Below are 57,671 nucleotides of genomic sequence, written 5' to 3'. Positions count from 1 at the left end.
ATCAGGTAAGTCAAATTTTCGATGAGTTAAATGCTGTGCCATACGGTAGTCGTTGGGTGGTGTATGAAGTGGATAACACCCTTCAGCAATACACCAAACTGACAAAAACATCTGGCATGACACCCGGTAAAGCGTATTGGATACTAACCCTTAACGGTGCTGTCAATGTGACCATGCAAGGGACGCCTGTCAGTGTCAACGAAGTTTGCCGCGTTGATGTGCCGCTGCACGTCACTGGTTATCGCAATGGGGAAAATGCAGTGAGCAACCCGTTTGCTCAAGCCATCGAGTGGGTGGATATTCTGATCAAAAGCGGCAGTGTTTACCGTACACCGGCTGCTGCGGAAACGGCTAGTGTGTTGTACGGAACATTTATCCGGGGGCCTAATGGTTCTGGTGTCAGTAATTATGTTTACGGGACACCGTTGAGCAGTGGTTCTATTCAGCCATGGGAAGCCATTTGGGTCAAAACCAAATCAAGCTTCGCTAATGGTACAACCTTGTCCATTGCAAATCCTTAACGCTTGTTCTTGAAAACCCTATTTCATCTTGATGGGATAGGGCGAGGTATTGTTATGATGAAATACAGTGTTTTATTTGCGTTGGCATTTCTGGCTGGTTTGGTTTGGATGTTCAGCGATGCTGTGACCCCAACGACGCAAGAACAACCCGTAGTCGCCACTGTTCCAGTTGTGGAACAGCAGCCATTCAGTTCACCAGTTTCACCGCTCAGCACTGAGCGCAACGTTGAGGAGCAACTTACCGAGGGTAATGTTTCGCCAGCGGTTGGGCAAGTAGCCGCAGCTAGACAGCAAGACCAAGGTGTCGCCGAACCATTTACTGCGGACATTCCTTACTTGCCGCCAGAGCAACGTAGCGAAGGTAATTTAGGGGGGCCACCGCCGCGCGGCATGATGTTGACTGCTCCCCAAGAAGCTTATTAACCCTTGTTTTTATACCAGTAGGATATTAGTTATGATCGAAGAAAATACGCAACATCCCGTGGGGCAGCCATCTGCACCTAACGAGTCGGAGCGCCGTGAGTTTCTCAAAAAGTTAGGTAAATACTCTGCGTTTGCATCAGTGACCACAGTAACGCTGATGACGGCAAGCAAACGTAGTGCTGCTTCAGAGATTGGTGAGCCACCTCCTGGACCTGGTGGTAGTGGTGGTGGCTGGCCTTAATCTTGATTACGAATATTTATTCACACAATGTCTGTTCAAGTATTAGATTACTCAGGGACACAACTCATCTTTCGTCAGGAAGATGGGTTGCTGCACGTGCCTGATACCGAAGCGCTGCTAGTGTGGCAGGCATTACGTTCGGGTATTAGTGTGGTGGACATTTGCACGCAAATCGCCGCGCAGCATGAACAGGCTGAGTGCTTAGCCAAGCTCAACCAATTGCAAACTCAGTGGCAAGCACAGGGGTTGTTGGATCAGTTATCAGCTCCGCCTCATCCTACGGCCTGTTACTGCCAATGGATTCAGCCTGCCCAAGAGCCGGTAGCTGTTTATACTAATTATTTGGCAATCCATGAATATATTGCGTATGTGTATCGGGCTTGTTTGCTGGCAGAATCACATAATAGCGTGGCAGCCAGCCTAACTATCGTGTTTCAAGAACCTCAGAATACTTACCAACTGTTTGTAAACCAAACGTTGAAACATGAACATCTATCAAAAGACCAAGCACTGATTGTCTTATGTTATGAAATTGGTGAATTGGCCACTCATGAAGAACCACGTTTGTTGGTGTTTCACGCTGCCGCTGTTGCTTATCGAGAAAATACCTTACTTATGCCAGCTCAAGCGGGTAGGGGCAAAACCACATTGACCGCCACGTTGTTAGCGCATAATGCCCAGTTGATTAATGATGACATCGTACCGCTCAATCATGATGGTACTGTCACCGCCATTAATCAGCCATTGAAAATTAAGGCAGGTGCTTGGGATGTGGTCGGGTTGTTATATCCAGAGTTGGAGAGATTGCCTGCGGTGCAGCGTCCCGACGGGATATGGATGAAACACCTTTCTTTGCCTGCCGCACTGGTGTGTCAAGCGGGTTCGCGTTATTCCGTACAAGTCATGGTTGTGCCTGAGTTTAATCAGGATGCAGCCGTCCCAACGTTAGTGGCGCTCAACCCAGTGCAAACGTTACAACATCTGTTGGCGGCTGAGCCTTATTTCACTCACACGTTGACTAGACCTTATCTGCAACGTTTGTTGCAGTGGCTGGCACCGCTGCCGGGTTATAAAATTACTTACAGCAACAGTCAGGATGCCATGTTGTTACTGGATACTATTTGTCAAGAGTTACCTGCTCATGCTTGAAAAAACTGCGGTATCTACGCTTTTTCAGCCCATTTTGCGGGGCATCGAGTCACCCCACGACGGTTTTCACAATAATCTGGCGTTTGTGTTTTCAGCACTTAGCCCGGTTAGAACGCAGTTGCATTTAAAAGAAGATGTGGATTTGGTCGCTTGTTGCTGGGAACACATCTTCGCGATAGCCAGTAGTGGCTTAGTCGCGCCGCTATTGTATAGCCGTATTCGGCAGAAACAGCTTGAAGCCTATTGCCCCAGTGATTTTGTTGACGCATTACAGGTTATCCATCAGGCAAATGTCGAGAGAAATGCGGTTCATCGTGAGATTTTGTTGCAAGTGATCCGAGCTTTGAACCATGCGGGTATTACCCCTGTGTTGTTAAAAGGGGCTCATGCTTTAATGGGATTAATGCCGGATCACCAAGAGCGGATTATTAGCGATATTGATTTATTGATTTTGGATGGGCAGGTATTAAAAGCCAAGGAAATACTGTTGACTGCCGGATTTTTTCAGGCGGGTGCAGATCATACCGAAGCTGACGCAGAACTTGATCACCATCACCTCTCGCCCTTATACCATCCATCACTAAATGGGTATGTGGAATTGCATCGTTTTCCTAATTATGCCCCGTTCTACCCTCAACTTATCGCGGAATGCTTTGTTCCTGACAAGCTTCTACAGAGTGAACGTGATGACGAATGTTTCTATTACCAGCATCTGTGGCAAATCTTGTTATATAACCAGATCCATCATTACCATGCTTGCTTAGACAGTTCATTGCTGGATATGCGCCATTTAGCAGAACAAGCGGCTTTGGTGTCTGGTTTTGGCGCTTCAGTAGATTTAGAAGCTAAAGTGCTTGCGGTATTTGGCAAGCAAGCGGCACACGCACAGCTACAATTTTTGTTGCTTCAAGAATTATTTGGGCAGAGTTTGCCAGTGCCATTGCAGATGTCAACGCAGCGAATGCAGAGTCAGATCAAACAGGTTTTGGCCAAGATGTTGGCAAATCCGGCCGCGCTTGCAAAACAGCGGCGTACCGCAATATGGGCAATGTTTACTTATCTTCTGAAACAAATAAGTAATAAGAATTGGATAAAGCAGCGCCTGTTTAATTTGGCTTGGTATCAATCCAGACCAGAAATTATCAGGCAAATTCTTAGGTCAGGCAGAAAGCTAAAGTGCTAATTAAAAAAGCCCTGCAATCACTTGCAGGGCTTTCGTGTTGTGAACGCGCTAAACCGCTTTACTCAAAATAAAACTTCCCAAACAAGGCTTCCATTTCCTCTTTAGTAAGCAGCGAACCGCTCACGGGTTTTAATCCTGCTGGCGCTGAGGGTTTGGCCTCAGGTTCCGCCGGTAAACCCAGCAGTTCCACCGCCCGTTCATGCGCCACCATCGCGACGCTGCGGAACGGGTAGGTTTGCTGATGGAAGGAATAGCGCCCGCCCTGAATCGTCGTGAAGGCGATCAAGGCATCTTCCCCATGCAAGCGGCTGAAGGTGCAATGCGTTAAGCGCCCTTGTTCAAGAGCGAAGCGGCAAGACGCATTGTCGTGGGTCGCAATGAGCAAGGTGCCAGACAATTTCTGGACAACCGCATCCATTAACCCATTCCATAAGACGAGGTAAGGGTGGTAATCACGATTTGGCATGTAACACTCGTAAGTTCAAATTAACTGCGTACCAGCTTGCGCTTGCCAGCACCGGCTACCGTGGTTTTCAGGCTTTTTTCCAACTTGGTGGTGTAAGTGCTGGTTTTGACGCTGGAAACAAAGTACCAGTCCGCTTTGGCTTCGGTCGCATTCACGCTGAGCACCATGTAACCGCGTTGTGCAGTATCCGCGTAAGCCAGCGTGGGGATTAGTTGCTGTACGCCAGCCGCCAGTTCCGCTGGTTTGGTGTCGGGAATGTATTCTTCCAAACCGGGTGAGGAGACGGATGGTGTCGCAAATTCCACCCCGATGGCATTGCCACTCACGTCTTGCAAATCGCTCGCCCATGCATTGTGGGTATCACCGCTCAACACCACCACGTTTTTGTCCAACGCCCGTGCCGTACCGAACACCGTTTCGCGGGCTACAGCGTAGCCATCCCACGCATCCAGATTGTAAGGAATGCTGGGGGCGGCGATGATGGCTTGATTCACTGGGTCATTGACGATGGTAAGTTGTGCTGTTGTCATGCCCGCTGCCAGCAGGTTTTCTGGGGTAACAGGTGTGCCTGCCGCTGTCAGTCTGGCAACCAAGGTTTGGTAGGTGATAAACGCGACGGCAAGTACCCCATACTGGGCAAAGCTGACGGTAGGCTTTTGCGGGGTTGGGGTCAGCAACGGCGAGGGCAGGTACATTTTACCCATCAAGATTTGTTGCCCCAATACTTGCCATGTTGCGCCGGATGCTGCCAATTGGCTTTGCAACCACGTCATTTGTTCCGCACCCAGCAATTGGCGGGTCGGGTCTGCCATATCAGCGGCAAAAGTCGTGGCATTGAATGCGCCCGTGGTTGGGTCAATGTACGTGGCGTAATCGAGTTGCTTGTCGCGTCCACCGGCACGGGTGTCGAGCATGTGCAAACTCAGCAATGTACCGAAGTCGAACGAGCGGTAAGCCCGCAGTGGGTTGCTGGCATCTTGTTCGCGTACCGGCAACCATTCCTGCCAGGCTTTCAGGGCAGCGGCGCGGCGTAGGGCGAAATCGCCTTCGGTCGCAGTCGTGTGATTTTCTGCGCCATCTTTCCACGTATCGTTGGCAATTTCGTGGTCATCCCAGATGCAGATGAACGGCAGTTTGGCGTGAACCGCTTGCAAATCCTTATCGCTGCGGTATTGCGCGTAACGCTGGCGGTAATCGTCGATTTTCACCAATTCATTGGCGGGCAGGGAAACACGCCCCAATTTTGCGGCATCCGCCGACGCATACTGATCAGCCCCCGCCGGGTATTCGTAGATGTAGTCACCCAAGTGAATGGCGGCGAATAAATCCTCGCGCTTGGCAGCTTCGGCATAAACGTGGAAATAACCCGCTGGGTAATTGGCGCATGAAAACACCGCGAGCTTCACTTCATCCGGCGAGGCTTGCGGCAAGGTACGGGTTTTGCCGACGGGCGAGGTGCTGCCGTCAGCTTTGAAACGGTAGTAATACGTGTTGCCAGCAGTCAAGCCCGTGGCATCGACTTTAACAGTGTAATCACGGGCAGCGTCGGTTTTGGTTTCACCTTTGCTGACGACATTGGCGAAGGCGGCATCGCTGGCAACTTCCCACGTGACGCTGGTGCTGGTGGCGTTGGCACTGGGTAATACCCGCGTCCACAAGATCACCCGATCCGCTAAGGGATCACCGCTGGCAATGCCGTGCGTAAAGCTGGCAGCCGTAGCGGTGGTTGCGCTGTCATTGTCATCATTATTGCAACCCGTGAGTAAGCCACTGGCAAGCGCACTTGAACCAAAAATGGCGTGGCGAATAAAATTACGGCGATCAATAGGGGGCATGGCACTCTCCGGCTGGTTTCAAATGACGACCATGATAGAGGTGGGAATGTGTCAATGCGGTGAAAAGGGGATGATTTTTTCGTTATCCGCCCTGCACATCAGGTGTATCTGCCGCTATCTGTAACCGAAGTTGTTGAATCGTATCAACCGTCAGCCCCGTCATGCTGGCAATCTCTGCATCAGAAATCATATCAAGCCGCAGCAGATGACAGGCCACCTCCCGTGCCTTTTCAGCCATACCTTCTGCCTTGCCTTCCTGCCAACCTTCGTCGCGAGCCGTATCCGTCACATTTTTCAAATCACGGTAATACTTAAGGCTGTCTTCGTACACTTGCCGTTCAATGGGGCTGAATTGAGCAATGTTGGCAACCGCGAACAATTTCAGGAAAATGGCTTCCTGCAATTCTGGCGGGATTTCCTGCAACTCATGCAAGTGTCTGAAAATGTAAAACCATTTGTCTTGCAGGGTGCGGAGTTCCCCGCGTGTTTTTTGGAAATGCGGCAGGGTCAGGTAGATGAACGTCAGTTTGTCGTAAAATACGTGCCCATTCTGGTTTTTCAGTTGGATGAAGTGGACGACCTCGTGGTCATCTTCGCGCCGGTCTTCGTCAAACACAAAGTCGAGGATGCCGACCGTGTAAACTGCTGTGAGCTTGTAATCCCAATCACCGCGTTGCGCCTGTTCTTGAATTGGGAAGGTGGCGTAATAAAGGCTGCGATCTTTGAAATAATTCTGCTTGGCTTTTTGCAGTTCCACAATAAAGCGCTCGCCCGTGCTGCTGGTGCAGCTCAGGTCAAAAATTGCCTTGCGGTCGAGGGCGTTAGCGCCTTGGTATTCATTTTTGGTGAATTGCAGGTCTTGGATATGGTGTTTTTCAGGCAATAGCGTATTTAAGAAGCTGATCAGCAGGTCTTTGTTCGGCTCTTCACCAAACAGCTTTTTGAAACCGAAGTCAGTGAAAAGGTTAATGAATTTATCTTGCATGGCGCTCGCCTGTCAGGTAGCTGGATGAGGTAAGTTTAGCATAAATGAATTCACCAACAGTGATGATCCCGAACACACATCCTTATGCGTCCGGGTGTTGCGAGCGGGCTTACAAGCCTTTGCAGTTGGCGTAGTAAGTAACAGTGGCAGGCCAGTCAGAGAAAATGCCTTTGATGCCGACATCTTGTGCCAGTACATCGAGCATTTTCAGGGTGTCGCCATCGTTGTTGATGCCTTTGTTGACGGTTTGGTAGTACCAGCCACCGCCCGTGGTCATCGGGTAAGAACGTTCCAACGTCCACGCGATCAGGTTGATGCCAGCCGCTTGTGCAGCTTTGGCATAAGCCGATGGCACGATGTCGTTGTTGGCATCCAGTTCCACCAGCGTGAACATCGGGGGCGCAAGGTAGTTTACGCCTTGTGCTTTGAGGGATGGCATGGCGGCAATCTGCTTCTGGTAGTCAGCCGGAACGAGGTTTTCATCGGGGTCGTTTTTGTATACCTCATCATCCAGATACACGGCTTGTTCACCGAATTCTGATTCGTGTTTGACCCAGTACAGGATGTCATCCAGTTCAAACGATTGCGGAAATACGTCGCAAGCGGGTACACCAGCAGCTTTGTATTCGTCGATCATTTTCTGGGCGTATTGTTGCTGGGTGAAGCCATCAAACGGCATTTTGACGCTGGCAGACTTGAGTTCTGGCGTCATTTTTGTCCCCATTTTCTGGAATAAGGCAATACTTTCCTGATGCGTCATTAGCGTGCCAGGGGCGGTATACAGGTCGGTGCGGAAATTGGCGGTGCCTTTGAGGTAATCCGCAGCGGTAGTCGCGTTGGGGTTGGAGGCATCCATTTTGCCTTTCAACGTCTTGAATTCCGCCAAGGTAATGTCGCTGGTGCAGCATTCGGCTGACGCAGGTTTCACCACTTTGCCACTGGCATCGAGTTGTGCTGGGGTGAAGGGTTTAGAACATTTGTTCGCCAACGGGGTGGCAACAATATTGGTGGTGGTATGCAGGTCGCACTGGGAATGGCGGCACACCAGTTCCTTATCCTTGGTGAAGGTGACGTCGCATTCGATAATGCCAGCACCCATGCGGGCAGCGGCTTGGTAAGATTCCTTGGTGTGTTCAGGAAATTGCAGCGCCGCGCCGCGATGACCGATGGAAAAATCGGTTTTGCGGAACGGTTGATTGCCACAATGTTGCAATTCCTCTTTCAGTTGACCGGCATCCATATCCTCAACCAGATAATAAGGGCGCGGGCCGACTTGAATATTGTCAGCAGGGTTCAGGTCAGTGGCGTGAGCGAGTGGCAGGGCGGTAACGAGAGCGAGTAGCGTGGTACTCAAATGAAAACGCATCAGTTCAGTGTGCATAGTAAGCCTCCTTGGCAAACGGGTTAGCGCATTTAGCCTAGCAGAGCCTTGTGTACAGAGGATGATTAAGGCTTGACAGAAATATGACAGTCAAGCCGTTGGGGATTCATACCGCTGCAACACAAAGCAGGTAGAATCCGCGTCGACATTGGAACGGGAGTAGTGCTGTGCAAACCTTTGGCTATAAAGTCGTCGAGAAAAACCGCGAAGAAATCGTGCCGGTGGTGAATGCTGCACTTAGCCAGCAACGCCCCTTGGAAATTGGCCTGTATTTTGGCAATCAAGCGGCATGGGATTTTATCCGCAGCAGTTTGCAGGAAGCGCCCAGCCGAATTCCGGTCAATACGCATCTGGATCATCAGCGCCTCAGCTTGTTCACGATTGCGGGCATGGAAGAGCAACTGCATCAGCAACTTACTTTGGCGCAGGAAATCGGCTCCAGTTATTCGATTACGCACCTGCACAATACGCCCACCAGCCAGCGTCCGGCACATCGCAAAGCGTTAGCAGAGCATTTAACCCGTCAATTACAGGTTTTGGAAGCGGTATGCGCTGAATACCAGCACCCCATTTACATTGAAAATACCTACCATAATCTGGAATTTTACCGCTGGTTTTTCGAGTTGGTCGAGCGGTTAGAGCTGGTGCATATCCACCATTGTTTTGACATTGGTCACGCCAAAATCTGGTCACAGGAAAAGTTGCCGCAGTGGGTGTTGTGGCTGCGCGAACTCAGCGACAAAGGTTTCCACATTCACTTTCATTTGCACGCGAATAACGGGTTGGCGGATCAACACCTGTCCTTCACAGAAACCGAGGTGTCGGGCATGAACCGTGCGGACAGTTACACCTTGAAGTGGGATTATTTTGAAGCAATGTCAGAATTGCGTGATCATTTCCCAACCAGTCGTAAAGTATTCGAGGTTCGACCTTGGTATGCGCTGGATAATATGGCGCTGGTGATGGAACGCTTAGGGCAGTAAGCAAGTGGTAAAATTTTCCGTATAATCTTGTGGGGATGCCATGAGTATGTAACATTACAAAAATAATATATTGAGCATAATTCACGAGAACAGGAGAATACCATGAGTAACTACCTACTCATCGGCTTAGGGGGAACAGGCGGCAAAGTTCTCAAAGCTTTCCGTAAAACGATTTATGAAGAATTCCGCTCCCTCAGGCCTGCTGAGGAAACCGGGGTACACATCAAAAGCCTTTACGTTGACTCCAGTCGTGCCGATCTTGCCGGTAGTGAATCCTGGCGTACCCAAGGCGATATTGGTGCAGACATCAGCCTTGACGAAGAAAGCCGCTTTTCCATTACCAGCAATAATTTGGCGCAACGCCTGCAAGACCCTGAACACAATCCCGTTACTCACCGTTACATTGGCAATCCCGCTTACTGGGGCGATATTTTCAGTTCCATGAACATCAGTGAAACCGCCGGTGGGCAAATGCGCCGCTTGGGTGTTGCGTTGTTCGAGCCACGTTCTGCCGGGTTTGTCGAACACGTCACCCGCATGACCAAAGGGTTGGAAGAAAAAAGCAATAAAGCCCAAGTCAGTTTTCATGTGTTTGCGGGTTTGGCGGGCGGGACAGGCAGCGGCTCATTCCTGCACGTCATCGCCCAACTGCGGGCGTTGTACCGTGACCCACAACAATACCCGATTTATTTGTACTTGCTGTTGCCAGAACCCAATTCGCCTTGGGCGCGAAACGGTGTCGCCAGCAATTATTACGCCAATGGCTACGCGGCTTTGGAAGAACTCAACGCTTATCTGGTTTCTGACAGCAAAGAAGGGCCGAACAAGGGTGGCCCTTTGTTTGCACCCATTGACCTGACCGGCAAAACCTTACGCTTTGAGAATCCGGCGCGGGGCGGTGAAACCCTGCTGAAAGATCGCTTGCAAGGGTGTTTTCTGGTTTCCACCATCAATGAACAGAATCGGGCATTGCCGGTACAGGAAATTCCTGAACTGATCGCGCAACTGGTTTACCAACGTATTTTCTTGATTGACCGTTCCATCCCGGACAAGCACCGGGCGTTACGTGACGCGATTTCGCTGGAAAATCTTGCTACCCCGGATGAGGCTAAAAAGAGCAATCCCAACGTCAAGTTGCGCAGTGTGCGCTTCCAGAGTTTTGGCATGAAGCGAGTGGTGATTCCTGAAGAGGAAATCCGTGAACATTTTTCTGCCCAGTTTTCCCGCCAAGCGGCGTTACAGATGCGCTACAACCACTGGCCTGAGCACATTGGAGCAGAGTATTTGGCGGAGCCGCGCAAAATCAGTTTCAAGGAATTTGTCCAGAAAGAAGATAACCGCCAGTTGTGGAAAATCAGTACCCCGCAAGTCAAGCTGGAGGCGGGGATACTGGATGATGAGGTCAAGTCCAAACGGGCATGGAAAAGCGTCCAGCAGGACTGGGAAGATGTGGTTGTCCACCTCAAAAAAGCCGCCTGGGAATTTCCGCACGAAAGCAGCAAAGATGTGCGGCTCGATGTATTGCAGGAGGAATTTCAGCGGCGCTATGCCGAAACTTTTCGGGGTTTGGGGGTCGAGACTTTTTACAACACCAAACTGGATGATCTGACCAAACCTGACCGGCATATCGCCGAAGTCCGTGACACCTTGGAACACTGGATGCTTCAGGAGTGGGAAGAAGGCCGCTTGTCCGCCACGGATTTGGAGGTGTTGCTGGATGACCTGCTGGAAGACGTGGAAAGCCGCTTGCGCAACATTCCGGCTATCCGCGAAAAATTGGCAGAAGGTGAGACGATCACCAATGAAAAAATTGCCGCCAATCGGGACATGTGGGGTCAAACCGGCTTGATCGCACGCACCTTGTTTGGCAAACGCGAGAAGATTTTTGAGGCGCAGGCAGAGTTGCTGCGTGAACTGTACGAGCGACGCAGCTTGCAAATGGCTTGGCGGTTTGCTGAAACGTTCTTGGGTCGTTTGCTGGCGGAATTGCGTGACAAGTTCAAGCCCGGTTTGGCGGAATTTCGCAACGGTTTGGATGATGCCGTGCGTTTCTTCGACAGCCGCATTGCACAAACGTGTCAAGTGGATGAGCAACACAGTGACTTGCAGGAGAACGTGATCAAGTTTTACGAGCCAGTCAAGGTACGCAAGTTTGTCCGTACCTTGTTGGAGCAGGAGAAAGACCAAAAAGCTTGGGCAGGTGAAGTACGGCGGCGCTTCCTTCAGGTCGTTACGGAAAATCAGCGCCAAAACAAGGGAAAAGAACGCTATTTCTCGGCAATGGTTGCCCACGGTATCCGCAATGGTGAACTCAAGCGGGTGCTGGAGGATGTGAGCCGCCGCAATTCTGAGGTTGCCCATACCAACCAAACCGGGGAGCAAGGCCGTTTGGTGGGGGTCAATATTGTGGCGAAAATGGCGGAACAGTTTTCCGATGATAAACGCCTGCAACAATACGTATTGGACTTGGTGCGCAGTGCGCAAACGTTCATGAAATATGACACCAACGAATTTGGTGGTGGGCGCGGGGCAGAAGCGGTGATGGCTGTGCTATTGCCTGAGTGCCCGGACAAGGCTGAGTTCCGCAAGCGTCTGGCAGAATTGTTCGTCAAGGCACAAGGCGATGGGGTTATCCCGCATGTGATTGATACCAATCTCAGAGGCAACGAGATTACGCTGATCAGTTTCAAATATGCGTATCCGTTACGCTTTTTGCAGCCGGTACATGACTTGAAGGAAAAATACGATTTTCGGCTGGCGCAAGGGATGCGGGAAAGGGCGTTGCTGGAAGTGCATGTTGAAGACCATAAGCCTGAACTGCCTTCCTTGTTGCGTCCCCCACCGGGGCAGCCGGGCAAGCAAATCTTGCCAGTGCTGCAACTCGCGGTGGCCTTGGGGCTGTTACGGCGTGACCAAAACCGCCAGTCCGGGCAGTGGGAGCGCATTCTGGAAGTGTTGGATGAGTACGGCATTCCACAAGAGCATGTCTATCGGGATGAGTTGGTAGCACTGCTGGAAAGCCCTAAACAGGTGGCGGCACTGGATGTTGGCAAAATTCAGGAATTACAGCGTGCCACCACTGAAGCACAGTTGGAAGTGTTGCAAGATGCGGTTGAAACAGAACTCAGCAAAGAAAAGTACCGCATAGCCAGCACACGGCAAGTCTTGGTGCAGTCCATCCAGCAACAAATTCTGGCGGTGCGCGATAACCGCGACGGTAATATTCACGACCCGATTTACCATGAATTCAGGGCATCTACCCAGACAGCCATTGAACGGGTCAATTCCATTTTTTAAGCGGGGTGAAGCATGGCAAGGAAATATGGCCGTTGTGCAAATTACGGCGAATGTTCATTAGCGGACAGCCACAAAGTTATTGATTCAACGGAAGATAATTTTGTGTGTACGGAATGCGGCAAACCGTTGCGTGTTGCGACGAGCGCAGGTGCAGCATCCGGGAGTGACGGGGGAACTGGTTTTCCCAAGTGGGCATTGTGGTTGCTGCCCTTGTTGCTCTTGCTGGCGGGCGGTGGTTTCGCGGGTTGGAAGTACCTGCAAGCGCCCGCTGCACCCATCGCGTCAAGCTCGCCGGTGCAGCCGGTGGTTAATCCAACGCCAGCGCCGCCACCTGTAACACCTCCCCCGGTTACGCCGCCAGCAGAACCTAAAGAACCCAGCCCCAATATCGTGTTGCGCATCCACGGTTCTAATACGATTGGGGCGACACTCGCGCCTGCTTTGGTGGAAGCTTTCATGCAGGAAAAAGGCTATACGGCTATTGAAAAAGTGCCGTTAGCCGACTTAGAAGTGTTAATCAAAGGTAAAAAGCCAGCTTCAGCGGAAGTGGATGCTGTTGAAATTAAGGCGCACGGTTCGAGTACCGCCTTTGACGAAACCGATAAAAACAAGCAGGTCGGCTTACTGGGTGGTCATGCGGACGTTGGTATGTCATCCAGCCCGGTTAAAAAGGAAATGGCAGAAAAGTTTCAAGCGCAGAATAAGGGTGATCCCGGTTCACGAGCGCAAGAACACGTCATTGCCTTGGATGGTTTGGCGGTCATTGTCAACCCCAGCAACAGCATCGACAAATTGAGCGTGGAAAAGATCAGGAAAATCTTCTTGGGTGAAGTGACTGATTGGGCGCAACTCGGTGGTAATTCCGGCGCAATCAAGCTGTATTCGCGTGACGAGCAATCCGGCACTTACGACACGTTTAAACATTTGGTGCTGTCCGGGCAAAAGCTGGAGTGCGACAAACAGGCTAATCTGATGTGTTTTGAAGACAGCAAAGAATTGGCTTCCAACGTGGCGAGTGACTTGAACGGGATTGGCTTCATCGGGCTGAATTACATTGGTACTTCTAAGGCATTGAAAGTGAGTATGGGCGAGGGCGTTAGTGCGCTGGCTCCCACACGTTTCACCGTCAAGACGGAGGATTATCCGTTAGGTCGCCGGTTGTTCTTATACCAGACCAATCAGCCTAAGCCATTGGCGGCTGAGTTTATCCAGTTCACTTTAAGCAATGCCGGGCAGAAGGTTGTTAATGATACGGGTTTGGTGGAAGTGGCCATTGCTGACCAAGAAGACCCAGAAGCCATGTCGGTCGTTGATGCTGACAAGCAACGTCTGCTGGATGATGCTAATGTTCCCAAGGCTTACAAGGATTTGATTCGTCAGGCCGATCGCAAAGACACACAGCTCAATTTCCGCTTTGCCTCAGGCGCTTCAGAACTGGATAACCGGGCTTTCCGCGATGTGGGACGTTTGTCCGAAAAACTGGGTAAACCTGAGTTTGAAGGGGCGAAGTTGATTCTGGTGGGTTTCGCTGACCCTAAAGGTGATGCCGCGAAAAACCTTGAGTTATCAAAGCAGCGTGCTGCCCAAGTGAAAGACGAGTTGATGACTGAAGGCATTCAGATTGAGACAGTGACTGGTTTTGGTGAAGAACCTTCTTTACTGCTTGACCCGCGTGAGGATGAGCCGGAAAGTTTGGCGAAAAACCGCCGGGTAGAAGTTTGGTTGCAACGCCCTACACCGGCCTCGCCTTAATTAAGTTGTCACACAATTGCTGTATATCAAAAACCACCAAACAACTCGGAGTCTTATAATGAAACTCAAGCATTCTTTCTTGTTCAGCCTGTGCATTTCCACCCTAGGGCTAATGAGCGGCTGTAACGACAATGACACCCCGGCAGTGACCCCAGCTAACACGGTACCTGCGACTAGCCTGCGCATTTTGCACATCAACGACCACCATTCACACTTGCAACCCAACAGCGCCACCCTGACGCTGGCGGGCAAAGCCACCGCTGTCAAAACCGGCGGTTTCCCGCGCGTTGTGGCTAAAATCGACGAATTGGCAGCCAGCGGTGGCAATGTATTGAAACTGCACGCGGGTGATGCGACCACCGGCGATTTGTATTTCACCCTGTTTAAAGGTAAAGCAGATGCAGAACTGATGAATCAAGTCTGCTTTGACGCCTTCACTTTGGGGAATCACGAATTCGATTCCGGTGATGCCGGTTTGAAAACTTTCCTCGATTTCCTCAACGGCAGTGCAGTGTGCAAAACCGATGTATTGTCGGCAAACGTACAACCCAAAGTCGGTACGTCACCACTGACCTTGACTTCTGCCACTGATTACATCAAGCCTTACGTTATTAAGGAAATCAACGGGCAGAAATTTGGCATTATCGGCCTGACTATTGCGGGCAAAACCAAAAACTCTTCCAGCCCGGATGCAACCACGCTGTTCGCGGATGAAGCTACTACCGCACAAAAATACATCGACGAATTGGCGGGTAAGGGTGTCAACAAAATCGTTTTGCTGACGCATCAGGGTTACACCAATGACCAAACAATTGCCAAAAAATTGAAGGGCGTTGACGTGATTGTTGGCGGCGACTCGCACACCTTGCTAGGCGACGGTTTCAAAACGTTTGGCCTGACACCAGAAGGCGCTTACCCCACCAAAACCACCGATGCAAACGGCAAGCAAGTGTGTATCGCACAAGCCTCGCAGTACAGCGACATCGTGGGCGAGTTGAGCATTGAATTCGACGCCAACGGTGACGTGAGTGCGTGTTCCGGTACACCGCACTTGTTGCTGAGCGACACCTTCAAAGTGAGCAATGTGGAACTGACGGGTGCGGAGCGTGATGCGGTGCTGAAAGTGGTAGCCGATGCGCCGGAACTTTCCATTGTTACCTCGGATGCCGCTGCACAAACCAATCTCGACAGCTATTCGCAGCAAGTCGACGTGTTGAAGCAAACCAAAATTGGCGTAGCCGCTGAAACGCTGTGCCATGAGCGCGTTCCTAATCAAGGTTTGAGCAAAACCGCAGGCTGTACTGCTGCCACCAAATCAAATGGCAGTGACATTGCCAATATCGTTTCCAAAGCGTTTTTGGAAATGAGCCTGACGTCTGACATTTGCTTGCAGAATGCTGGCGGTGTGCGCGTTGACGTACCCGCAGGCGATATTACCCTCGGCACGGCTTATACCTTACTGCCGTTTGCCAACACGTTGACTGAAATGGATATGACGGGGAAAGAAATTGTCGATTCCTTGGAAGACGGCATTGATTTCGCGCTGAATCCACAAGGTTCAACAGGTTCATACCCGTATGCAGCCGGTTTGCGTTGGGAAGCGGATTTGTCGCAAGCCAAAGGTGCGCGTGTCACCAATGTGCAAATTAACCCGCGTGTTAAAGGTACTTGGACAGCGATTGATCCCGTGAAAACTTACAAGGTTGTAACCAACAGCTTCCTCGCTACTGGCGGTGATGGTTACACCACGTTCAAGAATTTAGCGGCATCTAAAAAGCTGAACACTTACTTGGATTACGCGCAATCCTTTGCCGATTACGTGACCCGCGAAACTGCCGCCGGGCGTAGCGTGGTGAAATTGCCGTTAGAAGAGTACAGCACGCAGCGTTTCGTTGACAAAAGCGGCACGTTGCAATAACGAACTCGAACCTTTAGATGAGTACAATCCAATGGATTGTACTCATCAATGCCCTTTGAAAAACAGCTCATACAACGTCAGCCCAATTTCAACCACAATCAAAATGGTGATATACCATTCCACCCGATAACTTTGCTGAGTTTGCAGTAAATCTAACAAAGTTTCGGCAGTATTCGAGATCACTTGCAGCTTGCGTTCCAGCGCTAAATGGCGTTCGCGCAACTCGAATTCATCTTCTAGCCGCAGGTACAAACCTTCCAGTTCAGGGCGTTCCCACAACAAATCGGGTTTGTCAGCGACTTCGGCACGCCCGACCATGCGCTGCTGACTGAGCAGGGAATCGCCAATATAGGTCAGTAATACTTGCTTGCTTTGCCCGACACGGCCTTGTTTGCTGAGGTTTTGCGCCAACGGCTCGATCTTGTCAAAAGTTTTGGTCAGGCGGGCTTCGTCATCGGACAGGATTGAGCTACGTGCCAGCATTTCCGCCACCAGTTGCAAGCGTTGCACCGAAGTATCGTGCAACCATAAGCAGCCTTTAGCATCAACGCCTTCGAGCGTGTCGGCCTCAATGCGCAAGTTGAGTAATTCGTCATCAGGCCAAGTGCGCGGATCTTGGATCAACGGTAGCAAGCGTTCCATGAAAGCGCTTTCTTGCTCGGTACTCAGACCAAAAAATACCACAACGCCGTAGCGGAATAACATCGCGCAACCACCGCCGGGAATGGCGACAGTCAGCGGGTTAATGCCTAATGTTTCATCAGCGCGAAACGGTTTGGTGTCAATGCGGCTGCCGAGCAGGGCTTCGCGCACGCGGATGCTGCCATCGGCTTGGGTGTTGAGGGATAGGTTGTTCATGCTAGTCATCATATCGTTTTAAGTGTGATAGCAAGTGTACGGCATAAGTGTGAATATCTAAACACTCCCGATATTTAACAAAACCGCAACATAAGCTTAACGCTAACGTCAAGATATAAGGCTACATTGCAGCGCGTACACGCCCAAATTATCAATGGAGATAACCCAATGAAATATCTGAAAATCAGCTTGATGGCATTAGCAGTCGCTTCTGCGCTGGCTGGCTGTAACGATAATAATGACGCAAGCCCTGCCACAACGACTGGCACGACTTCTAGCTTCAAATCTATTGAATTTAGCAATATGCCAGCGCCTGCTGTGGCGGCTGATCTGGCTAAAACCTACTCCACTTCCGTTGCTAAGGTGACTTACGCTGACGGCACTAGCAAAGATTTCCCTTTAACTTACAACAAGCTGTTTGGCGTCAAAGACAAAGTGGGCGGCAATGCTAACCCAGCGGGTCAGTTGTACGACGCTAAAATGAAGCCAATCATGGACCCAATGGGCAAGCCAGTGATTGCTGAGACCCCGGATTCCAACAGCCTGTTGAAAGTGGGCAGCAACCTGTTCATGGTTTCCCACTTGGAATACGACTGGATTTTGTCTGACGGTGCTGAAGCTTACAAAGCGGCTAATTGGTATACCCGTATGCCAATGTCCATGATTCTGACTGGCATTACCCAGGGTACTGATGGCAAGCTGACGGTTAAATCCCAGCGTCCTATCGACTTTTCTAGCGTTGATGGTTTGTGGATTCCTTGTGCGGGTTCACAAACGCCTTGGAACACGCATTTGGGTTCTGAAGAAGATTACGATCTGCAATACAACCCACTCACAACCAGCACCACCACTACCACGGCTGGCTTAAAAGCGTTGACTGAAAAGTATTTCAACAACGAAAAAACCGCTAACCCTTACCACTACGGTTTCATTCCTGAAGTCACCGTGAAAGAAGACGGCACCACCAGCGTAGTCAAGCATTACGCCATGGGGCGCGGTACGTGGGAAATGGCTAAAGTCATGGCTGATGGCAAAACCGCTTACTTCGGTGACGACGGCACGAACGTTTTCGTGAACATGTTCGTGGCTGATAAAGCAGGTGACTTGTCTGCGGGTACATTGTATGCCGCTAAGTGGACGCAAACCTCAGCCGATGCAGGCGGCAAAGCCAACCTGACGTGGATCAAACTGGGCAGTGCTAACAGCAAAGAAGTTAAAGCACTGGCTGACACTGCAACGTTTGCAAGCATTTTTGATGCGGTTGCACCAACGGCGGGTGCTTGCCCGGCAGGTTATACCCGTGTCCGTGCTGGCTCCACTGCTGATGAATGCTTGACTGTGAAAGCCGGTCAGGAAAAAGCTGCCGCTTTCTTGGAAACACGCCGTTACGCTGCTATCAAGGGCGCAACTACCGAGTTCAACAAGATGGAAGGTATCGCGGTCAACGACAAAGACAAAAAGTTGTACATGGCAATGTCTTATGTTGACAAAGGCATGTTGGAAGATGCGAAAGGCCCAGCGGACGACATTAAGCTGAAAAAGCTGAATGCTGGCGCAACTTACACACTGGACATGAAGTCGGCTCAGAAAGACACAGCGGGTGCAGCAATCAACTCCGATTACGTTGCCACCAATATGTATGTTGAAACCGCATTGTTGGGTGAAGACATTGCAGTAGACGCCATGGGCAACACTGCTAACCCTAATAAAATCGCTAACACTGACAACATTTTCTTCTCTGAGAAAATGCGCACCTTGTTTGTGGGCGAAGACTCCGGTACACACGTCAACAACTTCGTCTGGGCATACAACGTCGATACGAAGGCGTTGAGCCGCATTCTGACGGCGCCAGTCGGTGCTGAGAACACAGGTTTGCAAGTCGTTGATGATATGAATGGCAACGCTTACATCATGAGCAACAGCCAGCACCACGGTGACTGGGCAACAGGTAAGAACGCTGAAGTCGACAAAGCTATCGCTGCTATCGACAAGTTCGACGCTAACGTCGGTTACATTGGCGGTCTGCCAGCTATCAAATAAGCTTTACGCAACGTAAAGTTCTAGTCTGAAGGCCGGTAAGTGCTGCTTATCGGCCTTCATTTGTGTGGAGCGAGGTATTATGAACAAATATTGGTTATCCGTTTGGGCATTATTGCTGGCGTTGACAGGTTGCGGCGATGAGGTGGCGAATACCACCGCAAGCCCTCTTGAGCCAACAGTTGCCGCCGCACCCGGCGTAGGTTTGCGGGGTGATCGTGCCAACCCGGTGCTGTTTGAAAACCCTTACGCGCACACGCCAGCGCAGTGTTACATCGAAACTTCCGGCGGCACCCAAAACGCCTGCCAATATTGCCACACCAATGCCGCTTATCAAGAAGGTTTGGGTAATAACAACCCACAAGCCGGTTTGGAAGACCGCATTGGCAATCTACAGCTTGAATACGCCTTTGCTGCGTATGACACCGTTGCGCCGCTCGCCACGGTGAACCGTTGGGAAAATACCCTAAAGCCTGAAAACTTACGCGCCGTGGTTGCCGCGATGGGCATTGATACCGCCGCGTGGGACATGCGCACGTATTTGCGCACTGACAATTGGAAGGCGGCTTATCAGCAACGCCCCGGTGATCCGAAACAATGGGATGCGGGAGTGCAAGCGCCGTTTCGGTTATTCCCCGGTCTTGATCCGGCGGATTTGCCTGCCAGCAGCGACGGTTTTGTGCGCAGTCAGCAGGAAAAAAATGGCTTCTTTCGTGATGCGCAAGGTTGGATCACCGGCTGGCGGGCGCTGAATTTCATGCCGTATGGCATTTTTACCCCAATGACGGGTTCGGTTTCGGGCATCTACGTGCGCTTGCCGGAAAGCTTTATGCAGCGTGAGGATGGCAGTTTTGACCTTGCCACTTACGCGCAAAATTTGGATGTATTGGAACGCGCCATTCAGGGGCGTTTGTTGCCCACGGATAGCACCATGTATCTGGGCAAAGCGAATACGGTCACGGTAGAGCGCGGTTTGTACCCCTTGGGAACCGAGTTTGCGCACCCGCTGCATTACGTGGATGTACGCGCTGACGGCACCGATGCCAGCATTAGCCCGTTCCCCGGCACGCGCAGTCGGCGGGTGAAAGAAGTGCGTTATATGTACAAAGCCCTGCATTGGCAGCCCGATCAATTCCGCCCTGCCGACAAAGCAGAAGGCACCAGCGTGTACGGCAATGATGAGCAAGGTTGGGTCGACAATGGCGCAGGCTGGTTATTATCGGGTTACATTGAAGACAAAAATGGCGCATTACGCCCGCAAACCCGCGAAGAAATGACGCAGTGCATCGGTTGTCACAGCGGCATTACCCGCACGGAATTCCCGACGTTTACCTCCGGTTCTGGCAATACAGTGGATAGCACCTGGGCTATGCCGCGCAAATTTGCCGGTGATTTGGGCTGGCAAGAAATGAATTACTTGCTGTATCAAGCCGATCAAAACAGTGCCGACACCGCCGTACCGGGCAAGGCGCGGCAAGGCGACCCGCTTAACCGCGATCTGGGTAAAGGCGAATTACGTTATTTCTTGGAAACCGTGGTGGGGGCGAGTTTGTACGGCGATATGCCTGCTGCGATTGAGGCGGTATTGGCCAGCACGATTCGTAAAGCCGCTGGCTACAGCGCGGATTGGCCTGCGTTGGATACCTCCAGTGCTGCGCGTTTCCAGCAAGTACAAGCCTTGCGCCAAAGCTTGATGCGCGAATTCACCGCAAAAGGCGGGCATTTGGCAGCGGATGGCACGATCAAAGGCGGTTTATTGTACCCGCCAGAGCGTGATGCGTTGGCGACGGCAGCCCGTTACCGCCAAGTGGTGGTCAGCCAACGCTACACCAAGGGCAAAGACGTGTTTGCGGAAACGCCGGTCACGTTCCGCCATTTCCGTTCCCCGGCTGAGCCGTTGACACGGGTGGATGGCACGCCTTACCAAACCGGCGAGATTATTACCGAACGCGCGGTGGAATTGGATAACCCGGCAAGCTTCACCTACCGCGCCGGTAACACCGCGACGCAAATTGACGACAGCAAACCTTACCCGGAAGGCAATTACAACCCGGCTTATTTGCCACTGCTGAAATTCCCGCTGCAATTTGAAACTGCGCCTGCGCCAGCAGCGCGTGCAGTGCAACAGCGCTCGGATTGGAATGCGATTCCGCTCACGGATTTGCCGTTGCGCTTGTCGGGGATGTTACGCTTACCCACCGGGCAAGGTTTCGCGGTGATTGAACACCAAGACGGGCAGTTTCTGGTGCAAAGCGGGCGCGAATTGCACACCCATCAAGGCGTGAAATTGGTGGAAGTCGGCGAACGTTACGCGCTGTTGCAACACGTTGACGACGGGCATTTGGAAAAATTGGAACTGGGCGTGCGTTCTCAGCCAGCAGCATTGGCAGCGATGCCGTTAAGTGTGTCTGCTGATGAATTAGCTTTTGTGGATTTGAAAGCATTCCGCGATAATGCGGCGCTTGACCCGTATCGCTTGTTTGATGCGGTGCAACCCGAAGCGGTGGTGGTTAGCGGTAAATTGTCCGGCTACCGTTTAAGCCCCGGCACTGACCCGGCATTATTCGTGAAAGCCGGATTGAAAACCGGGGATGTCTTGCTGGCGGTCAACGGGGTGCGCTTGGAAAGCGAGGAACAGGCCGTGAAGTTGTTGGAACAATATTCCGGCACCATTCAACTGAGCTTGACTTTGCAACGGGGTAAAGACGAAATTAATGTGCCGGTGAACTTCCAAGAGTTGGAGCTGGCATCCAACACGGCGGTTTCAGGTTAAATAAGAATGCACATATTAATGGTTTCCGACGTGTATTTTCCGCGCGTCAACGGGGTTTCCACGTCGATCCAAGCATTTCGGCAGGCATTGCAAGCGGCGGGGCATCGCGTCACGTTGATTGCCCCGGCTTACGCCGCTGCGACAGATACTGAAACCGACATTATCCGCATCAGTTCGCGCCATGTGATTGTAGACCCGGAAGATCGCATGATGCGCATTCGTGATATTCACCGCTTGACCGATACTTTGCGGGCGGGGGATTACGACATTGTGCACATTCACACCCCGTTCGTGGCGCATTACGCTGGGTTGAAACTGGCACGCAAACTGAAGTTGCCGGTGGTGGCGACGTACCACACGTTTTTTGAAGAATACTTGTATAACTACATCAAGTGGCTGCCAAAAGAATGGTTGCGCTACGCGGCGCGGCGCTTTTCGCGTACCCAATGCGCGGATTTGGATGCATTGGTGGTGCCTTCGACCGCAATGCAGCAAGTGCTGATCCATTACGGCATTACCACGCCGCTGACGGTGTTGCCAACGGGTTTGGACATGAACGTGTTTGCCAGCGGTGATGGCGTTGCGTTTCGTCAGCATTATGGAATTGCACCAAAGCGCCCCATGATTCTGTTCGTCGGGCGCGTGGCGTTTGAGAAAAACATTGGTTTTTTACTGGATGTGACCGCCAAGTTGCGTGAACGCATCCCGGATATTTTGTTGGTAATCGCCGGTGAAGGCCCGGCTGAGAAGGGTTTGCAAGCGCAAGTGGCTCGCTACAGTTTGCAACAGCAGGTGCGGTTTGTGGGTTATTTACCGCGTGATGGTGGTTTGCAGGCGTGTTACAAAGCGGCGGATGTGTTTGTATTTGCTTCACGTACCGAAACCCAAGGCTTGGTGTTACTAGAAGCCATGGCGTGCGGCACGCCCGTGGTGTCTACTGCTGTATTAGGCACCAAGGATATTATGCAAGGGGAGCAGGGCGGTTTGATTGCTCCAGAAGAACCCGCCGCGTTTGCTGCTCAAGTAGAGCGCTTGCTGAGCGACACGGCACTGCATGTGCACAAAGTTGAAGAGGCATTGGCTTACGCGGCTACCTGGTCGCATACGGCGCAAGCGGAAAAGTTACTGGGGTTTTATCAGCAGATTCCGGCGCCGCAAAACAGTTAGCATAACGTTGCATCCGCATTTCCAGCTTTTGTTTGACCATGCCCCATTCGGTATCGAGAATGCTGTACACGGCAGTATCGCGCACCAAACCATCCGGCATAATGGCACTGCGGCGCAACACACCTTCTTGCACCGCGCCGAGCTTTTCCAGCGATTGGCGCGAACGGGTGTTGCGGATGTCGGTTTTGAATTGCACCCGTAACGTGCCAAAGGTCTCGAAGGCGTGGCGCATCAACAGGTATTTGCATTCCAGATTGACGCCGCTGCGCTGGTATTCGCTGGCATACCAAGTACCACCGATTTCCAGCTTCATGTGTTTCAGGCAAATGTCGCGGAAACGGGTGCTGCCGATCGCGTTGCCCGTGGCGTTGTGGATGACGGCAAATGGCAGGTCAGTGCCCAGATCACGCAAGCGGATGGCGTTGCTGATGAAGGCTTCCATCGGTTCACGTTCTGCGAGATTGCCGTAGAACATGTATTGCCAGATGCGTTCATCGCGAGCGGCGTGCAATAAGTCGGGGATATGATTAGCGGTCAGGGGTTCAAGGCGTATTAAACGGCCTTCCAAGATGACAGGTTGCAATGTCATGGTGGTTACTCCTCATCACAATAAGCAAGACAACACGCAGAAGCTCCCTTGTGCCAAGCCCGCGCCCAAGAATGCGCCGATCAGCACGTCGCTAGGGTAATGCAACCCTAAAATTACCCGCGATAACGCCACTAGTACGGTGAATGGCACCACCAGTACGTACCATTCTGGGTAATAGTGCAGCAAAACCCAGCTAAACCCGACCGCGTGCAAGGTGTGCCCGGAGGGAAAGCTGAACTGATCAAGTGCCGCGACATTCTGGAAAATGGTGTCGTCGTGGTTGTAAGGGCGCACGCGTTCGGTGGACGTTTTCAGCCATTTGTAAATCAGCAACGCCGCCAAGCCGACCAGTGCCATGTGTGCCGACACGCTCAACGCTTCCAGCCCGTAAACCAGTGGCAATATCAGCATTAATGCATACCAAAATACCCCATTACCGAGGCGGCTGATGATTGCAAAAAAGAAACTGATGGGTTTGAGGTGATTAATTCGATTGAACAATAAGCACAATGGAATTTCACGGTCATTAAGTTGATGCAAGCGCTTCATGTTCATGATGTACCTCACGGAGTACGTTTTGAATGGTGTGATGCAGGCGTTCCACCACTTTTTCCCAGCTTAAGCCGAGTGCGGTTTGGTGGGCGGCTTTGCCTAAAACCTGGCGTAATGCGGGGTCTAGTGCCAGCGTAAGGCTTGCTTGGATAAAGGCGGCGTTGTCGTCGAGCGGTATGCCCATGCCATTGACGCCGCTGCGTAAATGTTCGCGGGCGGCGGCGTAATCAAACGTCACGACTGGCAAACCGCTTGCCATGGCTTCTAAGACCACATTGCCGAAGGTTTCGCTGGTACTAGGGTAAAGGAATACGTCGCCACTTGCATAGTGTTCTGCCAAAGCAATGCCGGTTTGCATCCCGACGAACAGGCAATCAGGGTGTGCATCTTGCAAGCGTTTGCGTTCGGGGCCATCGCCAACCAACAGGAAACGCGCATCGGGTACTTGTTTTTGGATGGCGCGAAACGCACTGAAGGCCAGATCAAGATTTTTTTCCGGCGACATGCGCGACACCAGTGTAACCAGTAATTGTTCTGGGCGAATGCCCAGTTGGGTACGCAAGGTTTCACTGCGGCGTTGTGGGTTGAAACGTTCCACGTCAATGCCGCGATCCAAAATGCCGAGTTTGGTATAACCATTCGCGCTGAGCTGTTGCTGCAATTCGCGGGTGGGCACCAGCGTGACCAGCGTTTGATTGTGGACGTGGCGCAAATAACGTTTTGCCAGATTGAAAAATCCACTCAAACGGTAATAGCGGCTGTATTGATCAAAATTGGTGTGAAAATCGCTGATGACCGGGATGCCAAGCTTTTTGGCAGCCCTCATCGCGGAATAACCCAGCGGGCCTTCGGTGACAATCTGTACGATGTCGGGGCGCTGTTTTTTCCACAGGCTTTTCAGCGCGTTGTATTGCGGGAAGCCCAAACGGACTTCCTTGTAAAAAGGCAGTGTCAGCCCATTAACGAGATGTTCATGAAACAGCGCTTCGCGTTGCGGTTTTTCATTTGCCATTTGGCGGGGGCGAACTAGCTGAATATTGTAGCCACCGCGCGTGCGCAAACCTGCCACCATGCGGCTAATGGAATGCGCCACCCCGTTGATTTCTGGCGGCCACGTTTCCGTGACGACGCTCAGGCGGGTGTGATTGCTAACAAGTTGAAGGCGGGCGTTTGACACAAAAATACACGTCTCATGGTAAATATTCCACTGATTTTGCAGGTTTAATGCTGCAAGACAGTGACGTTTTTGTGACGGTTGTATTTAACGTAATAAAATTTATGTCGCGGGTGAAAACCGATAGCCAGCCCCGCGCACGGTTTGGATGTAATGCTCAAAACCGTGCGTTGCCAGTGTTTTGCGCAAACGCAGGATGTGCACATCCACGGTACGTTCTTCCACGTACACATTGCGACCCCAGGCGTTATCCAGCAATTGTTCGCGGCTGTAAACGCGGTCAGGGTGTTGCATAAAGAATTTTAGCAAACGAAATTCGGTGGGGCCAAAGTCGAGTTCTTGACCGCTGGCGGTGACGCGATGGCTGAGTGGGTCAAGGGTCAGCCCGGCGAATTCGAGCATTTCTGCCGGTTGGGAATGGCGGGTGCGCCGCAATACGGCTTGAATTCGCACCACCAGTTCGGCGGGTGAAAACGGTTTGCTGATGTAATCGTCGATGCCCGCCTGAAAGCCGGAAATGCGGTCAGCCTCTTCATTGCGGGCGGTCAGCATAATGACCGGAATGTCTTGAGTATTGCCGTCGCGTTGCAGGCGTTTGACCAATTCTATGCCGCTCATGCCGGGCAGCATCCAGTCCATTAGGATCAATTCTGGGCGCTGACGGTGAATGGCGGTGTAGGCTTGTTCGGCGGATTCGGCTTCGTGCAGGGTGAATCCGGCACGCCCCAAAGCAAAGCCGACCATTTTGCGGATCGGCTGCTCGTCTTCAACGATTAAAATGTTGCTCATGTGAAACCTGTATGAATTTCCTTTTACAAGCACATTTAACCGTAGGTGTGTGTCAATTTTGTGACAAGGTACGCATTTTATTGGGTGTTCTTGACTCTTCGCGGGTAATTTCTAACGGGTAAGACACACTGGCGTAATCGTGATAGCCGCGCAAGCTTTGGTGATGGTCGTTGTCTTCGTCGAGAATCAGGTAGAGACGATGCTCTTGTTGCGCATCTTGCAAGTACAGGAACGGAGAGGTGGCGAGTTGCCCGTAAAAATATTCGGGGGTGGTGTCGGTGTAGGTTTTACCGTCAATGGTGAATTGCGCGGCCTGCGGCGTGATATTTAACGAGAAATCAGGGCTGTGCCATTCACCGGCATAAGCGTTTTTATCAGCGGCGAGTGCCAAGGGGGATAAGCTGGTGGTAAGCAAGCAAGCGCAGGTAAGCGCCACGGACGTGAGCCGTTGTTCCTTTTTCATCATGTTCTCCTAGCGATTTGGGTATTATTCGTTTAAAACTGTTTAACGTAAGTTTAGTCGATTTATACCGATAAAGGTAACAGGGAAGCACTAAAACATGACGATGATTACAACCACTCGCGAGCGTTGGGCTTGGGCCTTTTATGACTGGGCTAACTCGGCTTTTATCACCACGGTGATGGTGGCGTTTTTTCCGATTTTCTTTCGTAAGTATTGGGCAAATGGCTTGCCATCGGAGGATATTACGCTGCATTTGGGTTCGGCGAATGCGCTGGCCAGTCTGTCGATTATGTTGTTAGCCCCGTTTTTGGGGACAATTGCCGACCAAGGCGGGATTAAAAAGCCGATGATGGCGGGTTTTGTGACCTTGGGGGTGTGCGCGACCTTGGGGTTGACCTTGGTGGGGGAAAGCCAGTGGCAGTGGGCGATGTTTGCGTTTGTGCTGGCGGTGGTGGGTTTTCTGGGGGCGAATATTTTCTACGACGCATTGCTGGTGGATGTGGCGGAGGAAAAGGATTTTAACCGTGTGTCGGCACTGGGTTACGGCTTGGGGTATTTGGGAGGCGGCTTATTGTTTGCATTATGCGTATTGCTGACCTTGAAACCGGATTGGTTTGGGCTGGCGGATAAAATCACCGCCGTGCGTTGGGCGTTTGGGGTGACGGCGGTATGGTGGGCGCTGTTTTCGATTCCATTGTGGTGGTGGGTGCGGGAGCGTGCGCCTGCGCAAGCGGTGCGTCCGCCGCTATTCACCTTGTTGCGGCAGTCGGTGACGCAATTGTTGGAGACGTTTCGGCACATTCGGCAATTGCGGGTGGTGTGGCTGTTTTTGTTGGCGTATTGGTTTTACATCGACGGGGTGGATACGGTGATTCTGATGTCGGTGGATTACGGGAAGGCGCTGGGATTTGCGGATGACAGTTTGATTACGGCATTGTTGATTACGCAATTTATTGCGTTTCCAGCGGCGTTGGCGTTTGGGTGGCTTGGGAATCGGATTGGCGCGAAACGCGGTATTTTGGTGGGGCTGGCAGGTTATGTTGTGATTACGGTGATGGCGTCGCAGATGACGGCGGCGCGGGAATTTTATTTGCTGGCGGGCGCGGTTGGGTTGGTGCAGGGTGGGGTGCAGGCGTTGAGCCGTTCCTTGTACGCGAGTTTGATTCCGCAGGATCAGGCGGCGGAATTTTTCGGTTTCTACAATATGTTGGGTAAATTTGCGGCGATCTTGGGGCCGTTGTTGGTGGCTTGGGTCGGGGCATTGACGAATTCACCCCGCCTAGGTTTACTGGCAGTGTTGCTGCTGTTTGGGTTGGGCGCTTGGCTGTTGTGGAAAGTGCCGCGTCGGTAGCGGCACGTTCTCACTTAGGCGGCACAAGGTTGACGCTCAAGGTGCGCGGCGGGCTGTGGTCTGCCGACGCAGTGACCGCTTTCGTCGTAATGGTAGATGAGTGAACCCTTTTGGATGCTGACGGTATTGGCGGTGAAGCTCTTGAGACCGTCTTCCGGCCAGCGTCCGGGGGCGGATACTGAAGTGATTTGTTTGCCATTATGGTCGTAAATATAAATTAACGTACCTTTTTGAACAGCTTTGCCGATACTCATGTGTATTTCCTCGTCCTAGTCGTCATGTGTTTTTAATTATGGATATTGTGCTCAGGCTTTCACCTAGCAACTTATCATAACAGTGAACCGATGACGGTTGGAATCGGATAAACGTAGGGTTTCCCCTCAGGTGTCTACACGTTTTAATGGATGGGTGGCACTCTGCCTGCTTTTGCCATAAAATAAGATTATATAAATGAATTTTAATTAAAAAATAGTGGGCTTGTTTGTGTGTAATTATAATATTTCTGTTATTACGGTCGCAGGATGGTCGTGGTTAGGGACGTTAATCTTGTTCTTGTTGTTGGGCATTCCGCCGGTATTCGCGGCGGGTTCGGATTTATTGATTAGCAAGCAGGTGAGCACTACCACGCCAGGGGCGGGTGAAACGTTCACTTATACCTTGCGTTATCGGTGCGCGAGTATCACCGAGCTGTATTGTGCGACCCCGACGCTTACCGACAGCGTGCCTGCTCCCTTGAAAATAGTCAGTTATACGCCGATGGGAGGCAGTGTCGCGGCAGTTTCAATGGTCGATAAAACCGTAAGTTGGCGCTTAGCCACCCCGTTTGAAAGTTTGCCGGAAGGCGTGCCAGCCGATGGTTTAGCCGCCGGTTCGACGGGGATTCTCAAGGTGCAAGTGAAGTTTCCTACGTGTGGGAGTGCTGCACCACCAGCCGTTGTCAGCAATGTGGCAAGCGCGGTCAGTGGCGGTGTGACGAGCACGTCGATTGCCCCGGATGTTAGTGTGCCTGCGGGGATTGATGCGCCATGCCCAACGCCACCACCCGCACCCAGCCCCGGTTTTGCGAAAACGGGCAGCGCCGATTTTGTGCAACCGGGCGGTTTGGAACGTTGGAGCGTGAATTTGCCCACCAGTGAAACCGCTTACACGGTAGTGGAAACGTTGCCAGCGGGGACGCAGGTGGAACGGGCAACCGCGTCGAATACCCCTAAACTGATGAACTACCCGGAAGTGGATTGCAGTGCCACGGGTACGGGTGTATTTCACTCCTTGAATTTGCCAGTGTCGGATTGGGCGGAAGCGGAATTCGCCGCAGGTCGGGCGGGTGATTTGCACGATGCAGCGGGAAATCCAACCGGGTGTGTGGCAACGCGCTTGCCAGCGGGGATGCTGGTGACATCCATCAAGCGTTTGCGTTGGGCGGTGAGTGCGAATCTTGCCAAACAAACGTTGGATGTGCGCCTGGTGGTGGACGCGGATTATGTGGGCGATGGTTTGCGCAATTGCGTGGAATCGTCGTTGCATGGCACGAGTTGTGCGCCGCTGGTGCCGGTAGTGGGGCAGGGTGAGCCGATCTTGAGCCTTAGCAAAATCACCCCGACGGGCGGGGTGGTGTCACCGGATGGTTCGACGGTGGTGTATACCGTACCCGCTTGGCAACCAATTGTTGCGCCTGCACCCGCCAGCAATGATTACGTCTATCGCGTCTCGTTGGCGGTGGATGAGTTATCGGGAACGGGCACGCAATACCCGATTTTGGAAGATGTGTTGCCTGCGAGTTTGGATTATGTCACAGGGCAGACTGGCAATTGGTGGCGGGTTGCGGTGCCGAGTAATGCGGTAACGACTGAGCAAACAGCGTGTCAGATACCGCGTTTCAGCCGTACCGTGCAAGCGGATGGGCGGGTGAAATTGCGCTGGGAATTTCCCGGTTGTCAGTTGCCAGTGGGGTTGTCAGATAAGGGCATGGCGGTGTATTTCAGTGCCAGAATTCGCCCCGGTATCGTGGCGGGAACGGTTGTGACCAATGTGGCGCAATTTTCGACGGGCGATTACCCGCAAGTGACGTGCGCGAACGGTGCGGATGCGGGCAAGACTGCGCGGGCATTTTGCCGTTCCAGCAATCTGAGTTTCAATGTGCCGCAATTGACGACCTTGGACAGCGTGAAATGGGTGCAGGGGGAGCTGGACAGTACGTTGAGCCGTTTTCCGAATACGGGCAAGACGGGGTTGAGCGGGGTGGGAACGTATGTACTGGAAATTCGCAATACTGGCAATGTGACCAATACGGCGGTGGAGGTGCGCGATGTTTTGCCTGTCGTGGGTGATAGCGCCTTGGTGACGGGGGGAGCGCGTGGGTCGCAGTGGAGTTTGGTGTTGGCGGGTGAGATTGGTTTGCAACGGGTTGCCAGTGACGGTGCGGTGATGGCATTGACGGCGGGTGAAGTGCCTGCTGGGATGCAATACGCGGCAAATAATGCGGAATTTCAGTTTACGGCTGTGCCAAGCGGTGGGTTGCAGCCGGGAGAAAAGTTGCGCATCACTGTGCCGGTGCGTCAATTGGCGAGTGAATCAACACCCATAAGTGGCAGCATTGCGTGGAATAGCTTTGCCTATGCAGCGAGTTATTACGATACCGTTACCAAGACCACTGAAACCTTATTAACCACGGAGCCACCCAAAGTGGGCTTGGTGATGGTGGATACCGCAGCGGTGGCAGGCTTGAGCGGCACGGTGTGGTTTGATGACAACGGCGATAAGCAAAAAACAGCGGATGAAGCAGCAATCGAAGGTGTGACCGTGCGGGTGTATGACGGCGCAACGTTGGTGGCGGAAACGGTGACGGATGCTGCTGGGTATTACGCTATTTGGGGTTTGTCGCCTGATACGGTTTACCGCATTGCACTGGATAAGCCGGATGATTATTTGGCAGGTAATCCGCTGGCAGGAATAGCGTCGCAAGGCATTGCGGAAGCGGGTTCGGGCGCGGCGGGGAGTATGACGGCGGATTATGATTTGGGTGTTACGCTGCCTGCATCGTTGGGTGATAGGGTGTGGTTGGATGCCAACGGTGATGGGGTGCAGGATGCCGCTGAAACGGGAGTGGCGGGGGTAACGGTGGCGTTGCATTCTGCTGATGGGGCGTTGGTGGCGAGTACGCAGACGAATGCGGCGGGGCTGTATGTGTTTGAGTCCGTATTGCCCGGTGATTATTACTTGGTGTTTAGTGGGTTTCCTGCGGGATATGTGCCGACGGCTAGTGGCATGAGCGGCAATGCGCAAACCGATAGTGATGCGGATGCGGCGGGCAAAACGCCGGTGTTTGCGTTGGTGGCGGGCGCAAACGCGAATTCGTGGGATTTGGGTTTAACTTTGCCTCAGCAAACCGATTTGAGTTTGAGTAAAAGCATGGATAAGCCAGCGGTAAAGCGGGGTGAGGCGGTGGTGTATACGTTGGTGGTGAACAATACGGGGGCGCATGACGCAAATGGGGTGCAAATTCACGATTTGTTGCCTGCTGGTTTGGCGTTTCAAAGTGCGAGTCCGTTGGGGGAATACGATCCGCTGACGGGGGCGTGGAATGTGGGGTGGTTGGCGGCGAAGGATAGCAGGCAGTTGCAGATTACGGCGCAAGTGCGGTGATATACTGCGGCGATGCAACATTCATTTCTTGATCGGTTTTCCCCCTATTTACTGCTGGTACTGACGATTCTGTTCTGGGCAGGTAATTTTAATTTGGCGCGGGCTATCCATGCCGATGTGCCGCCGTTGGGCTTGTCGTTTTGGCGTTGGGCGGTGGCGGCGTTGATTTTGTTGCCGTTTGCGTGGTCGGCGATGCGCGGGGCGTTGCCATTAGCGCGAACGCACTGGCGGTTGGTGCTGGCGTTGGCAACGTTGGGTATCGCGGGTTTTAACAGTTTGGTGTATGTCGGTTTGCAAACGACGACGGCGACCAATGGGGTGTTGCTGCAATCGGTTACGCCGATCACGATGATTTTGCTGGCGGGCTTGGTGTTGCATGAGAAAAGTAACGTGTGGCAGTGGTTGGGTATCGGGGTATCGTTGGTGGGTGTGTTGGTGATTATTACCAAGGCCGATTGGCAGGTGGTGCAGCAGTTGGCATTTAATCGCGGTGATATGTGGATTGTGTTGGCGACGTTAGATTGGTCGTTGTACACCGTGTTGCTGCGTAAATTGCCCAATGGTTTGAAGGGGATGCCGATTTTGGGGTTTACGGTGAGTCTGGGTGCGTTGGTGATTTTGCCGCTGTATATGTATGAAAGCATGACGTTTCAGACCATGCCATTCACGACGTTGAGTGTGGCGAGTGTTGCGTATGTGGCGGTGTTTCCGTCGTTGTTGTCGTATATGTTTTGGAATCATGCCACGCAACGCTTGGGTGTGAACCGTACCGGGCAGTTTAGCCATTTGATGCCGGTGTTCGGAATTTTGTTGGCGACGCTGTTGTTGGGGGAACGCTTGCAGTTTTACCATGCAATCGGGATGATATTGGTAGCTGCTGGGATTTTGCTGGCAAACAAGAAAAGGATTTGATGTGGATAAGCAACGCATTGTGAAGATTTTTGCGGTATTGGGCGAACCCACCGATAACCGCCCTTGGCGCGATTATTCTGGTTACGGGCTGACGGCGGCGGATGCGCCGACGCTGGTGGAGTTGGTGGCGGATAACAGTTTTGTGGAAAGCGAGGGCGCGGATTATTGGGTGCCGTTGCATTCCTGGCGGGCGTTGCTGCATTTGATGCCTGCGGGCTTGCATGAGCTGATTGGCATTTTTGACGTGGTGGCGGAAGACGATTGGGCACTGGATGAAATTCCAATGGTCGTGGCGGCTGCTTGTGATGCGGCACTGGATCCGCTGTTGGATTATGTGTTGGATAAGCGTAACGATGAGTTTGCGATTCCGCTGGCGTTGCAGTGTTTGGTGGAAACCGGCAAGCGCCACAGCAAGTTGCGTAAGCCGGTGATTGAGCGGCTGGTGTATGCCTTGCAGCATTCGGCAGCGCGGGATTACGGTTTGCGCGGGCTGATCGTGGCGGAGTTGGTGGCGTTGCGAGCGGTGGAGGCGATGCCTGCGATTCGGGTGGCGTTTGCGGAAGATCAGGTGGATTGGACGGTCAGCGGTGACTTGGAAGACGTGGAGCTGGGCATGGGCTTGCGTACTAAACGCGATACGCCGCGCCCTAGCTATAAGGTGGAAGAGGACGACAATGATGATGATGAAGACGAGGATGATGCGCCGCTGGTGGAACAGGTGATTCGTGCCGAGCCGAAGATTGGACGGAACGAGCCGTGCCCGTGCGGGAGCGGCAAGAAGTATAAAAAGTGTTGTATGCAATAGGGGACTATAAGAATGGCTTACAGTGGTAACACCGGGCTTACTCGGATTATCAAAGCAGCGCAATATTCGTGGCAAGGTTTCTGTGCGGCTTATAAGCATGAAGAAGCATTCCGCCAAGAAGTGTGGGTTATGGCACTGGCTTTTCCATTGGCGTTATCGTTCGGTGAAAACGGGGTGGAAAAAGCTTTAATGATAGGCAGTGTTTTACTGCTATTAATTGTGGAATTGCTGAATTCTGCTGTGGAGGCGGTGGTCGATCGTACCGGCATGGAGCGTCATAAGCTCTCTGGGCGGGCGAAGGACATGGGGTCGGCGGCGGTAACGATTGCGATTTTCAATGTCATTATCACTTGGGGATTCATGCTTTCTTGATCTAAGTCAATTTGAGTGCATTAGGCGCACCATGCCCCGCTGAAGTGCGCGTTTTCACACAGTATCAACGTTTTCTTATCCCGTTTTTTACTGTATGCTTATATTACATTACAGTGTTTTTATTTTTTCAATCTTGTTAATACAGAGGGCAAACGATGGCTCATAGTGCTGCACTCTCTTCAGAGCAATACAACTATGATATCGTGAAGAAATTCGCGATAGCTTCAATTATCTGGGGTATCCTCGGCATGACTGCCGGTGTGTATATCGCGTCAGAACTGGCTTGGCCGTTTCTGAACTTCGATATTGCCCAGATCACTTTCGGGCGTTTACGTCCGCTACACACCAGCGGTGTTATCTTCGGTTTCGGTGGTAATGCGCTGTTTGCAACTTCTTACTACATCGTACAACGTACTTGTCAGGCGCGTCTGGCGGGTGGCACATTCTGGCCGAACTTCACCTTCTGGGGTTGGAATGTGTCGGTTTTGGTTGCCGGTTTGCTCTATTTGCAAGGTTTCACACAAGCCCGTGAATACGCTGAGCCTGTTTGGTTCGTTGACCTCGCGATCACCGTGGTTTGGGTGACTTACTTCTTGATTTACACTGTTACCCTGATGAAACGTAACCAACCACACATTTATGTGGCTAACTGGTTCTTTATGTCATTCATTCTGGCGACGGCGTTATTGCATATTTTCAATAACTTGGCAGTGCCCATCAGCTTGACTTCTCCGGTTTCTTACAGTTTGTTCTCCGGTGCGCAAGATGCTATGACACAGTGGTGGTACGGTCACAATGCGGTAGGCTTCTTCCTGACAGCAGCATTTTTGGGAATGATGTATTACTTCGTGCCTAAGCAAGCAGGTCGTCCGGTTTACTCCTACCGTTTGTCCATCATCCACTTTTGGGCGTTGAGCTTCATGTACATGTGGGTAGGTACTCACCATCTGCATTGGACCGCAATCCCTGACTGGACGTCTACGCTGGCTGCGACTTTCTCTATCATGCTGTTAATGCCATCTTGGGGCGGTATGATCAACGGTATCATGACCCTTTCTGGTGCATGGGACAAACTGCGTACTGACCCGATCATGATGTTCATGATTACCGCATTGTCTTTCTACGGCATGTCCACGTTTGAAGGTCCGATGATGTCATTGAAGAGCGTTAATGCGCTGTCACATTATACCGACTGGACAGTTGGTCACGTGCATTCCGGCGCGTTGGGTTGGGTAGCTATGATCACTTTTGCTTCGTTCTATCACATGGTACCGCGTCTGTGGAACACCACCTTGTACAGCGTGCAATTGGTTTATACGCATTTCTTCTTGGCAACCATTGGTACCATTCTGTACATCACTGCGCTGTGGGTATCCGGTATCGGTCAAGGTTTGATGTTGCGTGCTTTCGATGAATACGGCAATTTGGCGTATACCTTCGTTGAGACGGTAGCGTTCATGCATGGCCCGTATGTAGCGCGTGCAGTCGGCGGCTTGTTCTTCTTGTCGGGTATGTTGTTGATGGCTTACAACATGTATATGACCATTGCACGTGCGAAACAGGAAGAAGGTGTTCCTGCTACTGCTGCTGCTCAAGCATAATCGGGGAGAGTTGAGATATGTTTAAACATGAAAGTATCGAAACCAATTCAGGGCTATTGATTGTTCTGACCCTGGTTGCCATCAGTATTGGTGGTTTGGTGGAAATCGTCCCGTTGCATTACATCAATGAGACTGTGGAGGATGTGAAGGATCCACAGACGGGTTTGGAAGTGGTACGTCCTTACACGCCACTGGAACAACGTGGTCGTGACGTTTACGTGCGTGAAGGTTGCTACCTTTGCCATTCGCAGATGGTGCGCCCGTTCCGTGATGAAGACTTGCGCTATGGTCACTACTCATTGGCGGCTGAATCTAAATACGATCATCCATTCCAATGGGGTTCCAAGCGTACTGGCCCTGATCTGGCGCGTGTGGGTGGTAAGTATTCTAACGAATGGCAGGTTCAGCATTTAACCGCACCGCGTTCAGTCGTGCCTGAGTCGATTATGCCTAATTACCCTTGGCTGAAAGAGACGGATTTGGATTTGTCCGATCTTCAAGACCGCATGGTGGCGTTGAAGCGGGTGGGTGTGCCCTACTCACAGACCACGGTTGAATACGAAGATAACGTGAAGCGCTTTGGTGAAGAGGTCGCTAAGAAACTCGATCTCAATCAAGCAGAAGCTAACTTGATCGCGCAAGCGCAAGCAGGTAACTACGACGGCAATTCTTCTAACATCAGTGAGATGGATGCCTTAGTTGCTTACTTGCAAGTGCTGGGTACGATGGTTGACTTTAAAAAGTTTGATGAAGACCACTTCATTCAATTCCGTTAATTTTCTGTGCTACTGGATAGTAGCCTCTGTTGACTAAGGTGAGGATCAAATGCTGACAGATTTTTGGACGTGGATATTGGATATGGGTAATAGCAAGACCGTTGCATTACTGATCTTTTTTACGACGTTTGTTGGCATTGTCATCTACAACTACTCCAGCCGCAGACGGGGCGAAAGACTTGAGTCTTATCGCTACCTGCCGCTGATGGATGAAGATGAAGCAGATAAGCGCGTTAAAGCAGCAGAGGCGGCTTCCCAAGCAAAAGGTGAGAAATAGTTATGGCTACTCCTGTTAAAGACCCCTTGACTGGCGCAGAAACGACTGGTCACGTTTGGGATGATTCGTTGCAAGAATTCAATAATCCGCTGCCACGCTGGTGGTTGTGGACATTCTACGGCACGATCATTTTTACAATTGTTTATTGGATCATGTACCCGTCTTGGCCAATCGGTAAAACTTACCTGAAGGGCATTGGTAATGACATTACCTATAAGACTGATGCTGGCGAAGAAAAAACGACCCATTGGAACATGCGTGCGCTACTGGCTCATGACATGCAAAATGGCACGGAAGCGATCAAGCAGCAAGAATACCTTGCTAAAGTTGGTGCGGCATCTTACCAACAGATTGCGCAAGACCCGGATATGTCTTCTTTCGTGCGTTCTTACGGTGTAGGGATGTTCGGTGACAACTGTGCGGCTTGCCATCAGTCTGGTGGTCAAGGCGTTGTTGGGATGTACCCGAATCTGGTGGATGACGATTGGTTGTGGGGTGGTGACACTACCACCATCGAGAATACATTGCGTTATGGGCGCATGGGTTACATGCCCGCGTACAGCAAGACGTTTGACGAAACACAGTTAAATCAAGTGGCAAATTACGTATTAACGTTGTCTGGCGAGCCAGCGGTGGATGTAACAGCCGCTGCTGAAGGCGAGAAGATTTTCCAAGGCAATACGGGTGGGTGCTACATGTGCCACACCAAAGAAGGCAAAGGAATGCACGCGCAAGGTTCTGCTAACTTGACTGACAAAGTTTGGACAATTGCTAATGTACCAGCCGCAGAAACGCCTGAAGCTAAATTGCAAGCGATTAAAACGCTGGTGCACAACGGCGTGAAACGTCAAATGCCAGTATTCGGTAAAGACGGTCGCAACTTGTCTGACACTGAAATTAAGGTATTGGTTGCTTACCTGCAACAGATGTCTGGTGGCGTTGGCGCACAGTAAGGCAAGCTGTTTTCATGTACGCTAGAGGCCGGATTTGTTCCGGCCTTTTTGCGTTATGAACTGTTAATAAACAAACGGATACACAAGCGGTTTCCTCATGAAGATTCGCGAAAATTATTCCCTGCAAGCACTCAATACGTTTGGCTTGGCGGCAAAAACCCGTTATTTCTGTACCTTGCATACATTGAGTGGGGTGCGCACGCTCATGGCTTGGCAACAGGAACACCCGGATTTGCCCCTGTTGTTTCTGGGGGGCGGCAGCAATATGCTGTTCGTCAATGATTACCCCGGTTTAGTGGTGCAAGTGCGCTTGGAAACCTTGGAAGTATTAGGGCAGGACGACAATTACCATTATGTACGCGCCGGAGCGGGCAATAACTGGCACGAATTTGTGCAATGGACGATTGCACAAGGCTTTGCAGGGCTGGAAAATTTATCGTTAATTCCGGGAACCGTCGGGGCTGCGCCAATGCAGAACATTGGGGCGTATGGCGTCGAGCTGAAAGACCACGTGTATGAAGTGCAAGCCTTGGACTGGCGCACCGCCGAAATCCGCGATTTTAGTGCCGAAGAATGCCGTTTTGCGTACCGTGATAGCTATTTCAAATCGGTAGAACCGGAGCGCTGGTTGATTGTGGCTGTGGTATTCCGTTTACCGCGTCAGCCGCAATGGAAAATTGATTATGCCGGGGTCAAAGAATTATTGGACGGTAAAACCTTAAATGCGCGTTTGATTAGTGACGCTATCATTCAGATTCGTCAAAGCAAATTGCCTAACCCCGCCGAAATCGGTAACGCTGGCAGTTTTTTCAAGAACCCGTTGATTGCGACAGCGCAATGGGTGGCACTCAAAGCACAATTTCCTGATATACCGGGTTGGCCGCAGTACGATCAGGTGAAAACATCAGCGGGTTGGCTGATTGATCAATGCGGCTGGAAAGGCAAGCGCAGCGGTGATGCCGGTACTTACGCCAAACATGCATTGGTATTGGTGAATCACGGCAATGCCACGGGCGCTGAGGTGTGGGATTTTGCCCAAGCGATTATTGCGTCGGTGCAGGATAAATTCGGGATTACCTTAGAGCCTGAACCACGGGTGATTCGTTAAGGGCGAAACCGTGTACGCCCTTATTTCAACCACTGCTCGACAACTTTGAGCAGTTCGTCTTGTTTGACGGGTTTTGCCAAATAATCATCCATGCCCATTTTTAGGCAGCGTTCGCGATCACCTTTGAGTGCGTTGGCAGTCATGGCAATCACCGGAATATGCTGCTTGATGATGCCCTCTTTTTCCCATTTGCGGATGTAGCGGGTCGCGGTGTAGCCATCCATTTCCGGCATATTGATATCCATCAGCACCAGTTGGTAAGGGCGATTGCGCAGGGCTTTGAGTGCCGATTTGCCGGTGGTGACGTGATCCACGTGAATATCGAGCTTTTCTAACATGGTGACAGCGATCAGCGCGTTGACTGGGTTGTCTTCGGCTAACAAAATCGCAGGCTCGACCGATGCGACTGATTTCAAGACGATATTCGGGAAAGGTGGCGCAGTTGTGGATTTTGATGTGGATTGATGATCAAGCGCATGACGCCGTAACGTATCCAGCAATACATCCCGTAAAGTGATGGAACGCACGGGTTTGGTAACGGCGGCCTGCACGCCCGCTTGTTGTTGTTTTTCTAGTGAAATGCCGTAAGAGGTAAGCATCACAATCGGGGTTTGCTCATGGCGGTTATCACTGCGGATGGCTTTGGCTAGGGCGATACCGTCCATTTGCGGCATAAACCAGTCCAGCAACATGAGGTCGATTGGTCGTTGTTGGGTGATGGATTCTTCCAGTTTGTGCAAAGCATCATGCCCATTGCTGACGATAATGGCTTCGGCTTTCCAAGCTTGCAGGTAATTTTCCAGAATACGTCGATTGGTTTCATTGTCATCCACGACCAAGATCCGGCGGCCTTCCAAGTGGTGCTGAGCGCTGCCGAATGCATGATTTTCGGTGACAGGGAAGGCGATTTCAAACCAGAACGTGGTGCCCTGACCGGGAACGCTTTCTAGTCCAAGCCTCCCGCCCATCATTTCGGCGAATTCGCGTACAATCGTCAAACCCAAGCCGGTGCCACCGTAACGCCGGTTGATGGAAGCATCGACTTGTACGAACGATTCAAACACGCTTTTTTGCATAGCGAGCGGAATGCCAATGCCAGTATCACGAACTTCAAAGCGTAGCAAGGCTTTGTCATTGCGGATTTCCAGCAATTCCAAGCCCGTGTACACTTCGCCGCGTTCGGTAAATTTGACGGCATTGCCCACCAGATTCATCAACATTTGCCGTAAGCGAGCCGGGTCGCCTTTAACACGTTCGGGGATGTTTTCGGGAATGTAGCACTGAACTTCGAGATTTTTCTCCTGCGCCATGGTAGACATAATGCTGCTGATATTTTCTACCAATTCGCGCGGGGAAAATTCGATAATTTCCAACTCAATACCGCCCGCTTTGAGTTTGGAAAAATCCAAAATATTGTTAATCACATCCAGCATGACTTCGCAGGAGGCATACGCAGTATCCACAAATAATTTCTGACGCGGATCCAGTGTCGTGTCTTTCACGATTTCCAATGAACCCAAAATACCGTGTATCGGTGTGCGTAATTCATGACTCATGTTCGCCATGAAGCGGGTTTTTTGTTCGGATTTGTGCAAGGCATCGATGCGTTGTTCGGTTTCAGCTTTGAGATCGTCGTACAGTTTGCGCATTTCCTGCGACGATACCTCCAAGGAACGTTCCAATAAATATTGTGCGTCGCTGGTGCCAGTGTAGGAAAGATCGATCTGGTGCAGAAAATGCTGCCATTTGTTTGGATCGTCTGGCAAACCGTGTTGGAGCAAGCCGCTGCGCTTTAATTGTTTTTGTAAGCGCTTGTGGAGAGGTTTAACTTCCTTCATGCATCACCGTTAAGGTCATGGTTTCATTGTGCAGGCAGCAATGCCCGCCGAATGCTGTGGGCGCTAATTCACCATAAGAGTAAAAGCCAAGCTGTTGACTGCCCGTGGGCAAGTTCTCCAACGTGGCTTCCAATTCTTGATCAGTATCATCGCCCATGATGAGCTTGCGTCCTGAGCAACTGATGGTGAGCGCGAATACAGGGGTTTTGGGCGGTAGTCGATTGGCTAAGCTGCGCGAGGCTATTTCTGCACCATCCAGCAAATTGTCAAAACTGCCATACATCAATTGAGCGCTATAACCCTGTGGAATATCTGCTACAAACCCTAAGCTATTATCGGCTTCATTGATTGACACCACGGTACGCACCACGTAATGATCTTTGGTGTGGTTCCAGATAGCCAACGGGAAGTGCAAGGCGGTCGCGGGTAGGTTGTCAGCGTGTCCCCCAAGGTATTCTTTATAAAGCTGTAGGGCAGGACGACCGTCAATTTCATACAAGGTATTGCCTGCTGAGCGGGTAATTATGCGCTCAGGGCCAAAAGGCTTGAAGCCGTCACGTGCGTAGCTGGTAAAGACCAGTTCTTTGCCATAAAAACCAACGCCAGAAACACGCATTGAGGTAGCTTGCCCTTGGTACAAGATCCATGTGGATAAAAACTGCATATTGTCACTGGCTAAGCCACCGACGATGGTAACGTTGGCTTCATCAACAACCGAAGCCAAGCCACGAATTAATTCGCTGCCATTGGTGTTAAGACCATCGGTCAGAACGAAAATACCTTTAAGATCCGGTGCATTTAGGTCAGTGGCAATTTGCTGACCCGCTTGAAAAGAGTGGTCTATATGCGGCAATTCAGCACTGGCAAAGGCTAGGCGCGTCGTCTTAAAGCGAATAACGCCTACCACCAAGGCGTTTTCAAGCAGATGCTCATTGAAAATACCGGCAATGGTGGAACAACCTGCGATCACTGACAGCGGATAATGATCATGTAACTGTTTTATAGCGGTTTGATACTGTTTGCTATCGGGAGGGCTAAATATCAGCACCAATGTTTGGGGTGAATCAACTTCAGGCAAGGGTTTGTACCAACCTGTCGCCTGTGTAAAAAAGCTTAATGTAACTTGCACGGTCGTTTCCCCCGGATGTGCATTGTATTATTTTAATCTATTCTATTTGACTAAAATAATATCATAAGCTTGCCCATGATTACCCTACCATTTGTCGGAACGGTTGAACCTAGATAAGGCTATGGCTATACTTTCTTTATTATCTCTATGGAATTCACGGCCTTCTTGACTACTACAACTACTGCTGCAACGGAAAGTGACAGGCACACCGTTCAGTTCGAGCTTGAACCTGCCAATACCGAGCGTTTAATGAACTTGTGTGGTCAATTTGACCAACATCTGCGTCAGCTAGAGCACCGTCTCGGCGTTGAACTGAGCAATCGTGGCAATTTGTTTCAGATTACCGGAACCCCGCTGACCACACAATTAACCATCAACCTATTGCACGACCTTTATCGTGAAACGGTTGAAACCGTTCTCAGCCCGGAAAGCATCCATCTGTTTCTGCAAGAAGCCAATCTCGACAAGGTGCAAGCCAATACTGGCGACGATGTACGCATTCGCACCAAGCGCGGTTACATCAAACCCAAAGGTTCAGCGCAAAGTCAGTACATCCAAAATATCCGCACCCACGATGTCACGTTTGGTATTGGCCCTGCGGGTACCGGCAAAACTTGGCTGGCAGTGGCGTGCGCGGTCGAAGCGTTGGAGCGTGACGAAGTGCGGCGTTTGGTGCTGGTACGTCCAGCGGTGGAAGCGGGGGAACGGTTGGGTTTCTTGCCGGGTGATTTATCACAAAAAATTGACCCGTATTTGCGCCCCATGTATGACGCTTTGTACGAAATGATAGGCGTCGAAAAAGTCAATAAGCTGATTGAGCGCAATGTCATTGAAGTCGCGCCGTTGGCTTACATGCGCGGGCGTACTTTGAATGATGCGTTTATCTTGCTGGATGAAGCGCAAAATACCACCACGGAACAAATGAAAATGTTCCTGACCCGCTTAGGGTTTGGCTCTTCCGCTGTGATTACGGGTGATATTACCCAGATTGACTTGCCGCGCCATCAAACGTCCGGCTTGCGCCAAGCGGCTGAAATTCTTGAAGATGTTAAAGGCATCAGCTTTAACTGGTTCAGCGGGCGTGACGTGGTGCGACACAAACTGGTGCAAAAAATTGTGGCAGCGTATGAGGGTTTTGAGCGGAATCGCGCCTCATGAGCTTGGAACTCGATATTCAAAACCCGGAAGCTTACGCGACGGTTCCTGCCGAAGCCGATTTGTCACGCTGGGCGCAAGCGGCATGGCACGAAGAAGCCGAAGCCGGTGTGGTGGTACGCATCGTCAATGAGGCCGAAAGTCAGGAACTCAATCGCGCTTACCGGGACAAAGACTACCCGACGAACGTATTGTCGTTTCCTTACGATGCGCCCTCGATTCCAGAGGATGACGATGACATCGAATACCTCGGTGATCTCGTCATTTGTCTGCCGGTGGTCGAGCGTGAAGCCACCGAACAGGGCAAAACCGTTACCCAACATTGGGCGCATTTGCTGATACATGGCTTGTTGCATTTACAAGGTTATGACCATATAACGGACACCGAAGCAGAAGAGATGGAAAGTTTAGAAACCGCTTTGCTGCTGAAACTCGGCTTTCCCGACCCTTATCACTAATCCCCAGAGGACCAATGAAAACTGACATAGGTGACTCGCGACCTCGACCGCGATGGAAACAATGGTTAATTAACAAACTCGATCTTACTTCCCAAAGTCGGGAAGATTTGATGGACGATTTACAACGGGCTAACGAAAAAAACCTCCTGCCGGGGGAAACGGTGGGGATGTTGCAAGGCGTGCTGGAATTTGGTGCGCTCCAAGTACGCGATATTATGGTGCCACGTTCCCAAATCAATTTCATTTACCACGAAAATAATTTTACTGAAATTCTTGCTCGTATTGCCGCAACCGAACATTCGCGCTATCCCGTGGTGGATGAAGACCGTGATGATTTGGTGGGGGTGCTGCTGGCAAAAGATTTACTCAAATACAGTGGGCGCGAACAAGAATTTAAAATTGACGATATTATTCGTCCTGCCTTAATTGTTCCCGAAAGCCAACGCTTGAATCGATTACTCACTGAATTTCGTAAAACCCGCAACCACATGGCGGTGGTGATTGATGAGTACGCCGGTATTTCCGGGCTGGTAACGTTTGAAGACGTGTTGGAGCAAATTGTCGGTGAAATCGATGATGAGCACGACGATGAGGAAGACGTTTCCACCAACATACAACCGCAAGACGACGGACGTTTCATTGTGGAAGCCATGACCCCGATTGATGAATTCAACGAGACCGTCGGCACAACATTTGATACTGAAGCGTTCGATACGATTGCGGGCATTGTGATTCATGAATTTGGCAAAATTCCACGTCAAGGTGAGGAAGTGGTGTTGATGGGCTGGTTGTTTCGGGTGTTGCTCAGCGATTCGCGGCGTATTTTACAGATGGAAGTGTTGCCTCACACCGAAAATTCATGTTCTGAGCAAATGCCTGCGCTATAATCCGCTCACATTTTGTTGCGCTGGATATTCTGATTATGTTGTCTTTCCGTAATCCCAACGACTCCCTTTCGCTGTCCGATTACCTGCTGGCTCTGCTGGCAGGTGCGTCCATGGCGCTGTCATTTGCGCCGCTGGAGTGGCGTGTATTTGCCTTTTTTGCCCCCGCTGTATTGTTTTGGCTGAATCTGAAACCGATGCCAACTAAGCAACGGTTGCGCTTGGCTTGGACTTTCGGGGTGGGGATGTTTGCGGGCGGTGCGCACTGGATTTATGTCAGCATCCACTTTTTTGGCGGCGCAAATTCCTTTATTGCAGCCTTCATGGTCGCCATTTTTGTGGTGATTATGGCGCTGTTTTTGCTGGTGTTCGGCTGGTTGGCGGGATATACCACGCGTTTGCCGCAGGCCGTGCGTTTGTTGGTAGCGTTTCCGGCTATTTGGGTATTGAACGAGTGGTTTCGCGGTTGGTTTTTGACGGGGTTTCCGTGGTTGCAACTGGGTAACAGTCAGATTGATACTTGGCTGGCACATTATGCACCGATTATGGGGGTGCTAGGCGTCAGTTGGTTGGTCGCTTTGGGGGCTGGTTTATTGGTTTTATTGGCGATAGGCACGCCGCGTGAACGGATTATTGCCGGTGTATTAGCCGTGGTGACGGCGGCAGGCGGTTTTGGCTTAGGGCAGGTGCGTTGGACAGAACCCGCTGGCGAACCTCTGTTTGTCAGTATGTTGCAAGGAAATGTTGATCAATTGACCAAGTGGTCACGTGAATTCCGCAATGATAATATTCAAGCGTATTTGAATTTAATGGATGGGGATAAATACCCTAATGTTGAATCTTCGCATGTGGTGATTTGGCCGGAAACGGCGCTCGCTGATTTTTTTCCGCAGTCCATGGATGTGATGTTGCCGTTACAGGATTGGGCGCGTGAAGCGAAAGCTGATGTATTGGTCGGTGGTTTTCACGTCAACCGGGAAACCGAAGCGGTGTACAACGCGGTGATGACAGTGGGCGGCGAACGCGATGTGGAAGTTTCCGTCAATACCGGCGAACATGTGTATGCGAAGCAACACCTTGTGCCATTCAGCGAATACATTCCTTTGCTGAAATACCTGCGGTTTTTGGAACAGATTATTCGTTTGCCGTATGACAATGTGACAGCGTGGAAAGGCACGAATACCCTGATGGTAGCGGGTCAGCCGATGCGCCTGTCGGTGTGTTACGAAGATGCGTATGCGGAAGAAATGATTGCAGGATTGCCAGAAGCGACCATGTTGGTAAACGTCAGTAACGATGGCTGGTTTACCGGCTCGATTGAACCGGCACAACACGCTGAAATTGCGCGGATGCGGGCGTTGGAAACCGGGCGTTACCTATTACGCGCCACCAATAACGGGGTCAGTGCGATTATTGATGACAAAGGTAACGTGACCGCCACCGCAGCGCCGCAAATAGCGACAGTGATTAGCGGTTATGCGACCCCGATGCAAGGTGCAACGCCGTATGTGCGTGTGGGTAACTGGCTGATTATTCCATTGATGTTTATACTGCTGGGTATTGCGCTGCTGATGAGACGCGGCAAGTTTGATTAAGATAAGGAATACCCATGTTAAAAAACACCTTTTCCCGCACCCTCGCAGGTGTTGCCCTGTGTGCCACTGGCGTCGTTAGCTTGCCTGCCCAGGCGGGTAAAACCCTCGATACCATTAAATCACGCGGGCAACTGGTGTGCGGCGTGAATGTGGCGCTGGCAGGTTTTTCCGCTGCCGATAGCGAAGGCAAGTGGAGCGGGATGGATGTGGATTACTGCAAAGCCTTAGCCGCCGCCATTCTTAGTGATTCCAGTAAAGTGAAATACGTGCCGTTGAATGCGCAACAGCGTTTCACTGCGTTGCAATCGGGTGAAATCGACATACTGTCACGCAATACGACCTGGACGTTGACCCGTGATGCGTCGCTGGGGGCGAATTTCGTCGGCACGATTTATTACGACGGGCAAGGTTTCATGGTGAAAAAGGAGCTGAAAGTCGCCAGTGCGAAAGATTTGAATGGCGCGACAGTGTGCGTCCAGTCCGGCACGACGACTGAAAAGAACCTGACCGATTTTGCCCGCGCCAATAAGCTGGACATTAAACCGCTGGTGTTTGAGAAGAACGAAGCGGCAACAGGTGCTTATCACAGCGGGCGTTGCGAGGCGTATACCACGGATGCGTCGGGTTTGGCGGCGGAACGTACCATTGCGAAAAATCCCGATGAACACATGATCTTGCCGGAAATCATTTCCAAAGAACCGCTGGGGCCGCTGGTACGGCGTGGCGATGATGAGTTTTTTGCGATCAGCAAGTGGGTGCTGAATGCGCTGATTGAGGGTGAAGAATACGGGCTTACCCAAACGAATTTGGATGAAAAGAAAACCAGCGATGATCCAAATATCCAGCGTATTCTGGGTACGGCGGAAGACATGGGCGCATTGCTGGGCTTGGATAAGGGATGGGCGTACCGAGCGCTGAAGGCGACGGGTAACTACGGAGAAATCTTCGAGCGCAACGTCGGTAAGAACTCCCCACTGAAATTGGATCGCGGCTTGAATAAGTTGTGGAATCAGGGCGGGATTTTGTACGCGCCACCGATTCGTTAAACGTGTTAATGACCCTCTGGCGCAATCAAAAAATACGCGGTTGGTTTTACCAGCTTGCCGCGTTGCTGCTAGTGGCGTTATGCGTTGCTATCCTCGCCGACAATACGCTGGAAAACATGCGTACCCGTGGTATCCAAAGCGGTTTCGGTTTTCTCGCGCAACCTGCCGGATTTGATATTAGCGAAAGCCTGTTCGGGTTTGAGTCGACGCAACCTTATTGGAAAGCTTTCCTCACCGGCTTGGGTAATACCCTAAAAGTTGCTCTCGTTGGCATTATTCTCACCACCATCCTCGGTGTATTGCTGGGGGTAGGGCGTTTTTCCCAAAATATTCTGATTCGTGGTTTGTGCCTGACGTATGTGGAAATCTTCCGCAATGTTCCGCTGCTGCTGCAATTGTTGATGTGGTATCTGTTGTTGGTCGAGTTTTTGCCAACTGCGCGGGAAGCCGAACCTTTTCTTGGCATGTTTCTCACTAAAGCAGGCTTAACTTTGCCGTGGTTTGGAGACATGCCGCTCAAAGCAGGATTTGGCATTAAAGGCGGGATTAATGTCTCGCCGGAATTTCTGGCGTTATTGTTGGGGTTGGTGATTTATACCGCGTCATATATTGCGGAAATCGTGCGCAGTGGCATTGCTTCTGTGCCGCGTGGACAGCATGAGGCGGCAATGGCATTGGGCTTGAGTCGGACTCAATCCATGCGTTTGATTCAGTTGCCGCAAGCGTTGCGGGTGATTATTCCGCCGTTGACCAATCAGTATTTGAATCTGACCAAAAACTCTTCGCTGGCAGTGGCGGTGGGTTATCCGGAACTGGTGTCGATTGCGAATACCTCGCTCAACCAGACCGGGCGGGCGGTGGAGTGCATTGCAGTAATTATGGCGGTTTACTTAACACTTTCCCTGCTCACGTCGCTGTTGATGAATGCTTATAACCGTCATGCGGCGATTAAGGAGCGTTGACGCGTCACTTGTGCCTCAGTAGATAAGCTCTGTTTTTCCACCCCACATTCTGCTATACAAGCTTTTGTTGTTCCATATTAACAAGGCTGCTCATGAATGATGAATTAACTAACAGTGCGGATGCTAATCAAATCACTTGGGCAGGGCAAACAGGGCAAGATTATTACGGTCGTTACGCTGACTTGGTGCTGCATGGCGTGAAACAACGTTTTCGATTTTTGCCATCAGGAAATTTTTTGATGGGGTCACCTGAATCTGAAGCGGAGCGTAGCCGTGATGAAACTCAGCACAGCGTTACTTTTCAGCAAGGTTTTTGGATCGCGGATACTGCGTGCACCCAAGCCTTATGGTTGGCAGTAATGGGCGCTAACCCCGCGAACTTTACTGACGATCTGGAAAAACCTGTCGAACGTGTTAGCTGGGATGATGTGCAAATTTTTCTACAACGTGCGAATCATTTTTTGGTAGAAATGGTGGTGCGTTTACCCAGTGAAGCGGAATGGGAATACGCTTGCCGTGCCGGTACCCGCAGTGTATTTTCGTTTGGAGACGGTATTTCAACCGATCAAGCCAATTACGATGGCAATTACGCTTATGCCGGTGGCGGTAGCACGGGCGAATACCGGCAAACGACGGTTCCGGTGAAGGCGTTTTCACCTAACCCGTGGGCGTTGTATCAAATGCACGGCAATGTGTGGGAGTGGTGTCAAGATTGTTGGGATAATTATGCCAATGCGCCTACAGACGGTTCGGCATGGTACGGTGGCAACTGTAGCCGCCGTGTGGTGCGTGGTGGCTCGTGGTTCAGCTCGCCGTTCGGGTTGCGTTCTGCCGGTCGTGACTATGGCGCGTCCGAAGACCGTTCCTGCCACGTCGGGTTTCGCATGGTTGTTTCGCCCGCATTAAAGTGAAATTGCATGGCTTTTATTAATATTATTCGTATTAACCTCTTCAATAATGTGTTTAATAGCACTGTTACGCTGTTATTGGGCGCATTATTGTGGTATGCCTTCACTCAAGCATGGGGTTGGGGTATCCATCATGCGGTGTGGGCAGCCGATGCAGAACAGTGCAACGCAGCGCGTGGTACGGGCGCGTGCTGGGGCGTGATCACAGAAAAGTATCGTGTGATTATTTTCGGGCGTTACCCGTTTGTAGAGCAGTGGCGACCCTTCGCGGCGACGTTGTTGCTGATGGCATTATTGCTGGCAAGTTGTATGCGTCTATTTTGGAAGCCGTGGTTGGCGGCGTTGTGGCTTGGGGTATTAGCGGTATTTTTCACCCTGATGCACGGTGGTGTCTTCGGCTTGAGTGTGGTGACAACCGATCAATGGGGCGGTTTGCCATTGACTATTTTGCTGGCATCATTATCGGTGGTGGGGGCATTTCCATTGTCGATCTTGCTGGCATTGGGGCGCATGTCAGCTTTACCGATTATCAGAACGCTGTGCACGGTTTATGTGGAATTAATTCGCGGTGTGCCGCTGATTTCGGTGTTGTTTATGGCATCTTTCCTGTTTCCGCTGTTTATGCCGGAAGGTTTTTCGATTGATGTATTGCTGCGCGTATTGGTGGCAATGATTTTGTTTGCGGCGGCGTATTTGGCGGAAGTGATTCGCGGTGGTTTGCAGGCGATTCCGCGTGGGCAATACGAGGCGGCATCCTCGTTGGGGCTGACGTATTGGCAGATGCAACGCAAGATTATTTTGCCGCAAGCCTTGGCAACGGTTGTGCCGGGGATCATGAATAACTTCATTTCCACCTTCAAAGATACCTCGCTGGTGACGATTGTGAGCCTGTACGAACTGACTGGCTCGCTGGATCTCGCCGTGAACAGTGATTCCAATTGGATGGCGTATAAGCTGGAAGGGTATTTGTTTATTGCGGCGATTTATTTTGGGTTCTGTTTCAGCTTGTCACGTTATAGCCAGTGGGTCGAGCGGCAGGTGAATCGGGGGACGGCGCAATAAAACTATTGATTAATAATTGGGGGAGTTATGCATAGACGAACATTTCATCTGTATGCTGGTTTAGGTTTGGCGGGTTTGTTGAGCGATGCTCAGGCGGCATCTGCGGCAAAATTACCGGTAGTCAATGTCAAACAATACGGTGCGTTGGGGAATGGGATAACCGATGATTATCTTGCCTTGCAGCGGGCGTTCGCTCAGATCAATAAGCAACGTACAGGCGTCTTATATTTTCCGCCCGGTGTTTATCGGATTGGGGTACACAAGGTATCTGACGGGCAGTTTGCCAATAAGGTGACGGATTTGACGCTTAGCAATTGCACCAACGTATCCATTTCCGGGCAGAACGCCCAGATTGTTTGCGACGGGGGATGGGTGAGAACCGCTGATTGGGAGTATGAAGGTTTTAGCTATTCTTATCATGATAGTGTCGGATTGACGTTTACTAGCTGCAAAAACCTCAGTATTGATGGACTGACCTTGGATGGTGGTGCTGGTACTATTACCAAGCAGGCTACCGCAGAAGGCGCATCTTGTGGCATTTCCCTGAGCGGCTGCTATAAAGTGGCACTGACCAATATTAACCTTCACCATTGTTGTACTGATGGCTTGTATGTACAGGAAGCCGGTAAGATCAACAACTTTAAAGTTACCCAATACCTGACAGTGACAAATTGCGTATTTGACCGCAATGCCCGCCAAGGTGTGAGTATTATCCAGTTGCGTTATGCGACGTTTCGCAATTGTACGTTCAGCAATACCGGGGATACGGGGCTGTATGGGTCGCATTCACCTGCTGCGGGTGTCGATATTGAGCCAAATTACCGGCATGATGATCCGTCAGGGACGATTAAAGGTGATCATTCGACCGGTAATATTACCTTTGACAATTGCCGCTTTGTGGATAATGAAGGGTTTGAGTTCGTCGCCACCGACAAGTATTCCACCCAAAACCCCGTACAATTGAGCAATTGTTTGTTTAAAAATAGTAAGAAAGCGGATGCGGCTGTTGTGCCTGCCGCTACTAATATCACGTTCACCGGTTGTTATTTCGACGAAGTGGCGTTGTGGCCTAGCTATACTTATAGTGAAGATGCAACGTTGACGAAAGTCAGCAAGTGTCAGTTCAAATCTTCTCAGTCTGCACAGGCGGTGTTGTTGATGGTTGGGGATACTCCCAATGTGCAGGTATCCGGTTGCCAGTTTAAACTGGATGCGCCCAGTAGTCATACATGGTATCGATTGTTTTTGCGTGGTAAACGTATTACGTTCAGTGGTAATACGGTGGCTATTTCCAGCAAAGAAGAAGATAAGCAGAACTTTGATATTGTGGCGATTCTGGAGACTCAGAAATTGAGTAACAATACGTTTTTTGCGGATGCTCCTAGTAATATGTATATAGCAGCCGCTAAAATAGGGGTGACAGGTAACAAGTTGAAGAACCTTTTTTTGTATCGTTAGACCATACAAACGGATAAGTGAGTGCATTAATGTCCGATTACATGATCGAATTCGCCAAAGTTAATAAATGGTACGGCAACCAGTTCCACGCCCTGCGCGACATCGACTTGCAGGTTCGCAAGGGCGAACGCATTGTCATTTGCGGCCCTTCCGGTTCCGGCAAATCCACTTTAATCCGCTGCATTAACCGCTTGGAAGCCCATCAACAAGGCAAGCTCACGGTTGATGGGCTGGAACTCAGCGATGACGTGAAAGTGCTGCACGAAGTCCGCCGCAAAGTCGGCATGGTCTTCCAGCAATTCAACTTGTTCCCGCATTTGACCGTGTTAGAAAACCTCACCCTCGCGCCGATTCAGGTGAATAAATTCTCCAAAACCGCCGCAGAAGAACGTGCTATGGCACAACTACAGCGCGTGCAGATCGCGGAACAAGCACACAAATACCCACTGCAACTCTCCGGCGGGCAACAACAGCGCGTTGCGATTGCCCGCGCGTTGTGTTTAACGCCACAAGTTTTGCTTTTCGACGAACCCACTTCTGCCCTTGACCCGGAAATGATCAAAGAAGTGTTGGAGGTGATGAGCGAATTAGCCGAGCAGGGCATCACCATGCTGTGTGTGACGCACGAAATGGGTTTCGCTAAATCGGTAGCCGATCGGGTGATCTTCATGGATGCCGGGCAGATTGTGGAAGAAAACAACCCGCACGATTTTTTTAATCGTCCACGCAACGCGCGTACCCAAGCATTTTTGGCGAAAATATTGTCACATTGAATGCCAAGGTGTGGGTTAGTTTTCCTAACCAGTGCGTTGAGAAATTATAGCTTGTTCGTTTAGGCAAAAATCCCTATTATTTATTGCATTGCAACATGAGTGATTCAGGGTTTCTCTCCTCCTCCTCCTAGCTTCTGAATCATTTGCAAGCGCCCACAGCGCACGGACATTGAGGGATTTCTCTCCTCCTCCTCTCTCTCCTCGTGTTCTTGCTGTGGGCGTATCTTTTAAGATACCTATTGCAAGCAAGCCAGCAATGATAGCGTGATTCTAGCTGTCGCACCCCATAAAACTTCACCATCGTATTCTTGAAAGTACACCATCGGTATCGGCTCTGTTACGTCAGCTAACTGGCGATAATCTATTTGGTGGTGTTGCGGTTGTGCCAGCCAATGCAGCGGAATGGTGAACGCGCGGGCGACTTCTTGCGGGCTAAGTATCAGTTCATAAGGCCAAGGTACGTGGGCAACGGTTGGCACAATTTGAAAGCGGCTCACGCTGTGATGCGGGCTGAGTTGCCCTAGAATGGCCACATCGTGCGGCAAAATACCGATTTCTTCGTGTGCTTCGCGCAAAGCGGTAGCGGTCAGGTCAGCATCTTCAGGGTCACGTTTGCCCCCAGCAAAAGCGACTTGCCCACTGTGATAATCGCGCACCGACTTGGGGCGGCGAATAAACAGCAAATGCCAAGCATTATCCATGCGCACAAACGGTACTAACACCCCGGCTTCGCGACACGCATCCAGCGCGACATCATGCGTCGCTGCGCCGCGTTGTTGTAAGCGCTGCATAATGTCGGTTGGGGTCAGTTGATCAATGGCGTTCATGGTGTTGGCTGTCTTTCCATTCTTGTACCGCCACGATGGTTGCGAGTAAACCCATACTATTTACCTCTCCTCTGTTGTGACACTGAATACTCTACTACATTCGCCCTTTGTTGATACAGGGTTTACCCAAGGATTCATGATGCAAGCTTTACTTATTGTGGCGCACGGCAGTCGCCGTGTGCAATCCAACGATGAAATTCGCGCCCTTGCTGCTAAAGTCGGGGAACAACCTGACGCGGATTACGCTTACGTGGGCAGTGCTTTTCTGGAGTTGGCAGAGCCGTCGATCCCCGACGGTATTCAGCAATGCATTGATCAAGGTGCAACGGTAATCACCATCATGCCCTTTTTCCTATCAGCCGGTCGCCACGTGGTGACGGATGTGCCGGAATTGGTGCAGGCGAAACAACGCGAGAACCCGCAAGTAAAGATTCGTATGGCTCCTTACTTAGGGGTATCGGGTTTAATGCCGAGCTTGATTGTGCAGTCCGCGCAAACGGCGTGTGAATGTCAGGGAATCAACTGCACGTATCCGGCATGTATTACGGGCTAAGGTAGCTCCAGCCTTGTTCTTGCAGGTCAATGATTCTCGCAATGCCCGCTTGGGTTTCCTCGATGCCGTCAATGAGGGTGGGGCGTTTGCCACTGGTTTCTTGCACGGTATCGAGGGTATTGCCACAAGCGGTAAACGTGACGTTTTGCATCATTAAGCTTTCAATGCGTTTGACGAATGGGCTTTTATCCGTGATGAGCCAAATGCCGGGGCCATAGGCGACCACTTCCATTTCGATATTGTCGATGCCGTAATGCTTTTGCAGATTAACGATATTGGACAAGACGTGATCTTGAAATGCCTCTTCGCGCTGATTGACTTGAATGACCAAACGGTGTGTTTGGCTACTGGCGGTTTCGGCAGCAGCATCTGCGGCGATGACAGGTGAGAACGGTGTATTTACTAGCATGAGCGCTACCATGCTGGCAGCGAGAAACGGGGTTAATGTCATGTTTTAGTTTCCTCCTAACGGTTTGAACACTATAGCAAATGGCGTTCAGCAAGGTTTGAGAAAACACAAAATAACAGTGAAATAGCGACGAATAGATAGGTAGGAGCACGCTCCAGAAAATCGTGGAAGACTTCGACCTTGAACCAATGGTTCAAGTGGGTGCGGCGAATGTTTTTCAGGCTTACCGTCGAGCGGTCGTGCACACCAAATCATTACAACCACTCCCGGGGTAAGAAATTAGGCTCAAGGATAATACCCATCTTCTCACGAGTCCCCCAGAGGTGCTCTTATTGATCATACTATTACAATTATTGGATAAGGGGAAGAATTGACAAATGCTCAAGCTTTGTGCTTATCCAGTACCGCATCCAAGCGTTGCTGCATTTTTTGCAAGTGTTCCAGTGTGGCAGGGTCGGCTGCTGTGTTGTGGTGGTGTTTGCCGTGCATTAATTCGTGGGCAAGATTGAGGGCAACCACGACAGCAATGCGGTCGCTGCCTAAGACTTTGCCAGCATCGCGGATTTTGCGCATTTCGCGGTCGACGCGGCGTGAAGAAGCAATCAAGGCATCTTGTTCACCCACGGGGCAGGCAACCATATAATCTTTGTCGAGAATGCGAATATTGACGGGTTGGATAGCTTTTTCCATGTGGTTTATGCCCCGGTTGCGGTTGGTTGGGTTTTCAGGCGCTGTATCAGGGCTTCTAATTGACCGCTGGCTTTGTCGTGACGGTTACGCAATGCCTGACATTCTTGGGCAAGGGTTTTTTCTTGCTTTTTCAGGTCAGCATTTTCAGTCGCCAATTTTTCAACGAGGCTCAATAGGCGTTCCATGCGTTGTTCGATGGCATCCAGTTGAGTTTGCAGTGTCAAGTCAGGGGCTTTTGTATTCATACGCTAATGGTAGTAAAGAGTGCGAAACCGCGTCAATCATCTCATAATAGTGCTTTGTCAGGGAGAAGATAATTTTGAAGAGCGAATTACCGGATTATGTAGGCGTAGAGCGGGCATTAGGGCGTGCCAACGTGGATTTTTCGAGTGCAGAAATTCATGGGATGGCGTGCGGTTTATTGGTGGTTGATCAGGCAACGCCACCAGAAACCTGGTTAGCGCAGGCGTTGGAGGGCAACCCGCAGGATTTTCATGTGCAAGAAGCTCGCGGCTTGCTGAAAGACCTGTTTAGCGCGACCCGCCAGCAATTAAATGATGCAGAGATGGCGTTTGAATTATTTTTACCCGAAGACGATGCCTTGGAAACCCGTGTGGAAGCGATGCAAGACTGGTGTCAGGGCTTCAGTTTCGGGTTGGCTCTGGCGGGGGTGAAAGACATGCGCACCTTGCCGGACGATTCGCGTGAATGGGCGGAAGACGTGGTACGTATCGGCAGTTCCGGCGAGCTAGAAATGGAAGACGAGGAAGAGGGTGAAGAATCACTCGCGGAAATTATCGAGTACCTGCGCGTCGGCGTGTTGATGATGAACGAAGAACTGCAACCGATGAAAGCAGCGCCACACATTCATTGAGGAGACAATCATGCAAAAACCGATGATTCCGAAGGAAGAGTACGCCGCACGGCGGCGGCAGTTGTTGGCGCAATTGGGTCAGGATGCGGTGGCAGTCGTGCCGTCTGGCGGCTTGAAATTGCGTAATCGTGATGCGGAATACCCGTTTCGCCAAGACAGCGATTTTCATTACTTGACGGGTTTTAACGAGCCGGAAGCCGTGGCGGTGTTTGTGCCGGGGCGTGAGCAAGGCGAATACGTGTTGTTTTGCCGCGAAAAAAACGAATTAGCGGAACGCTGGTCAGGCACTCGTGCCGGTTTGGAAGGCGCAAAACATTGGCATGGCGCGGATGATGCGCACCCGATTGGTGATTTAAACAAGCTGATGCCGGAATTGCTGATCGGGCGTGATCAAGTGCATTACGATTTGGGCGCAAACCCTGAGTTTGATTTGCACCTGATTCGTTGGGTGAATCACTTGCGTGCCAGAGCGCGGGCGGGGATACGTGCGCCGCACAGCATTGTGATGCTGGATCGGATTCTGCACGAAATGCGCCTGTTTAAATCAGCGGCAGAAGTGGCGGTGATGCGTTATGCCGCGCAAATCGCTGCACGGGCGCATACCCGTGCGATGCAAATCTGTCAGCCGGGGACATACGAGTACGAAGTCGAAGCCGAATTGCTGCACGAATTCCGGCGCATGGGGATGGAACCCGCGTATACCTCGATTGTGGGCGGCGGTAAAAATGCCTGTATTTTGCACTACATCGAAAACCGTGAGGTGTTGCATGACGGTGATTTGCTGCTGATTGATGCGGGCGCAGAACACGAATGCTACGCCAGCGATATTACCCGCACGTTTCCGGTGAATGGCAAATTTAGCCCCGCACAACGGGCCTTGTATCAATTGGTGCTGGATGCGCAACAGGCGGCGATTGCTGTCGCGATTCCGGGCAATACGTGGGATGACCCGCACCAAGCGGCTGTGAAGGTGTTGGCGCAAGGTTTACTCGATTTGGGCATATTGAGCGGCACGCTGGAAGAGGTGTTGAAAAAGCCTGAGGTGACGAATCTCGAAGAACCCGCCCCCGAAGAGCCTTACCGCCAGTTTTACATGCACAAAACCGGGCATTGGCTGGGGATGGATGTCCATGACGTGGGCGATTACAAGCACGGCGAGGAATGGCGCACCTTACAGCCGGGCATGGTGTTGACGGTGGAGCCGGGGCTGTACATTTCCCCCGCCGATAATGTCGATCCGCAATGGTGGAATATCGGGATTCGGATTGAGGATGATGTGCTAATCACCGCCGACGGCAACGAGGTGCTGTCGGCGGCGGTTGTCAAAGATATTGACGCGATTGAAGCATTGATGCAGCGTTAATCCACATCAAACGGGAAGCTTGCGTGTTTACCTGCTATTCCCAACAAATGCTCTTTCAGGTTGCAGCGGTGGCGAACGGGGCGCGTTGCACCGCTGGATTGTTTGGCGATTTTGAACGGCAGGGCATGTTCCCCGCTCGGTAGATGACCGTGCGCATCGACTAACCCGTCGCGAAATGCCCGCAGTGAGCGGTGGTGGATGCGGGTGAAGCGTTCCTTCGCCATGCGTAACATCCGCGCCCCAACGGGTTCACCAGCGCCTTCGCCATTTTCGCCACCTTCAACCGGGAGGTAGGTGTCGGGGTCGGTGGTGAGTTGCAGGTCATGCCAGTTTTCATCAATGACCAACGTGCCGCCTTTGGTGATGTTCATGAATTGACCCCATTCGGGGCAGATTTCTACCACTGTTTCGTAGGTGAAATACAGGTAGCGTTCCGTGACCGTTTTGGTGCTACCGCCTCGCTGTTCGCTGCCTGCATCAATCGTGCGGGTAACGGTGCTGATGCGTGCATTGAGAATGCGTGCGCCTTGACCCATGGGAATGCGTAAGGCTTCGGCATTGTCATACACCGTTTTCAGCAACGCGACATTACTGCCGCTGTAGAAAGCTTCTTCAAAGTGGGAGCCAATGCCGGGAGCGCTTAGGTCAAGTTCTTCGATCCATAACATGCGGCGTTGGAATACGGTTTTAGCCAGCTCACGCGGGTGTGGGTCGGCGGGGAACAGCCGTTCGTCAGCGTTATAGAATACCCGCGCCAAGGTGAGCATTGTTACGCCAGTGGGCGGAATGTCTTGCAGCGCCCGCAACATCATGCCTTTGACGCGGGTACTGGCGGAGACGATAGCGTCGAAGAATGCTGCAAAGTTGTCATGATTTTCCGGTTCAGCATAGTAATCCTCAAACACGGGGTCGTGTTGCTGAATGGTCATTTGCTGTACGGGATTCATTGGCGCTGATGGTTTGCCGCTGCTGGGGGCATTTTCCAAGGTGGCTTTGACGGCGGGGCTGATGGCCTCGGCAACCAAGGTGGCGAGAATCTCGTAAATGGCGGCAGTCCAGACCGTGGAGCGGGCATGAACTTGAGAAGAAGCTTGGTCGTAGTTTGGGCCACTCAACGCGGAGCGTAGGAACGGGAAGCTAACGCCCCACAAGCCGATACCGAATTCTTCTGCCAACCCGCTGGCTAGGTTCGGGTTCATCATGTCGCCGCCGGATTCGCGGTACAAATGTTCGACCACGGGTTTGTGGCTGAGGGCGGTGAACATCGACATCATGTCGCCGACGGATTCATGAATAGCGCCAGTGTCGACTTCTTCCGAGTAGACGTACTGCGGGCGGAACGAATCGAGGATGG

The 57,671-nt window shown here is 51.3% G+C and carries 52 protein-coding genes, 1 other RNA gene and 1 pseudogene (2 of these 54 only partly in view); 35 read left to right on the top strand and 19 right to left on the bottom strand.

Annotation, left to right across the window (positions count from 1 at the left end; genetic code table 11):
• The 5 genes in view from L3K52_14270 to L3K52_14250 are tightly spaced (at most 54 nt apart) and all read left to right on the top strand, a layout consistent with a single transcriptional unit that may run on beyond the window.
• Positions 1–521, top strand: partial view of a lamin tail domain-containing protein gene (locus L3K52_14270; protein UOG91352.1) — the final stretch only. 2,113 nt of this gene lie to the left of the window's left edge; only the last 521 of its 2,634 coding nucleotides appear in the window; its start codon lies off the left edge, out of view; it ends in the stop codon at positions 519–521.
• A gap of 54 nt (positions 522–575) precedes the next feature.
• The gene (locus L3K52_14265) at positions 576–944 is read left to right on the top strand and encodes a hypothetical protein (GenBank protein UOG91351.1); all 369 of its coding nucleotides are present in this window, start codon (positions 576–578) and stop codon (positions 942–944) included.
• A gap of 31 nt (positions 945–975) precedes the next feature.
• Complete coding sequence (locus L3K52_14260; GenBank protein UOG91350.1) at positions 976–1,185, top strand: hypothetical protein; 210 nt, start codon at positions 976–978, stop codon at positions 1,183–1,185.
• 27 nt (positions 1,186–1,212) lie between these two features.
• On the top strand, positions 1,213–2,334 hold the full coding sequence (locus tag L3K52_14255; GenBank protein UOG91349.1) for a hypothetical protein: 1,122 nt from the start codon (positions 1,213–1,215) through the stop codon (positions 2,332–2,334).
• Positions 2,327–3,517 (top strand): nucleotidyltransferase family protein, encoded by a 1,191-nt coding sequence (locus L3K52_14250; protein ID UOG91348.1) that lies wholly within the window; start codon positions 2,327–2,329, stop codon positions 3,515–3,517. The genes L3K52_14255 and L3K52_14250 overlap by 8 nt, the downstream gene beginning before the upstream one ends.
• Positions 3,518–3,575: 58 nt before the next feature.
• Here the strand turns inward: L3K52_14250 and L3K52_14245 are convergent, their stop codons facing one another.
• The 4 genes from L3K52_14245 to L3K52_14230 all read right to left on the bottom strand — a co-directional run bounded on the left by L3K52_14245 (position 3,576) and on the right by L3K52_14230 (position 8,184).
• Positions 3,576–3,983 (bottom strand): DUF4388 domain-containing protein, encoded by a 408-nt coding sequence (locus L3K52_14245; protein UOG91347.1) that lies wholly within the window; start codon positions 3,981–3,983, stop codon positions 3,576–3,578.
• A gap of 20 nt (positions 3,984–4,003) precedes the next feature.
• Positions 4,004–5,818, bottom strand: coding sequence for an alkaline phosphatase D family protein (locus tag L3K52_14240; protein ID UOG91346.1), 1,815 nt, complete (start codon positions 5,816–5,818; stop codon positions 4,004–4,006).
• A gap of 82 nt (positions 5,819–5,900) precedes the next feature.
• Positions 5,901–6,803: an Rpn family recombination-promoting nuclease/putative transposase gene (locus L3K52_14235; GenBank protein ID UOG91345.1), complete on the bottom strand. Its 903-nt coding sequence runs from the start codon at positions 6,801–6,803 to the stop codon at positions 5,901–5,903.
• 109 nt (positions 6,804–6,912) lie between these two features.
• Positions 6,913–8,184, bottom strand: a complete 1,272-nt coding sequence (locus L3K52_14230) for a glycerophosphodiester phosphodiesterase (GenBank protein ID UOG91344.1) — start codon at positions 8,182–8,184, stop codon at positions 6,913–6,915.
• 167 nt (positions 8,185–8,351) lie between these two features.
• On the opposite strand from L3K52_14230, the gene L3K52_14225 reads away from it, so the two are divergent.
• The 4 genes from L3K52_14225 (at position 8,352) to nadN (ending at position 16,134) form a co-directional block, all read left to right on the top strand.
• Positions 8,352–9,167 (top strand): hypothetical protein, encoded by an 816-nt coding sequence (locus L3K52_14225; GenBank protein ID UOG91343.1) that lies wholly within the window; start codon positions 8,352–8,354, stop codon positions 9,165–9,167.
• A 102-nt stretch (positions 9,168–9,269) separates the two neighbouring features.
• Positions 9,270–12,464, top strand: coding sequence for a tubulin-like doman-containing protein (locus tag L3K52_14220; protein ID UOG91342.1), 3,195 nt, complete (start codon positions 9,270–9,272; stop codon positions 12,462–12,464).
• 12 nt (positions 12,465–12,476) lie between these two features.
• Positions 12,477–14,216 carry a phosphate ABC transporter substrate-binding/OmpA family protein gene (locus L3K52_14215; GenBank protein UOG91341.1) on the top strand — a complete coding sequence of 580 codons (1,740 nt, stop codon included), beginning with the start codon at positions 12,477–12,479 and terminating at the stop codon, positions 14,214–14,216.
• A 58-nt stretch (positions 14,217–14,274) separates the two neighbouring features.
• Positions 14,275–16,134, top strand: coding sequence for an NAD nucleotidase (gene nadN, locus L3K52_14210; GenBank protein ID UOG91340.1), 1,860 nt, complete (start codon positions 14,275–14,277; stop codon positions 16,132–16,134).
• Positions 16,135–16,179: 45 nt separating this feature from the next.
• Here nadN and L3K52_14205 read toward each other — a convergent pair whose 3' ends face one another.
• Entirely contained in the window at positions 16,180–16,992 is an 813-nt protein-coding gene (locus tag L3K52_14205) for an RMD1 family protein (GenBank protein ID UOG91339.1), read from the bottom strand.
• A gap of 168 nt (positions 16,993–17,160) precedes the next feature.
• Between L3K52_14205 and L3K52_14200 the strand changes: the two genes are divergently transcribed.
• The 3 genes from L3K52_14200 to L3K52_14190 all read left to right on the top strand — a co-directional run bounded on the left by L3K52_14200 (position 17,161) and on the right by L3K52_14190 (position 22,969).
• Positions 17,161–19,032 (top strand): PhoX family protein, encoded by a 1,872-nt coding sequence (locus L3K52_14200; protein ID UOG91338.1) that lies wholly within the window; start codon positions 17,161–17,163, stop codon positions 19,030–19,032.
• 79 nt (positions 19,033–19,111) lie between these two features.
• The gene (locus L3K52_14195; protein UOG91337.1) at positions 19,112–21,802 is read left to right on the top strand and encodes a hypothetical protein; all 2,691 of its coding nucleotides are present in this window, start codon (positions 19,112–19,114) and stop codon (positions 21,800–21,802) included.
• A gap of 6 nt (positions 21,803–21,808) precedes the next feature.
• Complete coding sequence (locus tag L3K52_14190; GenBank protein ID UOG91336.1) at positions 21,809–22,969, top strand: glycosyltransferase; 1,161 nt, start codon at positions 21,809–21,811, stop codon at positions 22,967–22,969.
• Here L3K52_14190 and L3K52_14185 read toward each other — a convergent pair.
• From L3K52_14185 to L3K52_14165, 5 genes are all read right to left on the bottom strand, one after another.
• Entirely contained in the window at positions 22,893–23,558 is a 666-nt protein-coding gene (locus tag L3K52_14185) for a GNAT family N-acetyltransferase (GenBank protein UOG91335.1), read from the bottom strand. The two genes, L3K52_14190 and L3K52_14185, sit on opposite strands and share 77 nt — an antisense overlap.
• Positions 23,559–23,573: 15 nt before the next feature.
• On the bottom strand, positions 23,574–24,113 hold the full coding sequence (locus L3K52_14180; GenBank protein ID UOG91334.1) for a phosphatase PAP2 family protein: 540 nt from the start codon (positions 24,111–24,113) through the stop codon (positions 23,574–23,576).
• Positions 24,085–25,287 (bottom strand): glycosyltransferase family 1 protein, encoded by a 1,203-nt coding sequence (locus L3K52_14175; GenBank protein UOG91333.1) that lies wholly within the window; start codon positions 25,285–25,287, stop codon positions 24,085–24,087. The genes L3K52_14180 and L3K52_14175 overlap by 29 nt, the downstream gene beginning before the upstream one ends.
• A gap of 99 nt (positions 25,288–25,386) precedes the next feature.
• Positions 25,387–26,073 carry a phosphate regulon transcriptional regulator PhoB gene (phoB, locus tag L3K52_14170; protein ID UOG91332.1) on the bottom strand — a complete coding sequence of 229 codons (687 nt, stop codon included), beginning with the start codon at positions 26,071–26,073 and terminating at the stop codon, positions 25,387–25,389.
• A 52-nt stretch (positions 26,074–26,125) separates the two neighbouring features.
• The gene (locus tag L3K52_14165) at positions 26,126–26,539 is read right to left on the bottom strand and encodes a hypothetical protein (protein ID UOG91331.1); all 414 of its coding nucleotides are present in this window, start codon (positions 26,537–26,539) and stop codon (positions 26,126–26,128) included.
• Positions 26,540–26,633: 94 nt separating this feature from the next.
• On the opposite strand from L3K52_14165, the gene L3K52_14160 reads away from it, so the two are divergent.
• The gene (locus L3K52_14160) at positions 26,634–27,887 is read left to right on the top strand and encodes an MFS transporter (GenBank protein ID UOG91330.1); all 1,254 of its coding nucleotides are present in this window, start codon (positions 26,634–26,636) and stop codon (positions 27,885–27,887) included.
• Between the two features lie 14 nt (positions 27,888–27,901).
• Here the strand turns inward: L3K52_14160 and L3K52_14155 are convergent, their stop codons facing one another.
• Entirely contained in the window at positions 27,902–28,141 is a 240-nt protein-coding gene (locus tag L3K52_14155) for a hypothetical protein (GenBank protein ID UOG91329.1), read from the bottom strand.
• Positions 28,142–28,433: 292 nt separating this feature from the next.
• On the opposite strand from L3K52_14155, the gene L3K52_14150 reads away from it, so the two are divergent.
• From L3K52_14150 to murB, 9 genes and pseudogenes are all read left to right on the top strand, one after another.
• A complete protein-coding gene (locus L3K52_14150) occupies positions 28,434–31,529 on the top strand; it encodes a carboxypeptidase regulatory-like domain-containing protein (GenBank protein ID UOG91328.1) in 3,096 nt (1,031 codons plus the stop codon).
• Between the two features lie 12 nt (positions 31,530–31,541).
• On the top strand, positions 31,542–32,441 hold the full coding sequence (locus tag L3K52_14145) for a DMT family transporter (GenBank protein ID UOG91327.1): 900 nt from the start codon (positions 31,542–31,544) through the stop codon (positions 32,439–32,441).
• Positions 32,442–33,150: 709 nt separating this feature from the next.
• Positions 33,151–33,246: pseudogene (locus L3K52_14140) on the top strand (SEC-C domain-containing protein).
• 12 nt (positions 33,247–33,258) lie between these two features.
• Positions 33,259–33,618: a diacylglycerol kinase gene (locus L3K52_14135; protein UOG91326.1), complete on the top strand. Its 360-nt coding sequence runs from the start codon at positions 33,259–33,261 to the stop codon at positions 33,616–33,618.
• Between the two features lie 155 nt (positions 33,619–33,773).
• Entirely contained in the window at positions 33,774–35,219 is a 1,446-nt protein-coding gene (gene ccoN, locus L3K52_14130) for a cytochrome-c oxidase, cbb3-type subunit I (protein ID UOG91325.1), read from the top strand.
• Positions 35,220–35,236: 17 nt separating this feature from the next.
• On the top strand, positions 35,237–35,995 hold the full coding sequence (gene ccoO, locus L3K52_14125; protein ID UOG91324.1) for a cytochrome-c oxidase, cbb3-type subunit II: 759 nt from the start codon (positions 35,237–35,239) through the stop codon (positions 35,993–35,995).
• A gap of 49 nt (positions 35,996–36,044) precedes the next feature.
• The gene (locus tag L3K52_14120; protein ID UOG91323.1) at positions 36,045–36,272 is read left to right on the top strand and encodes a cbb3-type cytochrome c oxidase subunit 3; all 228 of its coding nucleotides are present in this window, start codon (positions 36,045–36,047) and stop codon (positions 36,270–36,272) included.
• 2 nt (positions 36,273–36,274) lie between these two features.
• Positions 36,275–37,225 (top strand): cytochrome-c oxidase, cbb3-type subunit III, encoded by a 951-nt coding sequence (gene ccoP, locus L3K52_14115; protein ID UOG91322.1) that lies wholly within the window; start codon positions 36,275–36,277, stop codon positions 37,223–37,225.
• Between the two features lie 97 nt (positions 37,226–37,322).
• Entirely contained in the window at positions 37,323–38,333 is a 1,011-nt protein-coding gene (gene murB, locus L3K52_14110) for a UDP-N-acetylmuramate dehydrogenase (GenBank protein UOG91321.1), read from the top strand.
• Between the two features lie 20 nt (positions 38,334–38,353).
• Here the strand turns inward: murB and L3K52_14105 are convergent, their stop codons facing one another.
• A complete protein-coding gene (locus L3K52_14105; protein UOG91320.1) occupies positions 38,354–40,171 on the bottom strand; it encodes a response regulator in 1,818 nt (605 codons plus the stop codon).
• Positions 40,158–41,300: an FIST C-terminal domain-containing protein gene (locus L3K52_14100; GenBank protein UOG91319.1), complete on the bottom strand. Its 1,143-nt coding sequence runs from the start codon at positions 41,298–41,300 to the stop codon at positions 40,158–40,160. Before L3K52_14100 ends, L3K52_14105 begins: the two co-directional genes overlap by 14 nt.
• Before the next feature lie 249 nt (positions 41,301–41,549).
• On the opposite strand from L3K52_14100, the gene L3K52_14095 reads away from it, so the two are divergent.
• The 10 genes from L3K52_14095 (at position 41,550) to L3K52_14050 (ending at position 51,601) form a co-directional block, all read left to right on the top strand.
• On the top strand, positions 41,550–42,458 hold the full coding sequence (locus tag L3K52_14095; GenBank protein UOG94012.1) for a PhoH family protein: 909 nt from the start codon (positions 41,550–41,552) through the stop codon (positions 42,456–42,458).
• Complete coding sequence (gene ybeY, locus L3K52_14090) at positions 42,455–42,913, top strand: rRNA maturation RNase YbeY (protein ID UOG91318.1); 459 nt, start codon at positions 42,455–42,457, stop codon at positions 42,911–42,913. Before L3K52_14095 ends, ybeY begins: the two co-directional genes overlap by 4 nt.
• A 110-nt stretch (positions 42,914–43,023) precedes the next feature.
• Complete coding sequence (locus L3K52_14085; protein ID UOG91317.1) at positions 43,024–43,800, top strand: CBS domain-containing protein; 777 nt, start codon at positions 43,024–43,026, stop codon at positions 43,798–43,800.
• A 35-nt stretch (positions 43,801–43,835) separates the two neighbouring features.
• Complete coding sequence (gene lnt / locus L3K52_14080) at positions 43,836–45,392, top strand: apolipoprotein N-acyltransferase (GenBank protein UOG91316.1); 1,557 nt, start codon at positions 43,836–43,838, stop codon at positions 45,390–45,392.
• 14 nt (positions 45,393–45,406) lie between these two features.
• Positions 45,407–46,438 (top strand): amino acid ABC transporter substrate-binding protein, encoded by a 1,032-nt coding sequence (locus L3K52_14075; protein ID UOG91315.1) that lies wholly within the window; start codon positions 45,407–45,409, stop codon positions 46,436–46,438.
• Positions 46,396–47,400, top strand: coding sequence for an ABC transporter permease subunit (locus L3K52_14070; GenBank protein UOG91314.1), 1,005 nt, complete (start codon positions 46,396–46,398; stop codon positions 47,398–47,400). Before L3K52_14075 ends, L3K52_14070 begins: the two co-directional genes overlap by 43 nt.
• Before the next feature lie 92 nt (positions 47,401–47,492).
• The gene (locus L3K52_14065) at positions 47,493–48,311 is read left to right on the top strand and encodes a formylglycine-generating enzyme family protein (protein UOG91313.1); all 819 of its coding nucleotides are present in this window, start codon (positions 47,493–47,495) and stop codon (positions 48,309–48,311) included.
• Between the two features lie 6 nt (positions 48,312–48,317).
• Complete coding sequence (locus L3K52_14060; protein UOG91312.1) at positions 48,318–49,370, top strand: amino acid ABC transporter permease; 1,053 nt, start codon at positions 48,318–48,320, stop codon at positions 49,368–49,370.
• A 78-nt stretch (positions 49,371–49,448) separates the two neighbouring features.
• Entirely contained in the window at positions 49,449–50,828 is a 1,380-nt protein-coding gene (locus L3K52_14055; GenBank protein UOG91311.1) for a right-handed parallel beta-helix repeat-containing protein, read from the top strand.
• Between the two features lie 41 nt (positions 50,829–50,869).
• The gene (locus L3K52_14050) at positions 50,870–51,601 is read left to right on the top strand and encodes an amino acid ABC transporter ATP-binding protein (protein UOG94011.1); all 732 of its coding nucleotides are present in this window, start codon (positions 50,870–50,872) and stop codon (positions 51,599–51,601) included.
• Between the two features lie 236 nt (positions 51,602–51,837).
• On the opposite strand, the gene L3K52_14045 is transcribed toward L3K52_14050, so the two are convergent.
• Positions 51,838–52,428 carry a CoA pyrophosphatase gene (locus L3K52_14045; protein ID UOG91310.1) on the bottom strand — a complete coding sequence of 197 codons (591 nt, stop codon included), beginning with the start codon at positions 52,426–52,428 and terminating at the stop codon, positions 51,838–51,840.
• Between the two features lie 139 nt (positions 52,429–52,567).
• Here L3K52_14045 and L3K52_14040 point away from each other — a divergent pair, with 139 nt between their 5' ends.
• On the top strand, positions 52,568–52,981 hold the full coding sequence (locus L3K52_14040) for a CbiX/SirB N-terminal domain-containing protein (protein ID UOG91309.1): 414 nt from the start codon (positions 52,568–52,570) through the stop codon (positions 52,979–52,981).
• Here the strand turns inward: L3K52_14040 and L3K52_14035 are convergent.
• From L3K52_14035 to L3K52_14020, 4 genes are all read right to left on the bottom strand, one after another.
• Positions 52,971–53,432 carry a DsrE family protein gene (locus L3K52_14035; protein UOG91308.1) on the bottom strand — a complete coding sequence of 154 codons (462 nt, stop codon included), beginning with the start codon at positions 53,430–53,432 and terminating at the stop codon, positions 52,971–52,973. The two genes, L3K52_14040 and L3K52_14035, sit on opposite strands and share 11 nt — an antisense overlap.
• A gap of 104 nt (positions 53,433–53,536) precedes the next feature.
• Positions 53,537–53,717: non-coding RNA, 6S RNA (ssrS, locus tag L3K52_14030), on the bottom strand.
• 54 nt (positions 53,718–53,771) lie between these two features.
• On the bottom strand, positions 53,772–54,080 hold the full coding sequence (locus L3K52_14025) for a cell division protein ZapA (GenBank protein UOG91307.1): 309 nt from the start codon (positions 54,078–54,080) through the stop codon (positions 53,772–53,774).
• Positions 54,081–54,085: 5 nt separating this feature from the next.
• Positions 54,086–54,325, bottom strand: coding sequence for a dynactin subunit 2 (locus tag L3K52_14020; GenBank protein ID UOG91306.1), 240 nt, complete (start codon positions 54,323–54,325; stop codon positions 54,086–54,088).
• A 74-nt stretch (positions 54,326–54,399) separates the two neighbouring features.
• Here L3K52_14020 and L3K52_14015 point away from each other — a divergent pair, with 74 nt between their 5' ends.
• A complete protein-coding gene (locus tag L3K52_14015; GenBank protein UOG91305.1) occupies positions 54,400–54,954 on the top strand; it encodes a UPF0149 family protein in 555 nt (184 codons plus the stop codon).
• 10 nt (positions 54,955–54,964) lie between these two features.
• Complete coding sequence (gene pepP / locus L3K52_14010) at positions 54,965–56,317, top strand: Xaa-Pro aminopeptidase (GenBank protein UOG91304.1); 1,353 nt, start codon at positions 54,965–54,967, stop codon at positions 56,315–56,317.
• On the opposite strand, the gene L3K52_14005 is transcribed toward pepP, so the two are convergent.
• Positions 56,314–57,671, bottom strand: the 3' portion of a protein-coding gene (locus tag L3K52_14005) for a hypothetical protein (protein ID UOG91303.1). The gene runs 484 nt beyond the window's last position; 1,358 of the gene's 1,842 nt are visible here — the last part of the coding sequence; its start codon lies off the right edge, out of view; it ends in the stop codon at positions 56,314–56,316. The genes pepP and L3K52_14005 overlap by 4 nt on opposite strands.

It is taken from the genome of Candidatus Thiothrix sulfatifontis, assembly GCA_022828425.1.
GTDB lineage: Bacteria > Pseudomonadota > Gammaproteobacteria > Thiotrichales > Thiotrichaceae > Thiothrix > Thiothrix sulfatifontis.
Note: the sequence above shows the minus strand (reverse complement) of the source record. Positions and strands in the feature narration are given on the sequence as shown.

Coding starts and splice junctions, on each gene's coding strand:
- L3K52_14020 (UOG91306.1), bottom strand. CDS start 54,325: ATGAATACAAAAGCCCCTGACTTGACACTGCAAACTCAACTGGATGCC.
- ccoO (UOG91324.1), top strand. CDS start 35,237: ATGTTTAAACATGAAAGTATCGAAACCAATTCAGGGCTATTGATTGTT.
- L3K52_14165 (UOG91331.1), bottom strand. CDS start 26,539: ATGATGAAAAAGGAACAACGGCTCACGTCCGTGGCGCTTACCTGCGCT.
- L3K52_14075 (UOG91315.1), top strand. CDS start 45,407: ATGTTAAAAAACACCTTTTCCCGCACCCTCGCAGGTGTTGCCCTGTGT.
- L3K52_14145 (UOG91327.1), top strand. CDS start 31,542: ATGCAACATTCATTTCTTGATCGGTTTTCCCCCTATTTACTGCTGGTA.
- L3K52_14025 (UOG91307.1), bottom strand. CDS start 54,080: ATGGAAAAAGCTATCCAACCCGTCAATATTCGCATTCTCGACAAAGAT.
- L3K52_14255 (UOG91349.1), top strand. CDS start 1,213: ATGTCTGTTCAAGTATTAGATTACTCAGGGACACAACTCATCTTTCGT.
- L3K52_14035 (UOG91308.1), bottom strand. CDS start 53,432: ATGACATTAACCCCGTTTCTCGCTGCCAGCATGGTAGCGCTCATGCTA.
- L3K52_14040 (UOG91309.1), top strand. CDS start 52,568: ATGCAAGCTTTACTTATTGTGGCGCACGGCAGTCGCCGTGTGCAATCC.
- ccoP (UOG91322.1), top strand. CDS start 36,275: ATGGCTACTCCTGTTAAAGACCCCTTGACTGGCGCAGAAACGACTGGT.
- L3K52_14230 (UOG91344.1), bottom strand. CDS start 8,184: ATGCACACTGAACTGATGCGTTTTCATTTGAGTACCACGCTACTCGCT.
- L3K52_14135 (UOG91326.1), top strand. CDS start 33,259: ATGGCTTACAGTGGTAACACCGGGCTTACTCGGATTATCAAAGCAGCG.
- phoB (UOG91332.1), bottom strand. CDS start 26,073: ATGAGCAACATTTTAATCGTTGAAGACGAGCAGCCGATCCGCAAAATG.
- L3K52_14160 (UOG91330.1), top strand. CDS start 26,634: ATGACGATGATTACAACCACTCGCGAGCGTTGGGCTTGGGCCTTTTAT.
- L3K52_14195 (UOG91337.1), top strand. CDS start 19,112: ATGAACAAATATTGGTTATCCGTTTGGGCATTATTGCTGGCGTTGACA.
- L3K52_14045 (UOG91310.1), bottom strand. CDS start 52,428: ATGAACGCCATTGATCAACTGACCCCAACCGACATTATGCAGCGCTTA.
- L3K52_14095 (UOG94012.1), top strand. CDS start 41,550: ATGAACTTGTGTGGTCAATTTGACCAACATCTGCGTCAGCTAGAGCAC.
- L3K52_14260 (UOG91350.1), top strand. CDS start 976: ATGATCGAAGAAAATACGCAACATCCCGTGGGGCAGCCATCTGCACCT.
- L3K52_14265 (UOG91351.1), top strand. CDS start 576: ATGATGAAATACAGTGTTTTATTTGCGTTGGCATTTCTGGCTGGTTTG.
- ccoN (UOG91325.1), top strand. CDS start 33,774: ATGGCTCATAGTGCTGCACTCTCTTCAGAGCAATACAACTATGATATC.
- L3K52_14155 (UOG91329.1), bottom strand. CDS start 28,141: ATGAGTATCGGCAAAGCTGTTCAAAAAGGTACGTTAATTTATATTTAC.
- ybeY (UOG91318.1), top strand. CDS start 42,455: ATGAGCTTGGAACTCGATATTCAAAACCCGGAAGCTTACGCGACGGTT.
- pepP (UOG91304.1), top strand. CDS start 54,965: ATGCAAAAACCGATGATTCCGAAGGAAGAGTACGCCGCACGGCGGCGG.
- L3K52_14050 (UOG94011.1), top strand. CDS start 50,870: ATGATCGAATTCGCCAAAGTTAATAAATGGTACGGCAACCAGTTCCAC.
- L3K52_14205 (UOG91339.1), bottom strand. CDS start 16,992: ATGAACAACCTATCCCTCAACACCCAAGCCGATGGCAGCATCCGCGTG.
- L3K52_14200 (UOG91338.1), top strand. CDS start 17,161: ATGAAATATCTGAAAATCAGCTTGATGGCATTAGCAGTCGCTTCTGCG.
- L3K52_14215 (UOG91341.1), top strand. CDS start 12,477: ATGGCAAGGAAATATGGCCGTTGTGCAAATTACGGCGAATGTTCATTA.
- L3K52_14250 (UOG91348.1), top strand. CDS start 2,327: ATGCTTGAAAAAACTGCGGTATCTACGCTTTTTCAGCCCATTTTGCGG.
- L3K52_14120 (UOG91323.1), top strand. CDS start 36,045: ATGCTGACAGATTTTTGGACGTGGATATTGGATATGGGTAATAGCAAG.
- L3K52_14185 (UOG91335.1), bottom strand. CDS start 23,558: ATGACATTGCAACCTGTCATCTTGGAAGGCCGTTTAATACGCCTTGAA.
- lnt (UOG91316.1), top strand. CDS start 43,836: ATGTTGTCTTTCCGTAATCCCAACGACTCCCTTTCGCTGTCCGATTAC.
- murB (UOG91321.1), top strand. CDS start 37,323: ATGAAGATTCGCGAAAATTATTCCCTGCAAGCACTCAATACGTTTGGC.
- L3K52_14085 (UOG91317.1), top strand. CDS start 43,024: ATGGACGATTTACAACGGGCTAACGAAAAAAACCTCCTGCCGGGGGAA.
- L3K52_14105 (UOG91320.1), bottom strand. CDS start 40,171: ATGAAGGAAGTTAAACCTCTCCACAAGCGCTTACAAAAACAATTAAAG.
- L3K52_14060 (UOG91312.1), top strand. CDS start 48,318: ATGGCTTTTATTAATATTATTCGTATTAACCTCTTCAATAATGTGTTT.
- L3K52_14245 (UOG91347.1), bottom strand. CDS start 3,983: ATGCCAAATCGTGATTACCACCCTTACCTCGTCTTATGGAATGGGTTA.
- L3K52_14240 (UOG91346.1), bottom strand. CDS start 5,818: ATGCCCCCTATTGATCGCCGTAATTTTATTCGCCACGCCATTTTTGGT.
- L3K52_14180 (UOG91334.1), bottom strand. CDS start 24,113: ATGAACATGAAGCGCTTGCATCAACTTAATGACCGTGAAATTCCATTG.
- nadN (UOG91340.1), top strand. CDS start 14,275: ATGAAACTCAAGCATTCTTTCTTGTTCAGCCTGTGCATTTCCACCCTA.
- L3K52_14190 (UOG91336.1), top strand. CDS start 21,809: ATGCACATATTAATGGTTTCCGACGTGTATTTTCCGCGCGTCAACGGG.
- L3K52_14065 (UOG91313.1), top strand. CDS start 47,493: ATGAATGATGAATTAACTAACAGTGCGGATGCTAATCAAATCACTTGG.
- L3K52_14235 (UOG91345.1), bottom strand. CDS start 6,803: ATGCAAGATAAATTCATTAACCTTTTCACTGACTTCGGTTTCAAAAAG.
- L3K52_14220 (UOG91342.1), top strand. CDS start 9,270: ATGAGTAACTACCTACTCATCGGCTTAGGGGGAACAGGCGGCAAAGTT.